This is a genomic window from Streptomyces sp. RPT161 (genome assembly GCF_027533845.1).
GTDB lineage: Bacteria > Actinomycetota > Actinomycetes > Streptomycetales > Streptomycetaceae > Streptantibioticus_A > Streptantibioticus_A silvisoli_A.
This window is the reverse complement of sequence record NZ_JAPZVN010000021.1, coordinates 1-56102: the sequence shown is the minus strand read 5'-3', so window position 1 is coordinate 56102 and position 56102 is coordinate 1. Positions and strand designations below refer to the sequence as shown.

Below are 56102 nucleotides of genomic sequence, written 5' to 3'. Positions count from 1 at the left end.
GGTCGGGGCGGCCCACCACGCTCTCGATGCGGGCGATGGCCTCGGCCTGTTCCAGCGGCGCGCTCGGTGCGGGGACCGCGGTGCGCCGCCGGTAGCGGGTGAGGATCAGCGAAGCCATCGTCTCGGCTTCCTGCTCGTCGTGGTCCGAGTAGCCGGAGCGGCGCAGCATGCCGCGGACCACGTCCGGGTTGATGTCCGGGAAGAGGTGTCCGGCCGTACCGTCGTTCATCGTTCCGCCGCTGTGGTGCCCGCAGATCATGTGGGACAGCTCGTGGGCGATGATGTGTTCCTGGTGCGGTTTGCTGGTGTGCGCCTCGTAGACGATCAGGTCCGCGACGTCCGTGGCCAGCCACAGCCCGTACAGATGGGCGCACTGAAGCTCTGTCGGCAGCAGCCGGATCGGGCGGCCGCGCCGGGCGCCGAGGTGTTCGCACAGCTGGCGGATGTCGCCGCCCTCGGGCACACGCAGGCCGTACAGGAGCGCTTCGCACGCGGCGCGCATGTGCCGCCCGGTGGCCGGTTGCGATCGGTCCCGACTGCCGGACATCCGCACCTCCCACGGGCAGGAGCCTGATGACGGGACGAGTCTAACTTCCTTGGTCCTTCTGGCGGTTGACCATTCGCGACCCGCTGCGCGGACACCGTTGGTACGGTGTCGAACGTGACACGGACTGCGGATGACTTCGCGGAAGTGGCGATGCTGCGGGCGCTCGGGCACCCCGTGCGGTTGGGCATCATGCGAGCGCTGGCGACCGAACCGGAGATCCGCGCCTGCGAGTTCACCGATCTGTTCGACGTGACCCAGCCCACCATCAGCCAGCACCTGAAGGTGCTGCGGGAGGCCGGTCTGGTCGCCTCCCGCCGCCGGGGCGCGCAGATCTGCTACTCGGTACGGCCGGAAGGGCTGACCAGGCTCCAGCGGTTGCTGTCCCTGATACAGCCGCCCCGGCTGGCCGTCACCGCTTGACCGCCAGCCCCGCCACGATCAGCTGCTCCCACACGGTCAGTTCACGATCGGCGTCACCGACGTGCGCCACGCCGTCCGCCGCTTCCGGCCGCCAGCGCGCCGCCGGGACGATGCCGGGCGGCAGGATCTCCATGCCGCAGAACAGCTCGCGGATCTCCTCGTCGCTGCGCCACCGGCCGCGCCCGAACGTCGCCTGGAGCACCTGCTCGGCCTCGCTGGTCTCCGCGTTGTGGCCGGTGCGGAAGTGGCTGATGAAGAAGTAACTGCCGGACGGCACCCGGTCCCGCCAGTAGCTGACCACCGCGCGCGGGTCCTCGTCGTCGTTGATGTGGTGCAGGATGGCGCTGAGCACCACGGCCACCGGCTGCTCGAAGTCGATCAGCGAGACGGTGTCCGGGTGCTCGCGGATCGCCTCGGGGTCTCGTACGTCGGCCCGGATCACCCGGGTGTTGGTGGTCTCCTCCAGCAGCGCCCGGCCGTGTGCCAGCACGATGGGGTCGTTGTCCACGTAGACCACGCGGGCGTCCGGCGCGTGCCGTCCGGCCACCTGGTGGACGTTGTCCGCGGTCGGCAGTCCGCTGCCCATGTCGATGAACTGCCGGACCCCCCCGTGCAGCGCGATGTCGCTGACCGCGCGCACCAGTACCTGGCGGTTGCTGTGCGCGATGGCGACCGAGCCGGGCAGGTCGTCGATGAACTTGTCGCCGATCTCCCGGTCCACCGCGTAGTTGTCCTTGCCACCGAGCAGATAGTCATAGACCCGGGCGATGCTCGGCTTCGACTGGTCCACCTCGGTAACGTCCTCAACCATGGCAACTGCCTTATCTGCGTGGGGTGTTGTACGTGCCCCATCGTAGGAGAAACCCGCCGGTCGCACCGTCGGTCACACCAACACCATGGCCGGGGACGTTCATTCGACCCCGTCGCTCAGCGCAGCGGTACGGTCAGCCGCGAGGGGTCGTTCCCCGGGGAGCCGAACGACAGCCGGCTGCCGAGCGGGGTGTCGCTGCCGTACATCGGGTCCTTGGTGTCCAGCACCAGCGCCAGCCGGTGCCCGGCGGGCAGGTCGTAGGCGGTGGCGAACAGCGAGAGGTCCAGCGGTACGGCCTGCCCAGGCGTGCTCGACCAGCTCTGCGGCGCATGGGTGATCAACTTGCCGACCCCCAGGGCGTTCACGTCGTAGAGGTAGGCGAACACGGTGCCCTTCGGCGACGACGAGGTGACCGTGGTGTGGAACCCGACCGTCCCGCGGATGTGCTGGACGTCGGAGTACGGCGCGGACTGCCACACCGCGGCGACGGCCCGGGGCAGCAGCGGGACCTCGACGGTCGGCGGGATGCCGAGGAACTGGTCCATCCCGCCGGACAGTTCGGTGATGCCGGAGTCGGCGCCGGAGTCCACGCCGCCCATGATGGACGTCTGCCATCCGGTGTCTGGCGCGCCGCCCAGCGTTCCGGTTCCGAGCAGGTTGGCCCGGCCGAGCTCCAGCCGCTGGGTGCGGGTGCTGATCGACCGCCAGTCGGGGTACTGCTCCTGCCCGGCGTTCTCCCTGACCTGAAGCTGTACCCGGTGGTCGGCGGCGTCGCCGTTCAGGTTCTTCAGGTGCTGGTCGAACCACGCCCGGCCGTCGTCCCAGGCCGGGTTGTCCAGGCCCAGCATGCCGCCGATCTCCTGGGTGGCGTGGTCGCCGGGGCGCAGTTCCAGCCGCTTGGGGCCGGTGAGCTTCTGGTAGAAGTCGGCGACCTGGCTGGGGTTGAAGATGCTGTCGGTCCAGGCGTTCGCGATGAACACCGCGGTGTGGTGGGCGTTGATGCGGTCCACATAGGTGCCCGGGGACCTGGTCTTGGCCCACTTGACGAGTTCCGGGATGTTCTGGTTGGTGAACATGTCGTTGACCGCCTCGTGGGTCTCGGGACTCTGGCGGCCGGTGGGGATCTGTACGGCGGTCAGGATGCCGGCCGCTCCGACGTGCCGGGTCCGCCCGCCGTAGAGCGCGTTGACCAGGTCGCCCCAGGCGCTCATCGCGGCCACCGCCTTGACCCGCGGGTCGAATGCGGCGCCCATCAGCGACATTCCGGCGCCCAGCGACAGGCCCGTCATGCCGATGCGGCGGGGGTCGGCGGGCGTGTGGGCGAGCGTCCAGTCGATGACCGAGGAGATGTCGGCAACGTCCTTGGGGCCCGCGACGTCCACCTGGCCGCCGGAGAGCCAGAAGCCGCGCACCGTGTAGGTGACCACCACATAGCCGTCGGCGGCCAGCTTGCGGCTCTGCATCAGGTATTCGAGGTCGTTCTGCCCCCAGGAAGCGGGCTCGACGACCACCGGATAACGGCCCTGCGCGTCGGCACCGGGGGAGCCTGGGGCGGGGGTGAGCACATCGGCCTTGAGGACGACACCGTCCTTCATGGGGATGTCGACCAGCCGCAAGGACCCGGTGGAGCCCGCCCGGGCCACCGGCTGACCGGCCGGCGCGGCGGACGCGGGAACGGCGGCGAAGGTTCCGGCGAGGGCAAGTGCCGTGGCGGCGACGGTGGTTGTCAGCCAGCGGCGGGCGCGGCGCTGGTCGCGGTTGCGGCGTTCGCGGGTGGGGCCGGATCGCGTCATCGGTGTCCCATCAGGCTCAGACCGTGGTGCCCCTGCGGCACGCGTACGGTACGGGTGCAGGGAGCCTAGGGGGACCCAAGTGGCGGGGGTGAGTGCGTGATCGGCCAAATCTACTGGCCGGTAACAGTGCTGTGCCGACGGCGTGGCGACCAACCTCTGGTGGCGCTCAGCGTTCGCCTCTCCCGGGTCGGCAGTGTAGACAGGGGCTATGGCCCGAGGTGTGGGCCGACCCTGGGCCCGGTCGGCCCCTGCGTTCCGCGGTCGGCGCCCCTGGGGTCGGCGTGAGCGCGTGAGGACAGAGCGTGACCGGCAAGGCCGGGGCGATCAGCAGGCACCGCGTCCGGCGCGGCGCCACGCCCTGCTGCGCCCGCTGCGCCGGGTCTCCGGCCAGGTCTTCGTACTCCAGGTGCTCATCGTCATCCTGCTGGTGCTGGCCGCCGGAGCGGAGCTGATCCTCCAGGCGCAGCGCGACAGCCAGCGCGAGGCCAGCAACCGTTCGGTGGCAGTCGCCCAGACCTTCGCCCACTCGCCGGGCATCGTGCCGGCCCTGCAGTCCCCGAATCCGACGGCGATCCTCCAACCGCTCGCCGAGGCCGCCCGCGTCTCCACCGGGGTCGACTTCATCGTGGTCATGAACACCAAGGGGATCCGCTACACCCACCCCATCCCCAACCGGATCGGCAAGAAGTTCGTCGGCACCATCGGCCCGGCGCTCGCCGGGCAGACCGTCACCGAGACCATCAAGGGCACCATCGGTCCGCTGGAGCAGGCCGTGGTGCCGGTCACCGACCGCAGCGGCAAGGTGGTGGGCCTGGTGTCCGCGGGCATCACCATCAGCAAGGTGAGCCGGGCGGTCAACCGTCAGCTGCCCATCCTGTTCGGCGCCGCCGCCGTGGCGCTGGCACTGGCCCTGGGCGGCACGGCGGCGGTCAGCAGACGGCTGCGGCGCCAGACGCACGGCCTGGAACCGGCCGAGATGGCGCGGATGTACGAGCACCACGACGCGGTGCTGCACGCGGTGCGCGAAGGCGTGCTCATCGTGGACGGCGACGGTCGGCTGCTGCTGGCCAACGACGAGGCGGCCCGGTTGCTGGAACTGCCCCCGAACGCCGAGGGCCGGCATGTCAACGAACTGGGCATCGCCCCCCACATGGCCGAACTGCTGGCCTCCGGACGGGTCGCCACGGACGAGATGCTGCAGTCGGGGGACCGCCTGCTGGCCGTCAACAACCGGCCGACCGACCGCAACGGCGGCCCACCGGGCAGCGTCGCCACCCTGCGCGACTCCACCGAACTGCGGCTGCTGTCGGGGCGCGCCGAGGCGGCCCGAAAGCGCCTCAAACTCCTGTACGACGCCGGTGTGGGCATCGGCACCACCCTCGACATCCAGCGCACCGCCCAGGAACTGGCGCAGGTGGCGGTGCCCCGGTTCGCCGACTTCGTCACCGTGGACGTGGCCGAGCCCGTGCTGCGCGGCGAGGAACCGCCGATCGAGGAGAGCACCCAGATGGTGCGGGTGGCGGTCGGCGGGGTGCGGAAGAACCATCCCTTCTACTCGGTGGGCAAGACGATCGAGTTCCTCCGCTCCACCCCCCAGGCCCGCGGCTTCGGCCGGGGGTCGTCGGTGATTGAACCGGATCTGCGGATCGCCTCCGGATGGAAGGCGCAGGACCCGGTGCGGGCCAGGAGGATGCTGGACCACGGGATCCACTCCCTGATCACGGTTCCGCTGAACGCCCGCGGCGTGGTGCTGGGGGTGGCCAGCTTCTGGCGCTCCCGGGACCCGAACCCGTTCGACGAGGACGATGTGTCGCTCGCCGAGGAACTGGTCATCCGGGCGGCGGTGTCCATCGACAACGCCCGCCGCTACACCCGCGAGCACAACATGGCGGTGACGCTGCAACACAGTCTGCTGCCGCGGGGCCTGCCCGAGCAGAGCGCCGTCGACGTGGCGTACCGCTACCTGCCCGCGCAGGAGGGCGTCGGCGGTGACTGGTTCGACGTCATCCCGCTGCCGGGCAGCCGGGTGGCGCTGGTGGTCGGAGACGTGGTCGGCCACGGTCTGCACGCCTCGGCGACGATGGGACGGCTGCGTACGGCGGTGCTCAACTTCACCACGCTCGACCTTCCGCCCGATGAACTTCTCGGCCACCTGGACGAGTTGGTCACCCGGATCGACCGGGAGGAGACCAGCCGGGGCGGCGAGGGTGCCATCACCGGGGCCACCTGTCTGTACGCGATCTACGACCCGGTCTCCGGGGACTGCACGATGTCCCGTGCGGGCCATGTACTGCCCGCGCTGGTGAGCCCCGACGGCGCCGTGCGCTTCCCCGACCTGCCGGCCGGTCCGCCGCTCGGCCTGGGCGGGCTGCCGTTCCAGAACGCGCAACTGCGGCTGGAGCCGGGCAGCCAGCTGGTGATGTACACCGACGGTCTGGTGGACGAGCGCGACCGGGACATCGACGTCGGCCTGGACCTGCTGGCCTCCGCCCTCGCCCATGCCGACCGGCCCGCCGAGGAGACCTGCGACGCGGTGCTTGACGCCCTGCTGCCCGTCCGGCAGAGCGACGACATCGTGCTGCTGGTGGCCCGCCCCCAGTTCCTGGCCGATGACCAGATCGCCGAGTGGGACGTGCCGTTCGACCCGGCGGCGGTGGCCGGGGTGCGCGCCCAGGTGACCGAGCAACTGAACCGCTGGGGCCTGGTCGAGGCGGTGTTCACCACCGAGTTGGTGCTCAGCGAGCTGATCACCAACGCCATCCGCTACGCCACCAGCCCGATCCGGGTCCGGCTGATCCGCGACCGCACCCTGATCTGCGAGGTCTCCGACGCCAGCAGCACCTCCCCGCACCTTCGCTACGCGGCCACGATGGACGAGGGCGGTCGCGGACTGTTCCTCGTCGCCCAGCTCGCCGAGCGCTGGGGCACCCGCTACACCAGCGAGGGCAAGGTCATCTGGGCCGAACTGCCGCTGGCCTAGCCCGCGGCACGGCCGTCCGCCGGGTCGCCGGGCCGCCGGGTCAAGCGCTGGGAAAGAATTCCGGCCAGTCGTACCGGATTTGAACCGGAACCCCACGCCCTACGTGTTGTTACCGTCGTACGCGCCTCGGCAAGGTCGGTAATCCGACGGGGAGTTCGCCCGGGGCAGCGAAAGCAGCGTGGAGGAGAGTAGCCCCGTGCGCATTTCTCACCTGGCGGTCCTGACAACGGCCGGAGCGGCCCTGGCGGTCGGTGCCGCGCCCGCCTTCGCGGGCGTTGGAACAGGACAGATCACCGCCTCACCGACAACGGTCAGCGTCGGCCAGACGGTGCATGTCATCGGTACCTGCCCGAATAACGGCAGCGCATTGAAGTGGGTCGGATCCGCAGCGTTCTCCCCGAGGATGAACGACCCTTACACGGCCATGACCGGATACGGCGGCTCGGCCACCATGACCTCCACCAACCCCATGAATTGGTCGGGGTGGGCGAAGATATCCCAGCACGCCAAACCGGGAGCCACCGCGATCGAGGCTCGGTGCGGAAACGTGAAGGTCACCACGCGGATCGTGGTCGTCGTGGCGGGCACCGGAGGCATGAAGCCGACCCCCAAGCCCAGCCCGTCGATGACCATGCCGCACCCCACCGTGTCGGCCTCCCAACCGGCCTCCGGCACCATGCCGATGCCCTCGTCCCCGATGTCCAGCGCGCCCGGGCAGATCAGCACCATGCCCAGCGGCGCGCCCAACACCGGGGCGGTGTCCTCCGGCCTGCCGGGCTACGCCACCGCGGGTGTGGTCGGCGGTCTGCTGCTCGGTGCGGGCGGCGCCGGCCTGCTACTTCGCCGCCGGGCCAGGGCTGGCCGTTGACCCGGCACGCCGTCGGGAGCAGCCCGCCGCCGGGCCGCCGCGGGGGCCGGGTGGCCACCACGGTGGCGGCGGTGGCGGCGCTGGCCGGGGCGGTGGGGCTGGGGTTCGGCTACGCCGACTGGCGGGCGTCCTCGCGACCCCCCGCGGTGCTGGCCGCGCCGGGCGGCACCGCCCCCCGGCCCTCGGCCAAACCGTCCAGCGGGCTGACCCTGGCCAGATCGGTTCCGGTGCGTTTGGACATCCCGGCGATCGGTGTCCACACGCCCCTGATGCGATTGGGACTGAATTCGGACCGAACTGTTCAAGTTCCGCCCATCGAGAGTAACTCGCCAGCCGGTTGGTATCAGTTCTCGCCCACCCCCGGACAACTCGGCCCTTCCGTCATACTCGGTCACGTGACCCTTGGTAACTTCGGCGTCGGCGTCTTCTTCCGACTCGCCGCACTGCACACCGGTGACAAGGTGTCAGTGTCCAGAGCGGACGGCAGTGTCGCCGTTTTCTCGGTGGACCAGACCGCCGAATACCCCAAGGAGAAGTTCCCCAGCCAAGCGGTGTACGGAAACATCGACCACGCCGGACTCCGGCTCATTACCTGCGGTGGTCCGAAGAACCCCACGACGCACGCCTATCCGGACAATGTCGTGGTCTTCGCGTCACTGGTATCGGCCACTTCGGCAACGGCCTGACCGGAATTCCGCGGCAGGCGGGGAGATAGGAGTGAACAAGTGTCCATGCGCGCAGCGGATGGCTACGCCCGCATAACCAGTCCGGTAACCACCGGCGGAGGCGGTGTCCCGGCCGCCGGGCCCTCCGCGACCGAGCCCCGCGGATGACGCGGGGGGATGGATGGGTTCTCGGACCGCGGACGACGAGACCTTGCGAACGCTGTACGACACGTACGCGGGTTCGCTGCTGAGATACGTACTCCGGCTGACCAGCGGTGACCGGCAGCGCGCGGAGGACGTGGTGCAGGAGACCATGCTCCGGGCCTGGCGCAGCTCCGGCGCGCTGGACCCGGAGCGCGGGTCGACCCGGGGCTGGTTGTTCACTGTGGCCCGCAACCTGGTCATCGACCAGGAGCGGATGCGCCGGGCCCGCCCCACCGAGGTGGGCGACGAGTCACTGGTGCTGCAACCCTCGTCAACTCCCGGCCCGGACGAGGCGTTCGCCCGCACCCTGCTGTCCTGGCAGCTGGCCGAGGCGCTGTCCGGGCTCAGCCCGGACCACCGTGCCGTGCTGCTGGAGCTGTACTACCGGGAGCGCTCGGTCGCGGAGGCGGCCGAGGCGCTCGGCATCGCCCCGGGCACGGTCAAGTCGCGGGCCTACTACGCGGTTCGCGCGTTGCGCGTCGAATGTGAGGAGCGAGGGTTGAGCCGATGACGTTCTCCGGAACACACGAGGAGTGCGAGCCGGTTCGGCTCTCGCTCGGCGCCTACGTGCTCGGTGCGCTGAACGCGGGCGAGTCGTTCGATGTGCGCCAGCATCTGGCGGTCTGCCCCGACTGCCGTCAGGAGCACGACGAGTTGGCCGGGGTGCCCGCGCTGCTCTCGCTGGTGTCGAAGGCCGAGGCCGAGGCGGTGTGTGCCGCCTCGGCCCCGGCCGCCCCGGCCCCCGCCCAGTGCGCCCCGCTGGTGCGACTTCGGCGGCACGGGCGGCGGCGCCGCAGCCGCCGCGGCCGACTGGCAGTCGCCGTGGCGGGGGCGGCGGTGCTGGCCGCAATAGGCACCACCTGGACGCTGAGTACGGGCGGCGGCGGTCACGGCGCGCCCGCGCATGTCGCGTCGGCCACCGACAACGCCACCGGGGTGGGCGCATCGGTTTCGGTCCAACCGGTTGCCTGGGGCAGCCGGTTGACCCTCGACCTGCACAACGCGCCGCCGGGCTCGACCTGTTCGCTGGTCGCGATCGGACGGCACGGTGAACGCCAGGTCGCAGCGAGTTGGACCGCCAAGGGCCGGGGCAACCTCACCATCCCCGGCGCCACCGCCATGCAGCCGGGCGACATCAGCCGGTTCGACGTGGAGACCGTCGACGGTCACCGGCTCGTCTCCGTACCGGAGTAGCACTGTCTCGCGGCGCTATCCCGGCACGCCCTGTTCCTCCAGCGTTCTTCTGAGCGCGCGCAGCCCGTAGTAGATCCGGGACTTCACGGTGCCGTTGGGGATGCCGAGCACCGCCGCGGCCTGCTGGATGGTGCGCCCGGCGAGGTAGGACTCCACGATGGCCTCTCGGTGCGCCGGGGTCAGGGTGGCCAGTGCCTCCGAGAGGGTCATGGCGGACAGTGCCCGGTCGAACTCGTCCGGTGCGGCGAGGAGTTCCAGCGCGGTGTCGCCCATCTCCTGCGGCCTGGACCGGCGGCTGCGGTAGTCGTCTATGACGATGCGTCGGGCCACGGTGGCCAGCCACGGGCGGGCGCTGCGGGTGGGGTCGGTGAGCTGCGCCGCGTGCCGCCACGCCCGCAGCAGGGTCTCCTGGACGACGTCCTCCGCCCAGTAGCGGTCACCACCGGTCAGCGTGATCACGTAGCTGAGCAGTGCGGAAGCGTGTTCCCGGTAGAGCCGTCGGACCAACTCGGATTCCACGGTGGGAGCTTGAGAACGTTTGGACCGTCTGCGTTGGATTAGCATGGGTCAGTCCTCACCCGCCGATCCCGGCGCATCACCGCCGGTCAACCCGACCGTCGCATTTATCGGGACGTTATGTGGGTGGGGCCGATATCGGCCGCCTTGCGGCGGGGTCGTCCCTGTGAATTCGGGGACGCCTTCGTTGAACGGGAAACAGATTAAGGTGGCGGCGTTATGGGCCGCCGGACACGATCCGTACGCCGAAGCCGCGGCGGCTCCGCGGCGTTGGTGGGGGGACATGGCAACACGCTCCTCGACGTGACGGTCAGGGGGCAGTGCGGCTGCCGCGACGCGCCGTGGGGGTGGCCCGCCGCCTGCATGGCGTGCGCAGTGCGTGCATGGAAGGCGGCCCGGTGGGGCATCCTCAGGTTGGCGATCACAGGGTGCTGAGATCGGAATTGGAAAAGCTGACGAGCGCCGTCGAAGGTCAACCGCCCGCCACTTCGGGGGAGTTACCCCGGAGTACCGCGAAGGTTAACCACAAGCGCGAGTACATATCAATGGGATGACGGCCGGTCTGGCCTGCCGATTCGCCGTCAGGGGTTACCCGGCGTCCTGGAGAAATTCGGGAGGATGCCGCACGATTCTCCCCGCCGTTCGTTGGAAAGTCCGTGCCAAATGGCAAAGAGACGGTAAACGGAATGTGTTGCGGTGAACCGGCGCCGGTCTGCGCCCGTACTGAACGGTCACACGGCACCGCCCCGCGGACCCGCCTCCCCCGGGTCGGGGCCGGTGCTGTGTGTACCGGGGAGCCGAACGGGACCGGATCCAACGGAAAGGTCAGGCGATGACCTGTCTGGACGTACTGCTGTCACTGCGCCCGCACGGGCGGGGACGGCACCGCGCGGCCGAACGGAGAACCTCCGCCGCGACCCTCAACGCCCTGGCTGGCTACAAGAGTTGGCTGAGCCGGGCGGGCTACTGGCTGGGCCGGGCGCCGAGCATGGCCACGCTGTGCGCCTTCCTGCTGTACGTCCTGCTCTCCTCGTTCCTGGGCGACGTGATGAGCCTTCCGGTGCCGGGCCTCGGCAACGTCGGTGTGCTGCTCGGCCTTTCGCAGTTCGCGGCCGTCTTCGGGTTCGCCGCTCATGGACTGCGCACCGACTGCCGTGGCGATCCGGCGGTCGGTGAACTCGGCGAGCCCGTGGAGTCGTACCGATGACCAACTCCACCTCGGCGCAGACCGGTGCCCTGATCATGTTCTCGGTGCTGGCCACGCTCGCCATGCTGCTGTGCATCCTGACCGGCTCGGAACCCGACGACCTCGCCGACTTCTACACCGGCTACCGCACCCTGACCCCACTGCGCAACGGCCTGGCGGTCGCGGGCGACTACGTCTCGGCGGCCACCGTGCTGAGCACTTCCGGAGTCATCGCGCTCAGCGGCTACGACGGGGTCGTCCTGGTGCTGAGCACCGTGCTGTCCCTGCTGCTGCTGATGCGGCTGCTCGCCGAACCGCTGCGCACCGCGGGCCGGTTCACCATGGGCGACGTGCTGGCCCGGCGGATGCCCGGCCGCGCGGTGCGCGGCGCCGCCTGCGCGGTCATCCTCGCCGCCTCGCTGCCCTTCCTGCTGGTCCAACTGTCCGTCGCCGGTTCGCTGCTGACGTTCATCCTGGGCATCTCGGTGGACGGCGCGAAGGCGGCGTGCATCTGTGTGGTCGGTGCCCTGATGATCGGCTACGCGGCGATGGGCGGGATGAAGGGCACCGCGCTGGTGCAGATCATCAAGATGGTGATGCTGTTCGGCGCCAGCCTGGCCATCACCCTGCTGGTGCTCAGCCGCTTCCACTGGAACCCCGACGCACTGCTGTCCGCCGCCCGGCAGGGCAGTGGCGCGGGGGACGCATATCTGCGGCAGGGGCTGGAGTTCGGCCGCGGCGCCCGAGGCAGACTCGACTTCCTCAGCGTCCAGATCAGCGTGGTCCTCGGCGCCGCCTGCCTGCCCCATGTCACCATGCGGATGAACGGCGGGTCCAGCGCGTCCGCGGTCCGTCGGTCGATGTCCTGGGCGGTCGGGGCGACGGTCGTCATCGGGCTGTTCGTCACCGTGATGGGCACCGCCGCGGCCGCGCTGGTCGGACACCAGGTGATCACCGCCAACGATCCACAGGGCAGCACCTCGCTGTTGCTGCTGTCCAGCGCGCTTGGCACGGACTACCCCTCGCTCGGCGAGGCGGTGCTGTTCGCCGCCATCGGCGGAGCGATCTTCATGACACTGCTGGCCTCGGTCGCCGGAGTGACGCTGGCCGCCGCCACCTCGGTGGCGCACGATCTGTACGCCGGGGTGCTCCGCCGTGAACGGGCCACCGAGCGCGGCGAGTTGGCCGTCGCCCGGTGGGCGATCCTGGGCATCGGCCTGGTGGCGATCGTGCTCGCCGCGCTGGTACGCGACCGGAACCTCCAGGTGCTCATCGCCACCGCGTTCTGCGTCGGCGCCTCGGCGGTGGCGCCCGCCCTGGTGTACAGCCTGTTCTGGAGCGGCTACACCCGTACCGGACTGCTGTGCACGCTGCTGGGGGGTACGGCGTGCGTGCTGCTGCTGATGACGTTCTCGACCGCCGTGTCCGGTAGGCCCGACTCGCTCTTCCCTCACCATGACTTCCACTGGTTCCCGTTGCGGACCACCGGGATCGTCTCGGTCCCGGTCGGGTTCCTCAGCGGCTGGCTCGGCAGCCGGCACGGCTGGCGGTCGGTGGTCAGCGCGCTGCGCGCGGCGGTGGCCTCTAGTTGATGACGGTCACCGACTTCAGCTTGTCCTCCTGGAGGAGTTGCCACATGTGCCGCCGTCGCAGCTTGCCGCTGGTGGTCCGCTTGAGCAGGCCGCGCCGCCCGGCGACCAGGGTCAGCGAGGGCTCGGGGCCCAGTTCGCCGCGGAGCGTCTCGGTCACCGCGTCCGTCCACGGCCCGGGCGCCGACTCCACGAAGACGGCGAGTCCGACCCGGCCGCGGTCGTTGACCGCCACCACGGCTATCCGGTCCTTGTCCAGCCGGGCCGCCGCGGCGACCTTCGCGTCCAGGTCGTCCATGTACACACTGCGGCCGCGCAGTTTGAGGCTGTCTCCCATCCGGCCCAGCACGAACAGCTGCCCGTCGTGCGCGAACCCGGCGTCCCCGGTGCGCAGTTCATCGTCGACGAACCGGGTGGAGCCGCCCTCCCGGCCGCCGTGGTAGCCCTGAGCCACCGAACTACCGGTGACGGCGACCTCGCCGAGGTGCCCGTCCGGCAGCGGACGCCCCTCGGCGTCCAGGATCCGCACGCCCACGCCGTCCGCCTCGTGCGGGGCGCCGTGGCCGACGAGCCAGCCGGAGCCCGGCTCGATGGGCCGGTCGCCCAGCTTCCCCGCCTCCTGGATGCGCACCGGCTCGCCGAGCCGCATCGAGGACCAGTCGGGGCGCACCACCACGACCGGTCCCTCGGCGCCGGTGACCGCCAGGGTGTTCTCGGCCAGCCCGTACGAGGGCAGGTAGGTGTCGCGGGAGAAACCCACCGGCTCGGCGAACCGGGCGAACGCGTCCAGCGCCGCCGGATCGACCACCTCGGCCCCGACCACCACACTGCGCCAGCTGGACAGGTCCAGCTCGGCCAGTCGCTGCGGCTTCACCCGTCGGGCGGCGTAGGCGAAGGCGAACGACGGCGCCGCCGAGTGCGTCGCCTTGCCCGGCGCGAGGCACTCAAGCCAGCGTGCGGGGTCGCGGATGAACTGCTCGGGCCGCATCAGCCACAGTTCGCCCTGCGCGGCGAACGGGAACAGGCAGCAGCCGATCAGTCCCATGTCGTGGTGGAGCGGCAGCCAGGAGACGACGGAGTCGCTGTCCCGCCAGTCGAGCAGGCGGCTCAGCATCGCGTGGTTGGCCGCCAGGTTGTCCCAGGAGACCCGGACGCCGCGGGGCTGTCCGGTGGAGCCGGAGGTGAACTGGAGCAGCGCGATCCCCTCGCGGTCGTGGTCCTCGATGGGGATCTCGGTGGCTCCCTCGCGCGGGATCCACGGTTCGTCCGACCGGCCCGCCCGGACCATCGCCTCGGCCGCCAGCGGGCGGTACGTCTCGGCGGTGACCACCAGGGCGGGCTCGGCCTGCCGCAGGATTCCGGAGACGTACTCGGTGTACTCGTTGTCGGACTGGAACGAGGGAGGCAGCAGCGGGGAGATCGTGGCGCCCGCCGCCCAGGTGCCGAACAGCGCGGCCAGGCAGTCCCGGCCAGACGGCATCAGCAGGCAGACCACATCGCCGGGGCGCACCCCGGCCGACACCATCTCGGTGGCCATCCGGCGGGCCGAGGAGGCGAGTTCACGGTAGGAGACGAACTCCCAGTCGCCCCCGTCGGCGGCGAAGCGCACCCCGCGTTGCGGGTGCGGGTCGGCGAGCCAGGAAATCAGACGTGACACGTCCAGAACCGTCCTATCCCTCGATGACCTGGGCGGTTTCCGCCGGGCGCGCGGGCTCGGCGGTGTCCTCGATCCTGCCCAGCCGGGGCAGGAAGCGGCCGCTCTGGGCGATGTACCGGCGGTACTCGGCGCCGAACTCCGAGGCACTCAGCCGACGTTCCTCGCGGGCGGCCGTGGTGTTCAGCGACACCAGCCCGTAGACCGCGAACAGCACTGTGCCCCAGTGCGGGTAGACGAGCAGGCCCGCGAGGAAGGCCAGCAGGAACGAGGAGTAGAACGGGTGCCGGATCCGGCGGTAGGCGCCATAGGTCACGATGTGCCGTGGCGCGTCGTTGTCCTGGTGCCACAGCGCCAGCGGAATGCGGTGGGTGCCCAGCGTCATGAAGATCAGCGCGATGGACGCCACGCTCAACACCACGGAGATCAGCGTCAGTACGGTGCGCGGAGTACCCGAGGCGAACGGCTGCCAGCCGATCGCGAGCCCCGCCGCGATGTACAGCGGGCACAGGAAGAACGGCAGGGCGGTCAGCCACCACCTCAGGTTGAAGCTGCCGTCCGAGCGGAAGAAGAGTCGGGGCAGGGCGCCGATGAAGACGAAGTCCAGCAGGAGCAGCAGGAGGGCGGAGTCATCCACGTGAGGGTGGCATCCTTTCTGGCGGTTATGATGCGGCGGTTGTGGCGGTGGTTACGACCGGACGACGGACTCCTCGGACTCCTGCGTCCTGACGACGGGTGCGGGCCGGTCCGGGCGGCCGGGCAGCCACCAGTTCCACCGGCCCATCAGCTGCATGGCGGCGGGCACCACGACCAGCCGGATGATGGTGGCGTCCAGTGCGATGGCGACGGCCAGGCCGAAGCCGAGTTGCTGGATGGGCATGATGCCGGTGAAGGCGAAGGCGCCGAACACCGCGACCATCAGCAGTGCGGCACCGGAGATCAGCGGCGCGGTGCGGGCCATGCCGGTCGCCACGCTGGAGGTGTTGTCCGCCCCGCTGTCGTACTCCTCGCGGATGCGGTGCAGCAGGAACACCTCGTAGTCGGTGCTGAGGCTGAACAGGATCGCCAGCAGCAGGATGGGCACGAAGTTCTGTAGGTAGCCGAACTGCTGGAAGCCGAACAGAGCGGCACCGGAGGAGTGTTGGAACACCAGCACCAGGGCGCCGTACGTCGCCCCGAGGGAGAGCAGGTTGATCAGGATCGCCTTGATCGGCAGCAGTACGGACCGGAAGGTGATCAGCAGCAGCACGTAGATGACCACCAGCATGACCGCCACCACCGAGGGCAGCCCGTCCGAGATCGCCGAGTTGGCGTCGATGCCCTCCGCGGTCTCACCGCCCACCACCGTGTGCAGGCCGGGAGCGCCGAGCCGGTCCACGGTGGACCGCATGGCGGCGACCAGGTCGCGGGAGGGCGCGCTGGACGCGTAGTTGTCCGCGATGACCTCGAGCACGATGGTGCGCCGGTCGCTGGAGACGAAGTGGTTGACAGTGGCGCGGGCGTCGGCCGGCAGCCGGTCGAAGACCGCCGGGTCCAGCGCGGCGAACGGCCGAGCGGGACTGACCGCCCGTAGCGCGTCGACCGGCGAGTTGACGTCGGTGACGTGCGGAAGCCTGGCCAACTCGTCGCGCACCGCCAGGATCCGGCCGCTGTCCCGCGCGGTGTTCAGCGGGGTGTCCGAGCTGATGACCACCTCGTTGGGGGAGGCGGAACCGGGCCCGAACTGCTCGCGCATGGCGTCGTACCCCTGCCGCACGGGGGAGGACTCGGGCACGATGCGCGCGTCCGGGGTGAAGGTGCGCAAACCGAGTGAAGGGGAGGCGAGCGCCACCATCGCGACGATCGCCACCACCAGGAACAGGACCGGACGCCGCATGATCTGCCGTGCCACGTTCCGCCAGCGCCGCCCCTGCTCCTCGGGCCCACGCCGCTGCATGGGCAGTCGGCCCCACAGGATCCGGTCGCCCAACAGCAGTAGTACCAGCGGCAGTACGAGCACCGCTGCCAGCACCGCGAAGGCCACCACGACCAGGATGCCCAGCGCGATCGACTGGATGACGTTGAGGTCCACCAGGAACAGGCTCGACATCGCGAGGATGACGATGAGTCCGGAGAAGGTGACGGTCTTGCCGCTGGTGCGCAGTGTGGCGGCGAGCGCGGCCGTGCGGTCCCGGCCGCGGGCGAGTTCGTCGGTGTAACGGGAGATGATGAACAGCGAGTAGTCGACGCTCACCCCGAGGCCGATCATGGTGGCCGCGTTCTCCACGAAGATCGACAGCTCGAAGTGCTGGGCGAGTACCGACATCAGCCCGAGGGTGAAGACGATCGCCGTCGCGGAGACCACGAAGGAGACCACCGCCGACGCAATGCCCCGGTACAACAGCAGCAGGATCACCAACAGCAGCGGGAACGTGATGAGTTCGGCGGTCTGCAGGCCCTTCTGGCTCAGTGTGTTGATCTCGCCCCACAGCGTGCCCGCGCTGACCAGTGAGACCCGCAGTCCCTGTGGTGCGAAGCGGTGGTCGATGTCGGTCTGGATGCCGGGCAGTACCCGGCGAGCCGTGCCGTCGTCCAGCTTCAGTCCGACGAGGGTGATGGCGGTGTGCCGGTCCTTGCCGACGAACTTCCCACGGGCCGCCGGGGACAGGTCGAGCCAGCCGTAACTGCCCACCACCGCGAGCCGCTTGTCGCCGATGACCTGCCGCATGGCCTGCCCCACCCGCTGGTCGAACGCGGGGGTTCCGGCGGCGTTGCGCTCGTCCCGTACCAGCAGGGTGAGGTCGCTGGCGCCGCGGTCGGCGAAGCCGGACTGGGTGGCCGTGATCGCCTGCTGCGAGCCGGACCCGGGTACGTACCAGCCGCCACCGCTGAGCCGGTCGGCGATGGGCAGCGCGGCGACCCCGGCCGCGACCAGCGCCACCAGCCATACGGCCAGCAGCGGCCAGCGGAGTCTTGCGATCGCGCGGATCAGACGTTCCGACATACCTAGCTCCGGTGAGAGGGGGTCCGTGGGGTGGGGGAGGGCCCAGCGGGTGGGGGAGGCGGCCGGTGGATCAGACCTTCGCGCCCACCAGCCCGGCGAGTTCGCCGAGGGTGGTGATCTCGCGCAGTTCGTCCTGGGTGAAGATGGTGTCGAACTCCTCCTGGAGGTCGACGGCCATCTCGACCAGCAGGAAGCTGTCCGCGGCGAGTTCCCGCAGGGTGGTTTCCGGGGTCAGCTTCTCCACCGGTATGGACAGCGTCGTGCTGATGCGGTCGGCGACCTCGTCGAAGGTGACGGCGGTTGGCACTGTCGTCTCTCTTTCTGGTGCGTTGGCTTGCGGGGTGCGGGTCTCGCCGTGGAACGCCGCGGCGACGGACAGGTGGGCGCCGTGCAGCCGGGTGCTGGCGTAGCCGAAGACCGGCTCGCGGTGCGGGCCGGCGCGGGCGCTGCCGCGGCGGGCGGACGCGTCGAGGGTGCGGTAGTCGAGCAGTACGGTGTGCCGGTTGTCCGGATCGGCCTTGAACAGCGCCTCCTTGACCGTCCACAGCCGCAATTGCTCACTGGGCCTGGCGTGTTCGGGCAGCGAGGCCAGCCAGGACCGTTCGTGCTCGTCGAGGAAGAACCGGGCGGTGTCCACCCGGGCCTGCCGGTCGGTCTCCAGGTCCACCCCGATGCCCGCCAGCCGCGGTGCCGGACGCACCGCGCCGGCGGCCACCGCCGCGCCCTCGATGTGCGACAGCGACAGCCGGCGGTGCGGAAACGCGTAGCCGGTGGTCTCCCGCGGCAGCCCGAGCACGCCCAGCAGCACCCGCAGAGCGTGCCGGGAGACCAGCCACTGCGGCCTTGCCCGGCGCGGCAGTTCGGCGAGCCGGTCCCGCTCCCGGCGGGTGAGGGTGTGCGTGGCCAGCGGCTGCCGCGTCCACACGGCGAGCACGGTCTCGGTCATGCCTTGCCGGGGACGCTCAGGTCGACGGCGCCGTCGCCGAGGAAGGCGATGCGTTCGCCGTACTCGGCGAGGGTCTTGGCGTAGACCTCCTCGTCGGCCGCGGTGAACCGGGCGAGGGTGTCGTCGATGAGCTGCTGGCCGTACTTGCGCGCCATCTCCTGGAGCGCGTCGCGCACGTACTTCACGTGCCAGCGCTCGTCTTCCATGATCGTCTCAATGGTCTGCCGGACCCGCGGATGGGTGTCGGGCGCCCGCAGATGCCGGTGGTACTGGCCGATCACCCGCTTCTCGAAGACCTGGGTGATCGCCATGACCTCCATGAGGTTGGCGGGCAGGCCCACCGCTTCCAGGTACTGGTCCTGGTAGGCACCGGAGAGCTTCTCGGCGTTGTAGCCGAGGTCCTCGATGCAGCGCGTCCAGTATTTGGCGTGGTTGGCCTCGTCGGCGAAGTGGTGGGTGACATCGGCCTGTAGCGGTCCGCCGCGCAGGGTGCGGGCGACCCGGCCGAAGAACAGCGCGCCGTTGATCTCGGAGGAGCGGTAGAAGCTGAGCAGCCACAGGTCGTTCTCGGAAAGCGTCGTCACGGTGTCTCCTGGGTCCGGCGGCCCCACTTGGATTCGATGAGCCGTAGGCAGGTGGTTTCCGCCAGCGCGAGCGGGTCGGGAGCCGTGTAGCCGGGCCAGGCGGCCCGCAGCGCGTCGTTGCGGAAGGTCTTCGGTAGGTACAGCTGGTGCGCGAACGGCGAGACCGAGGAGAGCGACTGGTTGATCGGGCCGCCCCGCAGCAGGTCGGCCGCGGACAGCAGGTCCTCGAAGCTCTCCTGGTCGCAGGGGAGCGGCCGCATCAACCCGCGCCGCTGGAAGCCCGGATCGCGCTCGAAGACCGTGAAGGCGGTGTCGACGAGCTGGTCCAGCGTCGCGGTGTCGGCCGGGTCGGGGCAGATGTGGTAGACGCCGTCGGCGATCGCGGGGTCGAGCAGTCTGGTGACCGCCGAGGCGGTGAACGACGCCGTCGCCAGGCTCAGCGGCGTCGCGCCGTCGCCGGGCAGCAGGGACAGCAGTCCGTAGTAGAACAGCTTCAGGGTGTTGTGGAAGGCGTTGTACTGGGTGACCTGGCCGCCGTCGTCGTCGGCGACGAGCGTCGGCAGCCGCAGCACGGAGACCGGCAGCTCCCCGGCGGCGCCCAACACCTCTTCCTCCGCGGCCCACTTGGACCACTCGTAGTGGTTGACGAAGCCCACGTCGTCCAGCCGCTCCTCGTGGACGTCACCGCGCCGGCGGCCCGCCGCGTACAGCGTGGACAGCATCGCCAGCCGCTGGAGGTTGTCGCAGCGCGCCGCGAACGCCCGCAGCCGTGCGGTGCCGTCGACGTTGACGCGCTGCGCCAGGTCCCGCTCGACGTTGAAGCGGGTGACGGCGGCGGCGTGCACGATACGGGTCACCGAGCGGGTGTCGATGTCCGCCAGCGCGTCGTCCCGCGACAGGTCGGCGGCGACGACGCGGGTTCTGCTCCGCGCCTGCGGGCCGAGCCGCTGGGCCAACCGGTCCTTCTTCGCGGCGAGTTCGGCGCTGTCGTCGGCGCGTACGGCGAGCACGAGGTCGTCGTCGCCGTCGGCCAGCAGTGCCGCGGCGAGCTGACGGCCCAGATAGCCGTCCGCGCCGGTGATGACGGTGGTTCCCCTCATACCCTGCCTCCACCCAGGCCGGAGCGCACCTTGGCCGCGGCGTCCGCCAGCCTCGGCCAGTCGGCCGGGTCGGTGCCGTGGCGGTCGGTGATGGCGAACAGCCAGCGTTCGATACCGAAGGCGACACAGCCGCTGTGGGCCGGTTCCTCGCCCCGGGTCAGTTCGAAGTTGACCCCGAAGTGGTCGTGGTGGCGGTTGATCGAGGCGATGGCCAGATCGCCGCCGTAGGTGGCCTCGTGCTTGACGGGCTCGACGCGCTGCATGATGTACCGCGGGTTGGCGCGCGGCCGGAAGAACGGGTCGGTCGCGGTCAGCCACTCCAGGGGCAGGTCGACGAGTTCGAAGAACGCGTCCAGTGCCGCCCGGGCCTGTTCGAGGAAGTCGACCACCTCGGCACTGGTGCCCAGGCAGACCACCTCGCGCATGGTGAAGCTGCTCAGCCGGCGCAGCGGAACGTAGTACCGCTCGTTCCGGAAGCAGGTGTTGCGGGTGGTCAGGTACCTGGGCGCGTCGAACGTCTCGCCCAGGTGGTCGTTGAACAGGTGGTAGCAGGCCGCCGGGGTCAGCACCTGGGTGACCGCGGCGAGTTCGGTCACCGCGACGGTGCCGTCCTCGTGCAGCACCGGTCCGTCCAGGAACGCGTCCAGGTTGGCCTCCTGATCGGCCAGCCGGGCGGCGAGGGTCGCCTGGTGCGGGAACGAGCGCAGGTAGTCGACCCGTTGCAGGCGCTGGGCGGGCAGCGAGGCGGGGTGGCGCTCCTCGTCCGCCTGCCAGATCTGGGCGAGGGTGGTGAAGGCCCGGTCGCACTCCTCGGCGAGCCGCAGCAGCGGTCCGCGTAGCGCCGCCTGGCCGGACGGCTGCCAGGACAGGCCGAGTTCGGCCAGCCGCGCCGCCCGTACCGGATCGACGGCGGGCGCCTCGACGGCCGTCATGGCGTCGCTCCCGTCGTGCAGAACCGGAGCACCATCGAGTCGATGTCGCGGAAGTCCCCCGGGTTGAGGTCCTCCACGTCGATCGGCGTACCGCTCAGCCTCTCCAACAGCAGCAGCAGTTCGGGCAGATGGACCGACCGCAGGTACCGCTCCTCGAACAGCGCGGTCTGGTCGGTGATCGTCGCACCGTCCCGGTCGGCGGCCTTGGCCAGTACCCAGGACCGCAGGCTGTCACGGATCTCCTGCTCAGAACGCATCGGCGGGCTCCTTGTCGAGAATGCCTGTCGAGGTGAGGAAACCGACGACCTTCTTCGACACCTCGCGGCGGTGCTCCCGCTGCGCCGGTGCGGACCATGCTCGTTCGGCGATCTCCCATGGATCTTCGAGCCCGGCGTCGGCGTAGACGTCCGGGTTGTAGTACTCACGCCAGGCCATGGTGAAGTACTGCCGCAGGTAGGCCCGCAGCTCCTCGACGGTCTGCCCGCCCCAGGATGGAGCGCAGGCCTCCCACAGCGCGGTCACCAGACGGCGGCCGAAGATCAGATGGCGGGATTCCTCGAAGTGGTGGTTGTGGTTGATGAACCGGGCCACCGGATGCAGCCGGGAGTCCCTGGACTGCACCCAGTTGTAGTTGTCCACGATCTCTTCGAAGATCATGGTCTTGGCGAAGAAGAGGAAGTCCTCGATGTCGCGCGACCGGGAGTCGTGCGACTCCTCGAAGGAGAACTGGCGGCTGCGGTACACCCGCGAGTAGCGGGTGCAGAAGGCGCCGAAGTAGATGCTGTGCTTGTTCTCCTCGTCCAGGAAGTGGTGCAGGTACTCCGAGACGTCCAACAGGTCCTTGCGGTAGAGCCGTTCGGCCAGGCCCTGCATCAGGGACTTCTCACCGTGGATGTTGAGGCTGTAGAAGTTGGCGGCCTCGTGGAAGGCCAGTCGGCAACGGGCGGTCTCGTCAAGCCGCTCCCAGTGCTCCGTGCCGTGCAGGCTCAGGTACTCGGGGCTGCTGAACCACTCCTGTTCCGGCCGGACCTCCTTCGGCCACGCCGCCAGCTCGGTGTACGGGTTCTGGTACGAGCGCTGCGACAGGTGGCTGAGCCTGCTGACGGTGGGGCCGAGCGAGGCGAGCGCCTCGGCCAGCCGGGCTTTGGGCACGTTCGATGTACTCAAGCGGTCCTCATCCGGTGGTCGGTTGCTTGGCGGATGTACGGGCCGGGGTCAGTCCCGGGCGGCGGCAGCGGCCACCGCTTCGGTGGCTTCGAGGATCAGGCACTGCCAGTTCAGCCCGAAGCCCGCCATGATGAGGGCGATGCGCTGGCCCGGGCGCACCCGCCCGGTGGCGAGCAGCTCGGCGAGGTTGACCACGTTGTCGGCGGAGATGACGTGGCCGACGTCCGGCATGGACGAGAAGAACACCTTCTCGAAACCGACTCCCAGCAGTCTGGCCAGGATCTGCCACGCCTTGTCGTTGGTGTTCTGGGTGACCACCCAGTCGAGGTCGGCGGCGGTCAGACCGGCACGTTCCAGGGTCTCGCGCACCAGCCGGTGGGTGTACGAGAAGTAGCTGCCCACCGTCTCGTCGTCGCCCGCCTGCCCCAGGCCGCCGTTGGTGATCTGATGGGCCGTCACAAGACGGAAGGCGCCGGGCTGGCGGCTGACCACACAGGCGGCGGCGCCGTCCGAGATCAGGTTGTACGCCTGCTCGTACTTGGCACCCTCGGGGAACCGGTCGGCTGTCACGCACAGCACCCGGTTCCAGTCCTTCTCCACCTGGAGCATCGCCTGTGCCAGCCGGACGGAGCCCAACATGGCCGTACAGGCCTGCTGGTTGAGGCCGATGACGACCGCCTTGTGCAGCCCGAAGTCGGCCTGCAGCCGACTCGCGGGGAAGTCCATCAGGTGTTTGACGTCCTTCGTGGCTTCCCACTCGGCGGCGTCGCCCGCGTTGCCGTTGAGCGGCAGGCAGGTGGCGTACACGATCGCGTCGACGTCACCGAGCCGGTCGGAGTCGGCGAGCCGGCGGGTGACCGCGCTCGCCAGGTCGTAGGCACTGGTGGTCGGTTCGCACACGTGATGCCAGCGGAACCCGGCGGACTCGAGGTCCTGCGCGGACGAGATCAGTCCGCCCGCGGCCGCCGTCTCATTGACATGGATCTTGCGCTCGCCAAGTGAGTAGACGAACGAGTCGACGAAAACATCCGTCACTGACAACTCCCAGCCCCCCGTAACGAACCATGCGCACACCGCGGTCGTACCGTCCGCTCCATCGCGTACGGGACCGTCGGCTTGGTGAGGTTCAAACGCTCACCAGGGCGCAACCGCTTCCGGTTGAAGGCGCCAAACCCCTTGCGCCTTCGCGCCCCCTGCTCCATGCTTCCGTCTGGCTACGGGCCGCGTCGATGGCCGCCTGCTGCGGATTCCCACGGCCAGACTGTGCACCGAGCACAACCGCCCCACGGGTTTACATGCGCGTTACATGTTCTCCGTGTCGGACTGCGGCGGTGAGGTGAGCGGCAGCGTGTTGACCGCCACCAGTGCCATCTGACAGGCCAGTTGATGGCGGTCGTCGTCCAGCGAGTGACCGGTGAGCGACTCCACCCGGCGCAGCCGGTTGAGCACGGTGTTGCGGTGGCAGTGCAACCGCTGTGCGGCCTTGGCGGCCGAACAGCCGCTGCGGAACCAGGCGTCCATCGTCGTCAGCAGTACGTCCCGCTCCTCCGGCGCGCAGTCCAGCAGGTGCCCGAAGGCCCGCTGGGCCAGCCGCTGTGCGACGTTCGGACTGGTCACCACGAAGGCCTCCAGCAGCCGGTCGTCGAAGGCCGCCACCCCCGTGGTCCCGTAGCGCAGCGTCTGCAGCGCGGTCTCCGCGAAGTGGTAGGCGGTGGCGATGTCGGCGAGGCTGTCCACCTCGCCGGAGACCCCCACCCGCTGACCCGCACCGGCGGAGAGCCATTCGACCAGCCGCGGCAGCGCGGTGCGGCCCAGTTCCAGTACGCCGATCTCCCGGTCCGAGCGCAGCCGCCACACGGCCTGTACCGAGCGCGCGGGCAGCGCGGCGCTCAACGTACGGAAGGACCCGCCCGCGTCCGCGTCCACGGCGACCACCACGAACCGGCCGCGGGTCGGCAGCCCCAGCGTGACCCGCGCCTCCGCGGCGACCGCCGGTTCCACACCGCGCCCCTCGATCAGCGCGTCGAACAGCGCGTCCCTGCGCGCCGCGTCCTCGCGGCGGGCGGTCAACTCGGCCGAACGGTACCCCTTGACCAGCGCCAGCGAGTAGCTGTCCAGCACGTCCCACACCGGCCCGCTCTCGTCCAGCAGCCGTTGCAGCACCTCCGGTGACCTGGCGCGGGCCTCGTCGAACAGCTTCTCCCACAGCAGTTGGGTGGCCAGCCGGTGCACCCGCAGCATCGACTCCAGGGCCACCCCCTCCTGGGCGCGGTGGTGGCCCCAGGCCATGGGCACGGTGAGCGGGTCGTCGTCGGGAACGGGCTTGTCCGCGAGGAACCGCAGGAAGCCCAGTACGTGCTCGCGCAGCGAGCGGCGGATGTCGGCCGGTGGCAGCTGCTGGACGTGCTCCACGTCCCGGCCCGCGGCCAACTCAACGAGCTGCTCGATGAGTTGCGGGGCCTGGCGTATCAGTGCCTCCGCGAGCGCGGGCACCACCGAGCCGTGCCCGCCTAACGGCCGTGTACTGGGCAGATGAATGACGTCTGACGGGCTCTCGGCGTCCTTGGCGGTGCCTGAGGTGATCGCCCGCACCGAGGCGATGTGCGCGGGTACCGACATCTTGAGCTCCCTTTGGCCATGGCCGACGGGTGTCGACGGCTGCCCTCGTAGACTACGAGGCGTGACGGAAAGGTTGCCCATTGCGCTGTGTCGATGTGGCTAGCACCACTTCGGCCGGGGGCGAATTCCGGCCCGGTTGCGCCTTGTCAGGCACCGCGGGCTGGAGCGTCGCGGTTGCTAGCCGTGCCACTCCACCGCTGCCGCGCCCGCGAAGTCACCCGCGTGCGCGAAGCCGCCCAGGACCAGCAACGAGCCGTCCTCCAGGTCGCCTGAGCGGATGGTGCGGTCGAGGGTGATCGGGATCGCCGCGCCGAACAGGTTGCCGCAGGTGTCGAAGGTGTCCGGGTGGCGTTCGGGCGGTAGGCCCAGTGCCTCCCGCCAGTTGCGCAGGAAGGTGCGGTTGGGCTGGTTGGTGATCAGCGTACCGATCTCGGCGGCATCCCTGCCGAGATCCTTGCACAACTCGGTGACCACCTCGGGGACCAGCCGGTTGCCGCGCTCCAGCACCCGGGCGACACCGGTCTCGGTGAAGCCGATCCGCAACTGCGCCTCGCCCGGCTCCCAGTACCTGCGGCCGTCGTCGCGCACCATCGTCATGTCCCCCGCGTACTCGGCGATGTGCCGCACCCGCACGTCCAGTACGGGATTCGGGCCGGACGCGGTGACGTACCCCACCCCGCAGCCGTCACCCGGGATCGCGGCCTGGGCGAGCCCGCGCACCTCGGACTGGGTGAACAACTGGCCGGCCGCGGTCTGCGCGTTGCAGATCAGCGCGGACCTCGCCGAGGTGGTGGTCAGCAACTGCCGGGCGAGGCCCAGCATGTGGACGAACGACGCGCAGCCCCCGTTGGCCACGTCCACCAGCCACTCCGGGGACATGCCGAGGCGGCGCGCCACCTCGGTGCCCGCGCCGACGAACGGCACGTCCGGCAACTGGCTGTGCACCAGCAGCACGTCCACCCCGCGGATCGCCGCCCGGCCGTGCCGCTCCATCAGCGGCCGCACGGCCCGCTCGATCAGGTCGACGTTGCTCTCCCCCTCCGCCACATGGTGCCGGAACGGCGGCACCCGGAACATCGGGCTGTCCCGCAGCCGGTCCTCCGCCCCGGGGTAGCCGGTGTAGAACTCCGCGGGCACCGGCTCGCCCGGCAGATGTGCCGCGACATCGGTGAGGCTGACCGGAGTCAACGGGCCACCGCCCGCGTGGGCGGCACGCTGACCGGAAGCCCGGCCTTGTGGCGGTGTTCCAGGATCGCCTTGAGGTTGTGCATCTCCACCGTGTGACCGGCGTAGAACAGGTCCCAGTACTCGCCCACCCAGCGCCGGTCGGGGCGCGGCGCACGCTCCGGGAACGGGTTGGCGTCGTAGTACGGATGGCGGCAGTTGGTCCAGGTGACCACCGAGCCCGGCTCGTCCAGCACCAGGGACGCCGGGACCACCCGCATCAGATAGACCATCCACAGCGTCTCGCCCTGGTCCCAGGCGCAGTGGTAGTCCACCGTCATCGCCTCGGAGTTGGCCACCACCTTGCAGTAGATGCCGGTGCCCGGCTCCAGCAGGTCGCGCCCGAGCCACAGCCCGGGCGTGTCGGTGGGGCCGAAGTCCCGCAGGCTACAGGTCCATTCCTCCAGGTGGTGCCCCTGGCGCAGATAGTCGTAGACCTGCTCGGGCGGGCAGTCGACGTACTGCTCGATGGTGCAGTACCGCCCGTAGACCTGCTGGTGCGGATAACTCTCCCGGGTCATCCGGGCGCAGTGCTCGGCCAGTTGCTCGGGGGTGGTGTTCTCCACCCTTATCAGGCCGGGCACTTCAGCCAACGTGGAGTGGTCCGCGGTCATCGGTGCTCTCCTCGGTGTGGTCGGGTTCCTGGTCCGGGGCGGCCAGGAAGGGGAGGAACGGGGGGATCTCCCGGTGGTCGAAGTCCAGGGCGACCAACGCCGGACCGGCGTTGCCGTTTCCCCGCAGCAGGGCCAGGCGCAGATCACCGGCGCGGTGTGCCCGGCTCACGTCCAGGTCGGGGAACATAGCCGCCGCACCGGCGGCGATGTCGGACGGACGGAAGACGTTCTCGGTACGGGCGCCGCCCTGGAACAGCTGCTCGCGGGTGGCGCACATCGCGTGCGCGTTGTTGTTGAGGATGACGAAGGTGACCGGGGCCGCGTACTCGACCGCGGTGTGCACCTCCATCCCGTGCATGAAGAACGCGCCGTCCCCGGCCAGCACATACGTACGGCGACCGGTGCCGAGCGCCGCGCCGATGCCCGCGCCGAAGGTGTAGCCCATGCCGCCCATGCCCACCGCCACCACGAACCGGCCGTCGCGCGGCGCGGGCAGCAGATGGATGGCGCTCGCTCCGACGTTCCCGGCGTCCACGAAGACATGGGCGCGCTCGGGCAGCGCCGAGGCGATCGCGGAGAGCGCCTCGGCATACGACAAGCCGGCCCCGGGAGGTGGCGGTACGGCCAACGGGCGCGGGTCGCCCGCGGGTTCCGGGTGCGGGCGGGGCCGTGGCGTCAGTCGGGCGTTGAGGGTGGCCAGCGTCTGGCGCGGGTCGCCGCGCAGCGCGATGCCGGGGACGAACGGCGGTTCCGGGTCCACGCAAACCACGGGGGTGGTGCGCAGCGCTTCGTCCAGGCCGCCGCGGGCCATCAACGGCAGGCGGGTGCCGACCAGCAGGCAGGCATCGGCACGACGCAGATGGTCCTGGACGCCGAGGTGCCCCATCACCCCGGCCACCCCGACGTACCGGGGGTCGTGGTTGGGGAAGACGTCCTTGGCGTCCGGGCTGACCGCCACCCACGCCCCCAACGCCGTTGCCAGTTCGGCCAGTTCCGCGCGGGCACCGGAGGCGGCCACCCCCTCACCGGCGATCAGCAGGACGCGCTGGGCGCCGTCCAGCAGCCGCACGGCCTCGTCCAGGGCCGCCGGATCCGGCCGCACCACCGGTGGCGGTACCGGCGTGCTCCTCGGCACGGTGACGAGGGCCTGCTGTACGTCCTTGGGCAGCAGCAGTACCGCCGGACCCCGCGGGTGGGTCCGCGTTGCCTGGATCGCCTCTGCCAGCAGTCCGGCGAACGACTCCGGTTCGGTCACCCGGGCGCAGAACCGGGACACCGGCGCGAAGACCCGCGCCGCGTCGAAGGAGCCGCCCTTGCCGCTGGAGTCCTGGAACGCACCCCGCCCGTCCAACCCGGTCGGCGGCTGCCCCACCAGTGCCAGCAGCGGCACCCGTGAGGCGTGCGCCTCGGCGAGTCCCGGCACCAGGTTCATCGCCCCGCCGCCGGAGGTGGCCATGACCACACCGGTCCGCCGGGTGGCCCGGGCGTAGCCGTCCGCCATGGTGGCCGCGGAGAACTCGTGCTTCGCCACCACGCCGGTCAACCCCGGCTGGTGGTGCACGGCGTCGTACAGGTCCTCGATGTTCGCGCCACCCACGCCGAACACGTACCGGGCGCCGATCCGGGCCAACTCCCCGGCCAGGTAGTCGACCAGGCGCACCCGGGCGTCCGCGGTCATGCGCCCACCTCCGCGAAGCCGTCCCTGCCGGGGGCGACGATCAGGCCCGCGGGGGAGAGCACCTGGAAGCGCTGCCGGTACTCGCCCGGAGTGAGCCCCATGGCCCGGCCGAACGACCGCAGGAAGGTCTCCACGGCCGGGAAGCCGCAGCGCCTGGCCACATGGCTGATCGGCAGTTCGGTGCTCTCCAGCAGCTCACGCGCCCGCGCGATCCGCATCCGCTCGACGTACTGGCCCGGTGTGGTCCCCACCTCACGGCGGAACACCCGGGCGAAGTTGCGTGGGCTCATGTTCGCCCGCCGCGCCAACTCGGCCACCGGCAGCGGCTGTTCGAGGTGGCCCAGGATCCACTCCTGGGCCGCCCTGATCGGCAGCGGGTCGGCCAACTGCGCCTCCAGCACCGCGCTGAACTGCGACTGGCCGCCGTGCCGTTTGAAGAACAGCACCAGATAGCGGGCCATGTCCAGGGCGACGGCCGCACCGTGGTCGGCCTCCACCAGCGCCAGCGCCATGTCGATGCCGGTGGACACCCCCGCGGACGTCACATACCGGCCGTCCCACACGAAGATCGGCCCCGAGTCCACCGTCACCCGCGGATAGCGGCGGGCGAACTCCTCGCAGTACGCCCAGTGCGTGGTCGCCCGCCGCCCGTCCAACAGACCCGCCTCGGCCAGCAGGAACGCCCCGCCGCACACCGAGGCCACCCGGCGCGACCGGGCGGCGGCGTCGCGGATCCAGGACACCAACTCCCGCTCCCGCAAAGCCTCGCGCAGCCCCCAGCCCCCGGGCACCAGCAGGGTGTCGATGGGGCCGACCGCCTCGTCCAGCCGCGCGGCCTGGACCACCAGCCCGACGGAGGTGCGCACCAGGGGCGCGTCGGCGGAGACGTACTCGATGCGGTAGCCCACCCCCTGCTCGGCTAACCGGCGGTTCACCGTGTCGAACACCTCAATGGGCCCGGTGACGTCCAGCGCCTGCACGCCGGAGTAGACCACGACCACCACACGTCGTTGGATCACGGTCACAGCGTGTCGGCGACCGAACCTGGCCGCAATGACAGTCTGTTGACGATTACTGCCAGCGCGGCGCCGGTGCGCCGCTGAGCAGCGCGTCGGGTCGGGCGGGGGTGAGCGAGGTCACGTCTGGTGGCAGTGCCGGGCCGCGGGTCCGGGGTGGGACCTGATCGAACGGTCCAGGTTGGTGGCCGCGCTGATCAGTGCCAGGTGGGTGAAGGCCTGTGGGAAGTTGCCCAGTGCCTCACCCGCCGGACCGATCTCCTCCGAGTACAGGCCCACATGGTTGGCCTGGGTCACCATCTTCTCGAAGACATAGCGGGCCTCGCCCACCCGTCCGGCGCGGGAGAGCGCCTCGACGTACCAGAAGGAGCACAGGTTGAAGGTGCCCTCCGAGTCGGTGAAGCCGTCACTGCCGTCGATCCGGTAACGGTGCACCAGGCTGTCGCTGACCAGGGTCTCCTCGATCCGCTCCACACTGGACAGGAACCTGGGGTCCGTCGGGGACGCGAACTTCACCAGCGGCATCACCAGCAGCGCCGCGTCCAGCGTGTCGCTGCCGGGGTAGCGGACGTACGCGCCGTGGTCGGGCGCGTAGCACATCTCCTGTACGAAGCGGTACGCGGCGCCGGCGGTGTCCCGCCAGCGCTCGATGGGCGCGGGCATGCCGCGCTGCCGGGCGATGCGCTGGGCCCGTTCGAAGGCCACCCAGGTCATCAGCGCCGAGTAGGTGTACCGCTGGCGGGCGCCGCGGCCCTCCCAGATGCCCTCGTCCGGGTCCTCCCAGTGCTTTTCCAACCAGTCCAGTTGGCGGCTCAACGCCTCCCACAGGTCGTAGGAGATCGGCTGCCCGTACTTGTTGTACAGATAGACCGAGTCCATCACCTCGCCGTAGATGTCGAGTTGGAGCTGGTCCGCTGCGGCGTTGCCGATGCGCACCGGCCGTGAACCGCAGTAGCCGTCGAGGTGGTCGAGCACCATCTCCGGCAGCTCCGCGCGCCCGTCGATCCCGTACAGCACCTGGAGCCCGCGCTCCGGCGGTGCCTCCAGGCAGCGGCTGCGCAGCCAGTCCACGAACGACGCCGCCTCCTCGGTGAAGCCCAGCCGCATCAGCGCGTACAGCGTGAAGGCGGCGTCCCGCACCCAGGTGTAGCGGTAGTCCCAGTTGCGCACCCCGCCGATGGCTTCCGGCAGCGAGGTGGTCGGCGCCGCGACCAGCGCCCCGGTGGGCTGGTAGACCAGCAGCTTCAACGCCAGCGCGGAGCGCTCCACGATCTCCCGGTACCGGCCCTGGTAGCGGGAGTGCCGCAGCCAGCCGTCCCAGAACGCCAGCGTGAGGTCCAGCAGCCGGGAGACCTCGCTGTCGCCGAGCGGGCGCAGCTCACTGCCCCACTCGGCGGCCAGCTCCAGGGTCTGCCCCGGCTCCAGCTCGACCGCGACCACCGCGGCGTCGCCGTCGACCTGCAGCGGCACGGAGGCGCGCAGCGTCAACGTGCCGACGGCGCTGGTGAACACCGCGCCCAGATCCGGAACCAGGCTCACCTGGTGCGGCACCCGCGCGTAGTCGAACGCGGGTCGGCAGTACACCTCCACCCTGGCCCGCCCCCTGAGCACCCGTACCTGGCGGACGATCTGGCGGACGCTCGCCTTGGGGCACGAAGGGTGGTCCGGCACCATGAAGTCGTACAGCTCGGCGACGGAGTCATGGGCCAGGAACCGGGTCAGCAGCACGTTGGAGTCCGGCATGTACATCTGCTTGGTGCGTTCGGCCTTCGCCACCGACACCGAGAAGGAGCCGCCCTTCTTGGCGTCCAGCAGGGAGCCGAACACCGACGGCGCGTCGAAGCGGGGCAGGCAGCACCAGTCGATCGTGCCGTCGTCTCCCACCAGGGCCACGGTGTGCAGATCGCCGATGATGCCGTGGTCCTCTATCGGTATGTAGTCGGGTCGTCCACTCTGGGTGACGAACTGCATGTCCACCCCTCCTCGGGACGCGTGGAACCCGCTCTCTCCTGTATACCGCCGTGGAGAGCGGAACGCGTCCCGACGGGGGCGCGTGCGTTCAGTGCGCCGCGGTCCGTACCCGGCTGATGTCGACCGGTAGCGTCGGGAAGCCGTCGCCAGGGCCGTTCTGGTCGTCCTCGCCGCCGGCGGCGATCCTGCGCAACACGTCCATGCCGCCGGTGACTTGACCGAAGGGCGTGTAGGCGGGGGAGAGCTTGGTGTCCTTCCAGACAAAGAAGAACTGGCTGCCGTTGGTGTCGGGGCCGGAGTTGGCCATGGCCACGGTGCCCGCCGGATAGGTGGCGCCGGACAGGTTCTCGTCGCGGAAGGAGTAGCCGGGGCCGCCGCTACCGGTGCCCGTCGGGTCGCCGCACTGCAGTACGTAGATCTTCTGCGTGGTCAGCCGGTGGCAGTGCGTGTGGTCGAAGTAGCCGCGCTGGGCGAGGAAGCGGAAGGAGAACGTGGTGCACGGTGCCTTGTCGGTCAGCGCCCGGAACGTGATGCGGCCCTGGCCGGTCCGCAGGGTCGCGGAGTACGGCCGGGCCGCGGTGGCCGGGTCGAAGACCGGTATGCCCTTGAATCTGTCGGCGGGCACCGCCTTCGTGAAGCCGCACGGTGCCGGGGCGGGCGCGGCTGAAGTGCGCTCGTTCGTCCGCGAGTTGGCGGACGCGGCCGTGGCCAGCGTCAGGACGACGGACGCCGCGGCGGCGAGGGGTACCCAGTGCTTGCGCTTCATGTGACGGACCTCCGAGGTCTGTGGCACCAGCGGCACTTGATCGGTTGGCGTGGGCCACCCTAAGGCCACTGCACCGTCGATGGCCATGGTCCGCTGGCCAGCCGACTGAGCCCGGCGCCGGCCGCCTTGGTGGCGTCGATGACGTTGCGCGGGGCGCGCGGCATCTCGCTCACCGGCTTGAGCAGCAGCACGGCGCCCATGATGGAGTCGTCCCACATGATGGGCGCGGCACAGGAGTTCCAGCCGGCCATACACTCCTCCTGGCCGAGTGCGAAGCCCTGGTCCCGCACCTCCACCAGCGAGGCGAGCAGCTTGTCGTTGTCCCGGAACACCCCGGGCCCGGCCTCCTCCGGTACCGGCTCGGCGAGCACCCGGGCCTGGATCGCCTCGGGCAGATAGGCCAGGATCGTGCGGCCGGAGGCTCCGGTGCGAAGCGAGCGGGTGACCGACAGTACGTCGCGCGGCGTCATCCCCAGCTCGACCAGGTCGGAGTCGCCCACCGCCATGTCGATGCACTGGCGTTGAGCGCCGCCGAACGGCGCGAGCATGTAGAGGAAGGCCAGACCGCCGTCGGTCCGCGCCCGCAGCTCCTGGAGCACGGCGTGCCCGGCGTCGCCCTCCGGGCCCTGGGCCAGCGCCTGCAGACCCAACTTGGCCGCCGACAGGCCGAGTTGGTACTGGCCGCGCCCGGCCCGGATGAAGTTTCCCTGGTAGACACCGGATTGCAGGATGCGGTGGACCGCCGAGTCGTCGAGTCCGGTGACCTTGGCCAGTTCCCCGGGGCCGTGTGAGGTGCCGCCCAGCTCGGCGAAGGCCCGCTGTACCCGGAAGACCCGCTCGGCGTGGCTGGTGCCGCCCGTAGCCGCCTGACCGTCCCGCGCACTGTGCCTGTTCATGCAGTGAGCCCGCCCTCTACTCGCTGTGGCCGTGTCCCCCGTCCCCCCGCGGGGACACAGCCTTCCACGTATTGCGCCAGGCCAGCCGTCGTGTTTCGGCCAAGGCGGGCGGCGCGGCGAGGAGTGCCCACGGTGCGATCAGATCCTACGGTGCGGTGGCCAGTACCAGCTTTCCGGTCTGGGTACGGGCGGCCAGGTCGCGGTGCGCCTGGGCGGCCTCGGCGAGCGGGTAGCTGGCGCCGATCACCGGACGCAGGTCGCCGGAGCGGACGGCGGCGGTCAGCGCCTTCATGCTCGTCGGCAGTGCGTTGCGGTCCGAGTAAAGGTGCGGCAGCCAGAATCCGGAGACGGTGACGGACTTCTCCATCAGCAGTTGGGTCGGCACGGCGCCGGTCTCGCCGGACGCGTACCCGTACACCGCCACTCGGCCGCGCGGCGCGACCGCGGCCAGGGTCGCCCGCAGCGTCTGGCCGCCGGTCATCTCCAGGGCTGCGTGCACGGGGCCGCCCGCCGCGTCCAGGATGCGCTCGGTGAGGCCGTCGGTCGTGGACGAGTCGAGTACCGCGTCCGCGCCGAGCCCTTTGGCCAGCTGCCGTTTGGCCTCAGTGCTGGCCAGCGCTATGACCTTGGCGCCCATCCGCTTCGCGAGCTGTACGGCGATCGAGCCGACACCGCCCGCCGCGGCCGGGATGACCACGCTCTGACCGCCGGTCAACTGGGCGGCGGTGAACAGCAGGTGCCAGGCGGTGTTGCCCTGCAGGGCCAGCGCCGCCGCCTGGTCGTCGGTGACGTCGTCGGGAATGTCCCAGGCCACCCGGCGGTGTACGACGGCCTTTTCGGCATAACCGCCGCCCATGGTGAGCGCGACGACACGGCGGCCGTCTTCCGTGGTGCCCACCACTTCGTTGCCGGGAATATAGGGCAGTTCGATCGGGGCCAGATACGTGTTTCCGCGGACGTGTACGTCGGCGTAATTGATACCGGCTCGGGTGACATTCACCAGGAGGTGCCCCGCGCGGGGCTGGGGGTCGGGTACCTCGGCGAGTTCGAGCACCTCTGGCCCGCCGAACTGACGCATGGTGATCGCGCGCATGTCTCTCCTTGGCTGGACGGTGCGGAGCGCCCGCTCCGACAGGCTAGGCCATGGTCTGCGGCGGGCCGACGGCGGTCCGGCAGCCGCTTTCTCGCACGGCGAGAAAGCGTGGCAGCGTTATGTCCGAAACGGTGGATTGCGGTGGCGTGGTTTCTCGCCTGGTGAGAAACGCGGTCATCCTTGCGGGTTGACGGATTTTTTGACACACTGAAGTCAGTCGCGTTCGGGGCGGCAAATCCGCTGAATCCACGGGGGAATTAGTTCGGCGGAGTTGCTTCTGGGATTTCCCAGGCCCCGAACGCGGCTTATTTTTTTGCCGGGTGGGTTTCTGTTCCCCACCGGTTGGGCGTTGGTACGCGCGAGTGACGGCAGGTCATCCGGACGGCCGTCAAGACGGACGGGCGTTCGACGGGGCGCGCTCCACCATGCGGGGCCTTTGTATGACCATCGGATGGGGGCTGTTCGAGGGAATTTCGGCTTGTCCGACCGGTGCAATCGGATGACCCCTCGTGTGCGGACCGCCGCCGTCGGGTGGTGCGTGGTGACATGTCGGCTGCGGGAACCGTCCCCACCGCCACACCACGGAGGCCCACATGAAAGCCATCAAGAAGGCCGCGGTGCTGACCGCGACCACCTGCGCGCTGGTTCTGGCCAGCGCGGCCGGTGCCAGTGCCGACGCGGGAGCCCACGGTGCCGCCGTCGGCTCACCCGGCGTCCTGTCCGGCAACGTCGTGCAGGTTCCGATCAACATTCCGGTCAACGTCTGCGGGAACACCATCGACATCATCGGACTCCTCAACCCCGCCGCGGGGAACTCCTGCGCGCACAAGGGAGACGGATTCCAAGGGCACGACAAGGGCAGCGGTGTCGGTGGCCCCAGCGGCGCCAAGAAGGGCAAGTGCGCCACCGCGCACCACGCGGACCACGGTGTCGAGCACCACGCGGACCGCCCCGCTCCGCACCGCGTGGACCGCCCCGTCGCCCACCGTCCCGCGGCGCACCGTCCCGCCCGCCACCACGCGCGCCGCCCGGTCCACCACCGCCCGGCGCACCACCGTCCCGCCCGCCACCACGTCCGCAAGAGGCACCACCGCTGACCGCTTCGCCCCGCGCCCGGCCCGCCGCCCCAACGGAGGCCGGGCGCAGCGCTTTCGGGGCCCGGGGGCTCGCTCCGTAAGGGAGGTCGCCCCTGGTCCGTCCCCGTCAGTCCAGTGGACGGGCACTCGTGGGTCGGCTGAGGGCCTGGCGCCCTCCGCTGGCCAGCATTCTCACCTCTCCTTTGTCGCTGATCTCCGCCCGGATGATGCCGCTGTCGTCCTCGTACACCGCGCTGCCGCCGGGCCCGGCGGTCTCCGTACGGCGGACCACCACCGTGTCGGCCGCTCCCTCCTCCTCACTGTGCGGGAAGGTCAGCTCGTATGCGGTGGGTTGTTGGTCCATGGCACCTCCCATTGAGCACATGCAAGGACACAAGGTGTAACCGCGATGTCCTGAGTTTCGCACCTTTGTCGTGCGCCCGCGCATGGACGCGATCTTGTCCATGCCGTTGACTATTGTTCAAAAGCGGCCCTACGCTCCAAGCGCGCCGCCCACCGGCCGCCGTGCGCCGTCCCCGAAACTGACCGCTCAGCGGGCCGGTTGAACCCACGCTGCGGGGAGGCCCCAGGTGTTCGAGATCCAGGCAGCACCGTTCTGGGCCCATGCCATCGGCGCGACCTTCGCGCTGTCGGCGGCATGCCAACTCCAGTTATGGAAGGGCCGGTTGGCCGCCGCGCGGCCAGGCGCCCGCGCGGCGATCGCCGTGCGGCTGGGAGGCGGGGCGGCTGGGCGGCCAAGCCGTACCTGCGCCTCACGCTGCTGTTCGCCGCCGTCCTACCGGCACCGACCGTCCCGCTCCTGCTCCGGCAGACCCGACCCGGCAGGCGATGCACGCCGTGTCCGGGCACCACGGAGGGGGCTGCCCGCCCGGCACCGGCGGGCCACCGTCGAACACACCCAGATCCCAACCAACGCCCCTGGCGGCACGGAGAGTTGAGCGTCTAGCCGTGGGCCGGAGGGCACCCATTGGAGGCATCCGTGAACACCGACGCAATGGACCGGCTGCGCGGCGAACTGGCCGCACCGCCCCCGGACGGCTTCGCCGCGCTGGACGCCGCGCAGCTGGAGTTCCTGGCCGACGCGCTGCGCGGGCGGCGGGAGAGCCAGGCCGCCGGACTGGCCGAGGCGGCCGAGGCGGCGCTGCGGCTGGTGCCAGGGGTGGCTCGCGGCCCGGTCCGCCGGATCCTGTTCCGGTGAGTGCCGTGGACACGCTGCGGAACCGGGCCGAGACCCGGAAGATCGCCAGACTGCTCGATGTCGACGTCGACCAACTGGTATTCCTGCGCGGCCTGTCGGCGGACGACGTACGGCGGTTCCGCGAGCAGGTCGTGACGGCGCTTTTCGACGGCGCTCCCGAGATGCTCGACCGGATCGCCCGGGCCACCAAACTGGTGCCCGCCGCGGTCGCGGCGACCATCTCGCAGACCGCGCTGGGACCCCGGCTGGCCGCCGGGGTGGCCGGGCGGCTGGAACCGCACCGTGCCGCCGAGATCATCGACAGGCTGCCGGTCTCCTTCACCGCCGAGTCCTGTGCGCACCTGGACCCGCGCCGGATCGCCGGCATCGTGCAGCGACTGGACGAGGACCTGCTGGTGCGGATAGCGGTGGCGCTCGCCGAGCGCGGCGACGACGTGACCATGGGGCGGTTCGTCGGCCACCTGCCGGACACCGCGCTGCGCCGGATCCTGGGGCTGGTGGACGCGTCCGTGGTGCTGCGCGTCGGATTCCTCATCGACCAGCCGCAACGCGTCGACAGCGTCATCGAGTTGATGGGCACCGAGCGGCTGGCCGCGGTGATCCAGGCGGCGGGTGACGGCCTGTGGCCGGAGGCGCTCGCTGTGGCGGGGATGGCGGGGCCGCGATGGCGGCACGCCATCGCGGCCATCACGGCCCGCCAGGCACCGGAGCACCTCGACTCGCTGGTGCGCGCCGCGCACGAGCAGGACCTGTGGGAGTCGCTGTTGCCGCTGGTCGCGCTGTTGGACGACGCCGAGCGGCGCCGTATCGCGGAGCTGCCGTCGCTGCGCGATACGGCGGTGCTCGGCGAGGTCGTCCAGGCGGTGGTGGCCACCCGGCTGTGGCAGGAGTTCCTGCCGCTGGTCGAGCTGCTGCCGGGGCCGTCCCGGCGGACCGTCGCCGAGACGGCGGGGCGGCTACCGGACGGCGAGCTGAACGCCATGGCGCTGGAGGTGGCCGAGGGGGACCTGTGGGAGGCGGTGCTTCCACTGGTGGAGCTCATGGACGACCCGGCGAAGGAACGAGTCTTCGCGCTGCCCGCCTTCCAGGAACACGGCGCGGACCAGGCCCGCCCGCCGTCCGACGGGTTGCCGTTAGGATGAATTGAAGAATTCCTCAATTCGTGAGTCACGGCAAGGGCGGGAGGCGAGGTGTCCGGAGGGCGGGTCCCGCTGTACCAGGCGAAGGCGGAGTTCTTCCGGATGCTGGGACATCCGGTGCGCATCCGGGTGCTGGAACTGCTCCAGGACGGCCCGATGCCGGTCCGCGACCTGCTGGCCGCGATCGAGGTCGAGCCGTCCAACCTTTCGCAGCAGCTCGGCGTGCTGCGCCGGTCGGGGATCGTGACCGCCACCCGCCAGGGCTCCACCGTGGTGTACGAGCTGGCGGGCGGCGACGTGGCCGAGCTGATGGGCGCCGCGCGGCGGATCCTGACCGAGATGCTGGCGGGGCAGCAGGGCCTGCTGGCCGAGCTGCGAGGGCCTGCCGGCCGGAGTGGAGAGCCTTCGTGACTGACGACATCGCAGGTCAGGACCGGCCGCTGCCCAGGGATCCGGGCGCCGGAAGCGAGCGCTTCAAGGAACGCGGGGTGCTCCTGCGGGTCTTCGTCTACGTCTTCGCCACCCACCTGTTCGCCGGATTCATATGGCTGCTGTTCTACGTGGGCGGACACCGCATGTGACATCGCGGGCCCGGCGGCGGGGCCCTAACCGTGTTGCGAAGTTGTGACCCGTACGAGTGGTACATCCCTCCATCCGGACGTAGCGTCGACAAGGCAACAGCCGTTACGAGCTCCGCCGGAGCGGTTGAGGAGCGAACATGCAAAGTCGTGTGGCAAAGACAGCAATCCTGGTCTGTGCTGGTACGGCACTCGCGGCGATCGCCGCCCCGTCGTCCGCTTCAGCGTCCGCCAACTCCCGACCGCAATCACCCAACCGGGTGGTCGTCGACTGCTTCTTCCATGCACAGGTCCGCCCCGCGTCGTTCCTGATCGCCTGCGCCGACGGTAACAACTACCTGAGCAATCTGCGCTGGTCGCAGTGGGGGCCGGACGCCGCCACCGCCACTGGGCAGGACGTGGTCAACGACTGCAAGCCCTACTGCGCCGCGGGCAAGTTCCACAGCTACCCGGCGCAGATACGGCTGGACCGGGCACGGCAGTGGAACGGCAAGTCCCGCGAATGGCAGTACGGCCGGTTGACCGTGACCTACCCGGGCACCAGGCCCGCGGACACCCCCCAGACCATGACGTACAACCTGTGGAGCTGACGCTCAGGCAAATGGCGAAACCGCTCACGGTGCGCCGTACCCGCCGCCACCGGGCGTCTCCACCACCAGTACGTCACCCGGCCGCACGTCCACCGAGTCGCAACCAGCCATCGCGGTGACCGTGCCGTCCGACCGCTCCACCCGGTTGGCGCCCAACGCGCCCGGAGCACCCCCGGCCAGCCCGTACGGCGGTACCCGGCGGTGGCCGGACAGCGTGCTCACCGTCATCGCCTCCCGGAACCGGATCCGGCGCACCGCCCCGTCACCGCCGCGCCAGCGGCCCGCACCACCACTGCCCGGCCGGACTGCGAACTCCTCAAGCAGGACCGGCAGTCGCCACTCCAGCACCTCCGGATCGGTCAGCCGGGAGTTGGTCATGTGCGTCTGCACCACTGACGCCCCGTCGAACCCGGCACCGGCGCCCGAGCCGGATGCGACGGTCTCGTAGTACTGGTGGCGCTCGTTGCCGAAGGAGACGTTGTTCATCGTCCCCGACCCCTCGGCCTGCACACCCAGCGCCGCGTACAGCGCGCCGGTGATCGCCTGTGAGGTTTCCACGTTCCCGGCGACGATCGCCGCGGGATGCCGTGGGGCCAGCATCGAGCCCTCGGGGATGACGATGCGCAACGGCCGCAGACAGCCGTCGTTCAGCGGGATGTCGTCGGCGACGAGCGTGCGGAAGACGTACAGCACCGCGGCCGTCACCACCGACGACGGCGCGTTGAAGTTGGTGTCGAGCTGTGCGGAGGTACCGGTGAAGTCCACGGTCGCCGAACGCCGTTGCCGGTCCACCCGGATCCGTACCGAGATCACCGCGCCGGAGTCCGTCTCATAGCGGTACTCGCCGTCGTCCAGCGCGTCGATGACGCGGCGCACCGCCTCCTCCGCGTTGTCCTGCACGTGACGCATGTAGGCCTGCACCACATCGAGACCGAAGTGCCGGATCATCGCCCCGACCTCGTCGACTCCCTTGTGGTTGGCGGCGATCTGGGCGCGCAGGTCGGCCAGGTTGGTGGCCGGGTTGCGGGACGGGTACGGCGCCTCGCTGAGCAGCCGCAGCGTCTCCGCCTCGCGCAGCCGACCGTTCTCCACCAGCAGCCAGTTGTCGAACAGCACCCCCTCCTCCTCGATCCGGCGGCTGTTGGCCGGCATCGAGCCCGGAGTGATGCCGCCGATCTCCGCGTGGTGGCCACGGGAGGCGACGAAGAACAGGATCCGCTGCTCGCCGTCGGCGCCGTCGCCGAAGACCGGGGTCACCACGGTGATGTCCGGCAGGTGCGTGCCACCGTGGTAGGGGTCGTTGACGGCGTAGGCGTCGCCCGGCTTCATGGTTCCGGCGCGACGGCGGAGCACCTCCTTGACGCTGGTGCCCATCGAGCCCAAGTGGACCGGGATGTGTGGTGCGTTGGCGATGAGGTTGCCCTCCGGATCGAAGAGGGCGCAGGAGAAGTCCAGCCGCTCCTTGATGTTGACCGACTGGGCCGTCGACTCCAGCCGTGCGCCCATCTGCTGGGCGATGGACATGAAAAGGTTGTTGAAGATCTCCAGCATCACCGGGTCGGCCTCGGTACCCAGCTCCGCCTCGGTGCGCGCCCGCTCCCGCTCCACCAGCAGATGCCCGGCCCCGGTCACCGACGCCCGCCATCCGTCGTCCACCACGGTGGTGGCGTTGGCCTCGGTGATGACGGCCGGTCCGCTCACCGCCTCGCCGGGACGCATCCCTTCCCGCCGCCGCAGCGGTACGTCGCGCCAGGCGCCGTCGGTGTACATCCGGGCGGTGCCGGTGTCCGCGGGCTCCCCGGGCGCGCCGGACGTGCCGAGGTGGTCGAGGTCGGGGTGCTCGGTGAGCCCGGTCGCCTCGACCGAGAGGGCCTCCACGATGACCGGACGGTCCATCAGGAACGAGTAGGTGGACCGGTGGTTCTCCTCGAACTCGGCGATCATCTCGGCCGGTTCGGCGAGCTCCACCGGTACCGCGGTGTCGGTGCCGTCGTAACGCAGATGGGCCCGCCGGGTGACCTGGATCCGCTCCCGCGGTACGTCCTCGTCCAGCAGCTCGCCGCGCGCCGCCGACTCCAGGGCCTCGGCCACCGAGCGCACCCGCTCCATGGACTCCGGCGCCAGCCGCACCTCCACCGACTGCTGGCGCATCGCCGTGGTGTCGGCAAGCCCGATGCCCAGCGCGGACAGCACCCCCGCCATCGGCGGCACCAACACGGTACGGATGCCGAGCGAGTCGGCGACGGCACACGCGTGCTGGCCTCCGGCTCCGCCGAAGGTGGTCAGCACGTACTCGGTGACGTCGTGGCCCTGCTGTACGGAGATGCGTTTGACGGCGTTGGCGATGTTGGCCACCGCGATCCGCAGGTATCCCTCGGCGACCTCCTCGGGCGAGCGGTCGTCACCGGTGGCCTTCCGGATCTCGGCGGCCAGCTCGGTGAACCGCCGCCGCACCAGCCGCGCGTCCAGCGGCTGGTCGCCGTCCGGCCCGAACACCTGGGGAAAGTGGGCGGGTTGGACGCGGCCGAGCATCACATTGGCGTCGGTGACGGCCAACGGTCCGCCGCCGCGGTAGCAGCACGGCCCCGGGTCGGCGCCCGCCGAGTCCGGGCCGACCCGGTAGCGGCTGCCGTCGAAGTGCAGTACTGATCCGCCTCCGGCGGCCACGGTGTGGATGGCCAGCATCGGGGCGCGCAGCCGTACCCCGGCCACCTGGGTGTTGAAGACCCGCTCGTACTCGCCCGCGAAGTGCGACACATCGGTGGACGTGCCGCCCATGTCGAAGCCGATCACCTTGTGGAACCCGGCCTGTTGCGACATCCGGACCATGCCGACGATGCCTCCGGCCGGTCCGGACAGGATCGCGTCCTTGCCCCGGAAGTGCCCGGCCTCCGCCAGCCCGCCGTTGGACTGCATGAACATCAGCCGCACGCCCCGCATCTGGTCCGCGACCTGCCGTACGTAACGCTGGAGCACCGGCGACAGGTAGGCGTCCACCACCGCGGTGTCGCCGCGCGGCACCAGCTTCATCAGCGGGCTCGCCTCGCTGGACAGCGACACCTGGGGAAAACCGATCCGCTCGGCCAGCTCGCCGATCGCCTGCTCGTGCGCGGGGTGCAGATGGCTGTGCAGACACACCACCGCCACCGCGCGGATGCCGTCACGGTACGCCCGCAGCAACTCCTCGCCGAGTCGGTCGAGATCCGGGGCGCGCAGCACCGTACCGTCCGCGGTGATCCGTTCATCGGCTTCGATGACCCGGTCGTACAGCAGCTCGGGCAGCACGATCTCGCGGGCGAAGATCTCCGGCCGGTTCTGGTAGCCGATGCGTAGCGCGTCTCCGAACCCTCTGGTGATCACCAGAGCGGTGCGCTCGCCCCTGCGCTCCAGCAGCGCGTTGGTCGCCACCGTCGTCCCCATCCGCACCGCGTCCACCCGGTCCGCCGGAACGGGATCGTCCGGGGAGAGTCCGAGCAGTGCGCGGATGCCGGCGACGGCGGGATCGCGGTAGCGGGCCGGGTTCTCCGACAGCAGCTTGTGGGTGGTGACCTGGCCGTCCGGGCCGCGGGCGACGATGTCGGTGAACGTGCCACCGCGGTCCACCCAGAACTGCCAGCCCGCACCAGCCACGCCGGTTTCCCTTCCCCGCGGTGATCCAGCGCAAACGATCGCGGTGCGCCTTGGTACGCGTAGCTGGTCATCAGGTACAACCGGCCGGTCGGTGGGTATTCAGGCGGTGAGGCGCACGGCGCGCACGGCTCGCTGGGGGCGTTCGCGCGGCAGTGGCACTCTCCCTCCCCTTCACCCGCCCATGGACCGTGCCACCGGCAAGGCGCCCGGTGCGTCCCGCGTCCCTCGAACAAGGAGCAGCCGTGGACACCACAGCGTTCGGAGCGGGCGGCGGGGCCGCCCCGTCGGTCCAACCGGAACGCCTGCGCCGCGGTGCGCTGGGGCTGGCCGACATCACCGCGTCGACCATGGCCAACATCGGCCCGGCGATGAGCTTCTTCTTCGGCTTCGCGCTGATCGCGCAGACCGCCGGGGTGGCCGCGCCGCTGACGATCCTGGCGGCGGCGGTGGTGGTCGCGCTGCTCGGCAACACCCTCGCCGAGTTCTCCCGGTCGATTCCGTCCACCGGCTCGTTCATCACGTTCATCGGCAAGACCTTCGGTCCGGTCGCCGCCATCACCACCACGATCGTGGTGTCACTCGGCTACATCATCGCGGTCTCCGCGGTCGTCGCCGTCTCGGGCGGCTGGACGGCGACGATCATCGCGCACTACACCGGGGTGCACATCGCCTGGCAGTGGTTCACCGCCCTGCTGACGCTGGTCTCCTTCGCCCTGGTGGTCAAGGGCGTCGCGGTCTCCACGAAGTGGGCGGGTGCGCTGTTCGCCTTCGAGATGGGGCTGCTGGTGCTGGTGAGCGTCTGGGTACTGGTCCGGCACAGCGGGCAGCTGACGACGGCTCCCTTCGATCCCGGCCAACTGGCCGGTGGCTTCAAGGGACTTGGGCTCGGCTTCCCACTCGCCGTCTTCCTCTTCGTCGGCTGGGAGAACTCGGCGGCGCTCGCGGAGGAGACCACCAACCCGCGGCATGCGGTGCCGCGGGCGATCTATCTGTCCATCGCCGCGATGACGGTCAGCTATCTGCTGTTCGCGTACGTCACGGTGGTCGGCTTCAACTACGACACAGCGGCCCTCGCCAAGTCCGATGTGCCGTTCGTCGACGTGGCGTTGGGCATCCTCGGCGGCGGTGCGTTCCTCGCCTACCTCGCGGGGTTCACCTCCATCACCGGGTCACTGATCTCGGCGGCCAACTCCCAGTCCCGGCTGATCTTCAACTCCGGCCGGGAGGGCCTGCTTCCGCCGGTCGTCGCCAAGGTCACCGCGCGGGGCCGCACCCCCTGGGTGAGCTTCGTGGTCTATCTCGCGGTCGCCCTCGGCCTGGCCTTCGGCTGGGGCTGGGACATCGACCCGGTCACCTACTTCGGCCAGTCGGCCACCCTGGGCACCATCCTCATCGTGGTCACCTGGCTGGTCGCCAACCTGGCCCTCCCGGTGTACTACCGCCGCCACCACCCCGAGCTGTTCTCGCCGGTACGGCACCTGATCCTGCCCCTCGCGGGCGTCGCCGCGATCGGCTACCCCCTCTACCAACTCGTCAAGCCCGGCCAGCCCGCGCCGTACAACGTCTTCCCGCTGATCAGCGCGGCGATCATCGTGGTGGCCGTGGGGTACGCGCTGGTGCTGAACGCACGGGACCGGACGCTGGGGGAGCGGGTGGGGTCGATTGTGGCGGACGCCGAATAGCCGCCCCGGCACGGGAGTTGACGGAAGGGCGGTGAGGCGCGCGGTCGCGTCCGGGGCGCAGGGTCGGTCCTCGGCGTTGACGAGCACGGCTCCACGTGAGCGCCACGGGCCGACCGTGCTGCGCCCGAGGCACGCCGCCTCGCGGGCTGTCGATGCCGGTGGTCACGGCGGGTGGCGGAACGAGGGTCCGTGACGGCACGGACCGGGGCTCCCGCGTGCCGCCCCCGGCGTCACCCGCACGGCCGCACCGGTCAAGGGAAACGGCGCAGGGCCGGTGGTCGTACCCCCCGCCGACTGCCGCCCCCGGCGTGCGCCCACGGAGCGTGTGGCAGGGACAATGGCCTGGTGAAACACCCCATGGACTACCAGCAGATCCTGCACGACGCGATGGAGGCGGCCCGGCCGGTGCTCGGCCACGGGCGGGTCGCCGACTACATTCCGGCGCTTGCCTCGGTGGACCCGCAGGCGTTCGGGATGGCTCTCGCCACGATCGACGGGGAGTTCCACGGGGTGGGCGATCATGAGACGCCGTTTTCCATACAGAGCGTCTCCAAGCTGTTCACCCTGGCGCTGGCCCTTGCGGAGGGCGGCGACGGGCTGTGGAAGCGGGTGGGCCGGGAACCGTCCGGCAACCCCTTCAACTCGCTGATCCAGCTGGAGACCGAGCACGGCATCCCGCGCAACCCGTTCATCAACGCCGGTGCCCTGGTCGTCACCGACGTGCTGCACACCCTGACCGGCGACGCGAGCGGCGCGGTGCGCGACTTCCTGCGCGCCGAGGCGGGCAACCCGTCGATTGCCACCGACCCGGAGGTGGCCGCCTCCGAGTCGGAGACGGGGCTGCGCAACGCGGCGCTGGCCAACTTCATCGCCAGTTTCGGCAACCTGGTCAACCCGGTCGAGACAGTCCTTGAGCACTACTACGCGCACTGCGCGCTGCGCGCGAGCTGCCGTGACCTGGCGCTGGCCGGTGGCTTCCTGGCCCGGCACGGCCTACGGGCGGACGGGTCGCGGCTGCTCACCCGTAGCGACGCCAAGCGGGTCAACGCGGTGATGCTCACCTGCGGCACCTATGACGCGGCGGGCGACTTCGCCTACCGGGTCGGCCTGCCCGGCAAGAGCGGGGTGGGCGGCGCGATCCTCGCGATCATCCCGGCGGTCGGCGCGCTGTGTGCCTGGAGTCCGGGCCTGGACACCGCGGGCAACTCCGTCGGTGCCACGGTGGCGCTGGACTACTTCTCCACGGTCACCGGCTGCTCGGTGTTCTGAGCGCGGTGCCGCGACGACCGCCGCGGAAACGATTCAGCGGATGTCTGCCAGCAGCCGGTCGACCTGGTCCGCGGTGGCGTGGCCGCGGGCCAGCACCGCGCTTCGCTGCCCGTCGAGGGCGAGCAGGGTGGGGAAGCCGTCGACGCCCAGCTCACGGGAGCGGCGGAAGTCCGCCTCGGCGGCGGCCCGGGTGGCGGGTGAGCGCAGCGCGGTGACCACGGCCTCCGCGTCGAGTCCGGCGGCTTCGGCGATCCTCCGGTACGTCGCCGGGTCCGACAGGCTCAGTCCGTCAAGGTAGAACGCCTCCTGCATGGCGGCGGCCAGGTCCACGGCGCGGTCGGGGGCGGCGGCGCGCAGCGCGGCCATGCCGAGCGCGGCGGCCTCGGAGTCCATGACGAACGAGCCGTCCGCGATCAGCCGCTGGTAGGCGTCGCCGAAGCGCACCCCGGTCAGCTCGCTGATCTTGGCGTTCGAGCCCTGGACATAGCCGAACTCGCGGATCGGCACCCGCCGGGCGTCGGTGAACAGTCCGCCGGAGACCACCTCGGCGGGCAGCTCCGGGTGGCGGCGGGCGATCTCGGCCAGGGTGGGGGCGAATCCGTAGGACCAGCCGCAGTAGGCGTCGAAGACGTAGAGGAGCTTCACGGAGGGGGCCTTCCAGGGGGAGACATTTCGCCTGCGGAAACAGTATCTGACGCGTCAGGTATTCCGCCGGGCGGCGAGGGTTCAGCGCAGCCGTGGCAGCATGTCCCGGGCCGAGTGGCTGAGGATCCGCAGATCCTCGGCGAACCGCTCCCGATCCTCGGCCGGCAGCGGGTCCAGGAAGTAGCGCTCGATGTTGGCCACATGCACCCGGGCCGCCCGCACCGCGGTCCGCTCGCCGGGCGGGGTCAACCGGACCAGTTGCATCCGGCGGTCGTCCGCGGCCGCTTCCCTCGCCACGAGACCCGCCGTCTCCATCCGGTCCACCAGACGGGTCGCCCCACCGGTGGTCAGCACCTGCTCCTGGGCGATGCGGCGCATCGGCAGCCCCGCGCCGCCGGCCCGGCCCAGGATCAGCAGCACCTCGAACATCAGATGGCTGATCCCGCACTCCTCCTCGATGGCGCGGCCCAGGATGTACTCCAGCCGGTTCGCGGCCCCCAGCAGACGGCCGAACGCCAGCACCCGTGCGTCGTCCGCCGCCTGCTCGGCCGTCGCGATCCCCGTACCGTCCGCCACCTGCCCACGCCCTTCCCGCCGTACCTCACGCACCCGCGCACCACCGGTACATCATCCAACGCGGCAGCTCGCCGGGCGGCGGGGGAGGGGTCAGCCGGTCGGTGCCTTGGTGCGCAGCACCTCGATGAACGCCCGGATCCACGCCGGGTGGTCGGGCCAGGCACGGGCGGAGACCAGCACTCCGTCGACCACGGCCTCGCCGTCCTCGTAGCTCGCCCCGGCCGCCGTGACGTCCGGCTCCAGCGCGGGATAGGCGGCGGTGCGCCGACCGCCCAGCACGCCCGCGGCGGCGGAGATCAGGGGGCCGTGGCAGATCTGGGCGACCGGCTTGTCGCCCTCGAAGAAGTGCCGCACGATCCGCTGGAGTTCGGGGTCGTTGCGCAGGTACTCGGGCGCCCGGCCGCCGGGGATGACCAGCGCGGCGAAGTCGGCTGGATCCACCTGCGCGAAGGCGAGATCGGCGGGCCAGGTGTATCCGGGCTTCTCGGTGTAGGTGTCGAAGCCCTCCTCGAAGTCATGGACGACGAAGCGCAGTTTCTTGCGCGTCGGCGCCGCGACCTTGACGTCGTAGCCCTCCTCCCACAGGCGCTGGTACGGGTAGAGCACCTCAAGGGACTCCGCCGCGTCACCGGTGACGAGCAGGATCTTCACCGCCATGGCCAAGCACCGCCTCGCGATCGTCGTGGGTGTCCTGCGGTCACCGCCCCGACCATCGCCGAGGCGGCGTCCGGAGAACAACCTCCCTCATCGCGCGGCGCTCCGCAACCACCTGTGGACGCAGCGTGATCCGTGCCGTCAGTTGGCCTGGCGAACCGTCAACTCGGCGATCCCGGGACGGCTGTTGGCGTTGGCGGCGCGCACCGTCACCCGTACGTAGCGGGCCGACGCCGTGCCCCGCGGCCGCGCCGTCCAGTGCCTGCCGTCCAGCGAGACCTGTACGCCGTACCAGGCCGGTCGGGTGGCCGTCCACCGCGGGCTGATCGACGCGATGCGCACCGGACCGCCGAGGTCGACGGTCAAGGTGCCCTGGGTGCCATCAGGCACCCACGCGGTGGTGGTGTTGCCGTCCACCGCCGCCTCGGCGTACATGCCCGGCTGCGCCGAACTGGCCGTGGCCTTCGCGCACCTGGCGACATCGGTGGTGGCCGCGAGGTCGGGACGCCGGGTCTTCAGCACCGCGGGCGCGCTCCGGCTCACCACCTGCCTGCCCTGGGCGCTCTCCATGTCGAACGGCCTGCCGCTGGTCAGTCGCACCGTGGTGGCGTGCGCCCCGATGGCGACGTCGAACGTACGGCCCTGCCAGTGCAGCCCCTTCAGTGTGACGCCCTTCGCCAACTGCGGCGGCAGCGTGGGGTCGAGCCGTACCCCGTCCTGGCTCCAGCGCAGGCCGCCCAGGCCGTTGGCGAAGGTCTGCAGGAAGCCGCCCGCCCCGGTCAGAAAGTCCTGCGCGGGCGCGCCCGCCAGCGGGTCCGAGGCCCCCGCCTTGCTGCCGCGCGCCTCGGAGAACTCGTCGAACGGGCCGCGTACGAACGGCTCGACGGAGCGCATCAGATAGGTGTACGTCGAGCAGCCCGGCTCACCGATGGCGGCGGCGTCGATCGCGTGGATGGAGTCCGTCATGGCCGGGCCGTCCGGATCGGTGCGCGCCGCGTAGTAGTCCAAGGTGGACTGCGCCGAGGTGCTCGACATCGGCCAGCCCAGCGGATACATCAGCATCACCGCGTCCGCCTGCTTGATCAGCGAGCCCTTGTATCCCGCGTACTGCTGGAAGACGTGGGTGCCCGGGTCGTACGGGATGCGCAGGTGGTCGGCGATCCGTGTCCACTCGGCGGGCGCGGGGTGGCCGAGGAGCTTGGCGGCGGCGGTGGCGTTTCGCAGCGCCGTCGCGGCACCGGCGTTGGTGAACACCCCGTCGGTGACGCCGTTGCTGTACTCGTCGGGCCCGGCGACGTTCTTGATGGAGTAGCTGCCGTCGGAGTCGGGCGTGGCACGCCCGGCCCAGAACTGGGCGATGCCGTTCAGCACTGGCCAGCCACGGTCGCGCAGCCAGGCCGTGTCACCGGTGGCCTGGTAGTACTGCCAGACCGCCAGCGCGATGTCGCTCTGCAGATGGATCTGGGTGACGCAGTGCGGCGGGCTCCAACTCTGGCACTCCGCCTGGAGGTTGCCCTGGCTGCCGCTCTCCCACGGGTAGAACACCCCCTGGTAGCCGAGCTGCCGCGCGTTGGCCCGGGCACCCGCCAGGGTCCGGTAGCGGTAGTCCACCACCGACCTGGCCAGGTCCGGGTGGTATGCGAGCAGGCTGGGGAACATCCATGTCTCGGCGTCCCAGAACACCAGACCGGCGTAGTTGTCGCTGCTCAGCCCGGTCGGCGCGATGCTGTTGGCGGAACCGGCGCGGATGCTGGAGAGCAGTCCGTACTCCGAGGAGCGCACCCACGACTGCAACTGCGGCTGCCCGGCGACCTCGATGTCGCTGCGCCACAGCCTGTCCCAGGCCGCCGAGTGCGCGGTGAACAGTGCGGCCCAACCGCGTGCCGCCGCCTGCTGGGAGGCGGCCACGGCCGAGCCGTCCGGATCGTGCGAGGTGAGTGCGGTGTCCACGCCGACGTACTTGGTCAGGGTGTACGTCTGGCCGCCGCGCACCGGGAAGCCAATTGCCTGACTCCCCGTCAGGTTCTTTTGTTCCTGGGAGAACTGGGACTGGCTGACGTCCGCGCTGGTGCTCAGCGTGGAGGCGACGGCGCCCGAGGTGCCGGTGCCGTCGGTGCGAAAGCCCACCCGCTGGGTGCGCCCGCCCAGGCGGGCACCGGTGGCGGTGGCGGAGAGCATCCGGGCGCCGCGGCCGTCGATCAGGTCGGTGACGGTCGCCTGCCCGCTCCAGTGCGGGGTCATCCGCAGCCGTACTGCGGCCACGTGCTGGTCGGCGCGGTCGGCGAGCACGTCATAGACCAGATCGGTGGCCCGACCGTCGCTTGCGGTCCAGGTCAGCGAGGTGCGGACCAGGCCGCAGCGCAGGTAGAGGGTCTGCCGGTAGTGCGAGATGCGGCCGGTCGAGGTGTTCCCGCTGAACGTCTCGCCGCCGGTGCCGACCGTCATCCCGGTCCACGTCGGCAGGGCGGCTATGACCTGCCGGTCGCTGGTGGTCTGCTTGTTGTGCGCGTACAGGCCCGAGACGAACGAACCGTCGTAGCGCGGGCTGTACAGCGGCCAGCCGGTCTTGGCGGCGGAGGCGAAGTAGCCGCTGCCGGTGGCGGGCACGCGTTGACCCAGATAGCCGTTGCCCACGAAGGCGTGGTAGCTGTCCTTGGGGTCGATGGTGGTGGAGGTGAGCGTCCAACCGGGGTCCGGCGCGGTGCAGGGGCTGTCGGCGGTGGTGTCGGGTCTGTCGGCGGCGGTGGCGATCGGCTGGGCGGCGGGGGCGGCCGCGATGAGCAGCGCCGCGAGCGCGGGGGCGGTCGGTCGTATGTATCGGTGCAGCCTTGCGGGGCGCGCTCGCAGCGCTGTGAGCTTGCTCATCGTTGTCCGTTCTCGCTTTCCCTCGGTTCGCGATCACCGGCGAAGTGGCAGCGAACATAAAGGGGTGAACGTTACGCGTCAATAAGTGGCGCACAGCGTTCAAGAAGTGAACGAACGACGGTGGCTGGTCAGCCTCCTACAGACTCCGGCGCGCCATGGTGCGTTCGGCCGTCAACGGGGACGGGCCGGCTCGATCAGGAGCTGCACGTCGATCTCCTGATCACCGTGGATCAGGCCGTGCTCCGCCACGGCGAACGAGTCCTCAAGGGCGTGCTCCACCTTGCGGACCGCGGCCGGACAGCCCTGGAGATCGGCGGTCACCGGGCCGCCCAGTTCCCGGGCGGCCGAGTGCGGCCCCTCGGACGACACGTCGAAGTTCTCGATCCACGCGGTCTGCCTGCCCTGGCGGGTGCTGATCGGGCCCCCCGGAGCGCCGCTGGGGGAGGCCGGGAAGGCGGTGTTGAGCGAGCGGAACACCGTGTCGGCGTCCTGGGCCGCACAGTCGTTGAGCACCACGGTCACCTGCGCCGCATCCTGCTGAGTGGTCATCTTGGACGCTCCTTCGCTGAGACGCTCCGCGCTGCGATGGGGCGGGGGCTCCGCCCATAACCGACGGTAAGCCTGCACGGGCCGGGGCGCCCGGCGGATCACGGGGTGTTGGCACCCTCGGAGGGGTCAGTCACAGCCGCGTGGTGGGCGGTGACGTATGGTGCCCGAATGCCCGAAACCAAGAGCGAAGGGAAGAGTGGAATGCCGGAAGTGATCCAACTGTCCAAGAAGGCGGCATCGGCGGAGTCGGCGCAGGCCGCCGCGCCGCAGGATGCCGAAAAAGAGGAGCCGAGGTCGCTGACTCCGGTGTTCAACGCACTGGTTCGGGAGTGGCGGGCCGAAGGCCGGGACATCCCGCTGCGACATAAGCCGGCGGCCGCCGCGCTGGCACGAGGTGCCGCGTAACAGCCGCCCGCTCATCCGTCGGCGAAGCGGTACCTTCAGGAACGGGCGCCCTGCCAGACGTCGTTGACCAACGGCGCGACGGAGGGCGCCTGTTCGCGTCCGGCCCGCGCCGCGTCCGCGCGCCTCGCCGGATCCAGCACGTTGCGTCCTATCGCCTGGCGGGCGAAGGCGTCCGGTGTGATGACGGCGACCTGCGCGCCGTCGCGACGCAGCCGGTCGGCCTGCTGGCGCGGGCCGGGCATCAGCGGGCTGTGCAGGGCCATCGGAGCCAGCACCACCACCCGCCGGAAGCCATGTGCGAGGTCGGCGTTGGCGCTGCTGCGCACGCCGCCGTCCATCCACCGCCGACCGTCGATCGTCACACACGGCCACACCCCCGGCACCGCGCAGCTCGCCGCCACCGCGTCCACCAGCGGTGCTCCGCTGCCGCTGTGGAACGCCGTGAACTCGCCGGTGTGCGCGTCCACCGCGGTGACCAGCAGTCGCCGTTCCCGGGACCACTCGTGCGAGCTCAGCCGGGACTCGATGACCTTGCGCCGCTCCGCCTCCGGTCCGGTGTCCGCGGCGAGCGCCATCCGGCCGATGCGCCGGCGTGCCGCGCGCACGTCGGGCGAGACCAGTGCGCTGCCGGCCATGGTGAGCACGGTCCGCTTGCCGATCACCGTCGCGATCTCCCCGTCGGGCGGCGCGAGTTGCCGCTGGTACAGCGTCTCCAGCGGGGTGTCCGAGGTGAGTTGCGCGCCGACTACCGAACCGGCCGAGGTGCCGATCACCACGTCCGCCCCGCCGAGACCGAGTCCGGCATCCGCCAGTCCGGCCAGCAACCCCAACTCCCAGGCGACTCCGGTGACTCCGCCGCCCCCCAGCACCAGTGCGCGCTCGCCCATGACCACCCGGCCTCCCTCGATGTCCGTGCCACAGTAGTGCGGGGCGCACCGGCCCGCGAGGGCACCTCGGGCGGGCGGCGCGGGGTGCCGGTAGCGTCCTCGGGCATGGAGACGACGCTGTACGGCGCCCTGGTCACGCTGCGACCTGTGACGGTCGCCGACATCCCGGCGCTGGCGGAGATCCGCGCCACGCCCGAGGTGCGCCGGTGGTGGCGCGGGAGCGACGACATGGTGGCGGCGGTGAAGGAGGACCTGGCGGAACCGGGCGCCCGGCACCTGGCGATCGAGTACGAGGGCCGTGTGGTCGGCATGGTCCAGTGGGCGGCCGAGACGGAACCGGACTATCGGCACGCGAACATCGACATCTACGTGGATCCGGCCGTGCACGGTCGGGGAGTGGGTACGGACGCGGTGCGGGCGCTCGCGCGGCATCTGATCGCCGAGCACGGACACCATCGGCTGGTGATCGATCCGGCGGCGGACAACGCCGCCGCCGTTCGGTGCTACCGCAAGGTCGGTTTCCGGCCGGTCGGCGTCATGCGGCAGTACGAGCGCGGCGAGGACGGTACGTGGCACGACGGGCTGTTGATGGACCTGCTGGCGGACGAGCTGGCCCCCGGCGGTGGCAACGGTGAGCGATCGCTGGGGAGTTGACCGGCGGTAGGGGGCTCACCGGCCCTCAGGCGCGTCGACCGTCGGCTTCTGGTCCGTCGGAGCGTCTGTCATGCCCTGCTGGAGGTGGTCGATGTGGTAGACCGCCTGGTCCAGCAGCTCGGCGACATGGTGGTCGTACAGCGCGTACACCACCGAGCGCCCGCGCCGCTCGCCGGTGACCAGACCGAGGTTCCGCAGCAGGCGCAACTGGTGCGAGCAGGCGGACTGCTCCATGCCGACCGCGGCGGCCAACTCCGTCGCGGGCAGCGGCCCCTCGCGTAGCCGGGCGAGGATCAGCAGCCGGGACGGGGTGGCAAGGGCCTGGAGGGTGTTCGCCACCTTGACCGCGTTCGCCGTGTCCAGGCGCAGTCGCGGAACGGCGTGCTCTGCGGCGGTGGAGACTCCATGACCCATGGCGGATATCGTACCGCCGGTTCGAGTGAATGCATGAACAATTGTTCATGCATTCCTGTATGGTGGGCGAGTCGGTCCGGCCGCGCGTCCCGCGCTGCCCGGAATCTCCCCTACGAGAAGGCTCGCGCCCATGTCGTCCACCCTGACCACTCGTCCGGCCCCGACCGCCGGGATCCGTGACGCGTCGGCGCCCAGGCGCCGTACGCGGGTGTTCGCGCTGCCGGAGGCCCGCTGGGCGGCCGCCGCGCTGGTGCTGTTCCTGGTCGCGCTGCCGCTGCAGCTGACCGGCGCCCCGGACTGGGCCTGGGGCCCGCTCTACGCCCTGGCCTATGCGGCGGGCGGCTGGGAGCCGGGCTGGTCCGGGCTGCGGGCGCTGCGCGAGAGGACGCTCGACGTCGACCTGCTGATGATCGCCGCCGCACTCGGCGCCGCGGCGATCGGGCAGGTGATGGACGGGGCGCTGCTGATCGTCATCTTCGCCACCTCCGGCGCCCTGGAGGCGCTGGCCACCGCGCGTACCGCCGACTCCGTACGCGGCCTGCTGGACCTCGCCCCGGCCACCGCCACCCGGCTCGGGGACGACGGTGCCGAGCGGGCCGTCGCCACCGAGGAGCTCGCCGTCGGCGATGTGATCCTGGTCCGTCCCGGTGAACGCGTGGGCGCCGACGGCCGGGTGCTCGACGGCGCCAGCGAGGTCGACCAGGCCACCATCACCGGCGAGCCGCTGCCGGTCGCCAAGCGGGTCGGCGACGAGGTGTTCGCGGGCACCCTGAACGGCACCGGCGCGCTGCGGGTGAAGGTGGAACGGGACCCGGCGGACTCGGTGATCGCCCGGATCGTGGCCATGGTCGAGGAGGCGTCGCGGACCAAGGCGCCGACGCAGCTGTTCATCGAGAAGGTGGAGCAGCGGTACTCGATCGGCATGATCATCGCGACCCTCGCGGTGTTCGGGGCGCCGCTCCTGTTCGGCGCGGATGTCACCGGGGCGCTGCTGCGGGCGATGACCTTCATGATCGTGGCGTCGCCTTGCGCGGTGGTGCTGGCGACCATGCCGCCGCTGCTCTCCGCGATCGCCAACGCCGGGCGGCACGGCGTCCTGGTCAAGTCCGCGGTGGTCATGGAGCGGCTGGGACAGGTTGACGCCGTCGCCATCGACAAGACCGGCACCCTCACCGAGGGCACCCCGCAGGTCACCGACGTCCGCCCGCTCGCCGAGTCCGGGCTGACCGAGGAGGAGCTGCTGGCGCTGGCCGCCGCGGCCGAGCACCCCAGCGAGCATCCGCTGGCCCGCGCCGTCGTCGACGCCGCCCGCGCTCGCGGTCTGCGGCTCGCGGTCGCCGAGGACTTCGACTCCGCGCCGGGCCTGGGCGTCAGGGCCACGGTGGACGGCGGCGTGGTCGCCGTGGGCAGCCCCGCCCGCATGCTGGGCTGCCGGGAAGGCCATCCGGCGAGCGAGGTCGCCGCCCGCCTGGAAGCGGGCGGCCGCACGGCGGTGCTGGTGGAGCTGGACGGCACTCCGGTGGGCGTGCTGGGGATCGCCGACCGGCTGCGGGAGGAGGCCGCGGAGACGGTGGCGGCCCTCAGCTCGCTGAGTGACGGTGCACCCGTGCTGGTGACCGGGGACAACGAGCGGGCGGCGGCGCGGCTGGCCGGCGAGGTGGGGATCACCGACGTACGCGCGGGTCTGCTGCCGCAGGACAAGGTGCGCACCGTGCAGGAGATGTCGGCGGCCAGACGCAGGGTGCTGGTGATCGGCGACGGGGTGAACGACGCGCCCGCGCTGGCCGCCGCCCACAGCGGCATCGCGATGGGGCGGGCGGGCTCCGATCTGGCGCTGGAGACGGCCGACGCGGTCGTGGTGCGGGACGAGCTGCGCACCATTCCCACCCTGGTGGCGCTCTCCCGCCGGGCCCGCGCTCTGGTGGTGCAGAACCTGGTGATCGCCTCGGTGTTCATCTCGGGGCTCGTCGTCTGGGACCTGCTGGGCCACCTTCCGCTTCCGCTCGGTGTCGCCGGACACGAGGGGTCCACCGTCATCGTCGGCCTCAACGGCCTGCGGCTGCTGCGGGACCGTGCCTGGCGCGGCTAGCCCCGCCAAAGCCCTTGCCGGGCCGCCCTGTTGACCGTTCGGCGTGATGCGTACACTCGGGCTTGAAGTTCGTAGATCATCGAACTTTACTCACGGGGAGGAAGTGCCGTCATGCGCGCGATCGTGGTTGAGGAACTCGGCGGGCCCGAGGTGCTGCGGGTGCGGGAGGTGCCAGCGCCCGAGCCGGGGCCGGGAGAGGTGGCCGTCCGGGTGGCGTGGGCCGGGGTGAACTTCGCGGAGATAAAGATCCGGGCCACCGGGTACCGGGTGTCCGCGCCGCCGTTCACCCCGGGGCTGGAGGTCTCCGGGACCGTTCAGGCGGTCGGTGCCGGGGTCACCGGACTGTCCGTGGGGCAGCGGGTGACGGCACTGACCCTCTTCGGCGGTTACGCGGAAACCGCCGTGGTGTCCGCCGCCCTGGCCTTCCCCGTGCCCGATGGCGTGGGCCTGCGGCTGGCGGCCACCCTGCCCACCGTGCTGCCGACCGCCCACGCCCTGGTACACGAGGTGGGACGGCTGCGCGCGGGTGAGTCCGTGCTGGTGCAGTCCGCGGCGGGCGGCGTCGGCACGGTCGTCGGGCAGATCGCGAAGCGGGCCGGGGCCGGCACCGTCCACGGTGTGGTCTCCCGCCCCGACAAGGCCGACTACGCGCGCAGGCAGGGGTACGACGAGGTCTTCGTCGGCGACGACTGGGCCGACCAGGCCCGTAAGGCCACCGCGGGACGCGGTGTGGACCTGCTGCTCGACCCGGTGGGCGGCCACACCTGGCGGCAGGGGCTGGAACTGCTGTCACCGTTCGGCCGGGCGGTCTCGTACGGCAACGCCAGTGGCGAGCAGCCGTGGAGCGCGGGACTCGGCTCCCTTTCCCCCGGTGGTCACGGAGTTTTCGGTTTCAGCCTCTACGGGCTGGCCGAGAGCGCGCCCGACGCGCTGCGGCGACTCGCCGATCGCGCGCTGTGGCTGGCCGCCGACGGCACCGTGGACCTGCCGATCAGCCATGAACTGCCGCTGCACGAGGCCGCGGAGGCGCACCGACTGATCGAAACCCGCGCCACCACCGGAAAGTTGGTGCTGCGGGTCAGCGGGGAGGCGTAGCCGTCCCCGCGGTTGATAGCGAAGCGCGGTAGCCATGTGACCGCCGTCACATGGCTACCGTGATCCGTAT

Annotated in this window: 53 protein-coding genes (1 of these 53 running past the window's edge); 20 read left to right on the top strand and 33 right to left on the bottom strand. The window is 70.8% G+C overall.

Annotated features, from left to right (window positions below):
• Positions 1-547, bottom strand: the 5' portion of a protein-coding gene (locus O5O46_RS28935) for a toxin (RefSeq protein WP_269858566.1). Its footprint begins 35 nt before the window's first position; the window shows 547 of its 582 coding nt (coding positions 1-547); its start codon is at positions 545-547; its stop codon lies off the left edge, out of view.
• A 114-nt stretch (positions 548-661) separates the two neighbouring features.
• Between O5O46_RS28935 and O5O46_RS28930 the strand changes: the two genes are divergently transcribed.
• Positions 662-967: an ArsR/SmtB family transcription factor gene (locus O5O46_RS28930; protein WP_269858565.1), complete on the top strand. Its 306-nt coding sequence runs from the start codon at positions 662-664 to the stop codon at positions 965-967.
• Here O5O46_RS28930 and O5O46_RS28925 read toward each other — a convergent pair.
• Positions 957-1778, bottom strand: coding sequence for an SAM-dependent methyltransferase (locus O5O46_RS28925; RefSeq protein ID WP_269858564.1), 822 nt, complete (start codon positions 1776-1778; stop codon positions 957-959). The two genes, O5O46_RS28930 and O5O46_RS28925, sit on opposite strands and share 11 nt — an antisense overlap.
• 116 nt (positions 1779-1894) lie before the next feature.
• Positions 1895-3571, bottom strand: a complete 1677-nt coding sequence (locus O5O46_RS28920) for a CocE/NonD family hydrolase (RefSeq protein WP_269858563.1) — start codon at positions 3569-3571, stop codon at positions 1895-1897.
• 208 nt (positions 3572-3779) lie between these two features.
• On the opposite strand from O5O46_RS28920, the gene O5O46_RS28915 reads away from it, so the two are divergent.
• Entirely contained in the window at positions 3780-6551 is a 2772-nt protein-coding gene (locus tag O5O46_RS28915; protein WP_269858562.1) for a SpoIIE family protein phosphatase/ATP-binding protein, read from the top strand.
• A gap of 196 nt (positions 6552-6747) precedes the next feature.
• On the top strand, positions 6748-7419 hold the full coding sequence (locus O5O46_RS28910; protein ID WP_269858561.1) for a hypothetical protein: 672 nt from the start codon (positions 6748-6750) through the stop codon (positions 7417-7419).
• A 109-nt stretch (positions 7420-7528) separates the two neighbouring features.
• Here the strand turns inward: O5O46_RS28910 and O5O46_RS28905 are convergent, their stop codons facing one another.
• The gene (locus O5O46_RS28905) at positions 7529-7681 is read right to left on the bottom strand and encodes a hypothetical protein (protein WP_269858625.1); all 153 of its coding nucleotides are present in this window, start codon (positions 7679-7681) and stop codon (positions 7529-7531) included.
• A gap of 7 nt (positions 7682-7688) precedes the next feature.
• Here O5O46_RS28905 and O5O46_RS28900 point away from each other — a divergent pair, with 7 nt between their 5' ends.
• From O5O46_RS28900 to O5O46_RS28890, 3 genes are all read left to right on the top strand, one after another.
• Positions 7689-8105, top strand: a complete 417-nt coding sequence (locus O5O46_RS28900) for a class F sortase (RefSeq protein WP_269858622.1) — start codon at positions 7689-7691, stop codon at positions 8103-8105.
• Positions 8106-8265: 160 nt separating this feature from the next.
• Positions 8266-8799 carry a sigma-70 family RNA polymerase sigma factor gene (locus tag O5O46_RS28895; RefSeq protein ID WP_269858560.1) on the top strand — a complete coding sequence of 178 codons (534 nt, stop codon included), beginning with the start codon at positions 8266-8268 and terminating at the stop codon, positions 8797-8799.
• On the top strand, positions 8796-9482 hold the full coding sequence (locus O5O46_RS28890) for an anti-sigma factor family protein (RefSeq protein ID WP_269858559.1): 687 nt from the start codon (positions 8796-8798) through the stop codon (positions 9480-9482). The genes O5O46_RS28895 and O5O46_RS28890 overlap by 4 nt, the downstream gene beginning before the upstream one ends.
• A gap of 15 nt (positions 9483-9497) precedes the next feature.
• Here O5O46_RS28890 and O5O46_RS28885 read toward each other — a convergent pair whose 3' ends face one another.
• Positions 9498-10046: a sigma-70 family RNA polymerase sigma factor gene (locus O5O46_RS28885; RefSeq protein WP_269858558.1), complete on the bottom strand. Its 549-nt coding sequence runs from the start codon at positions 10044-10046 to the stop codon at positions 9498-9500.
• A gap of 784 nt (positions 10047-10830) precedes the next feature.
• Between O5O46_RS28885 and O5O46_RS28880 the strand changes: the two genes are divergently transcribed.
• Both O5O46_RS28880 and O5O46_RS28875 read left to right on the top strand, forming a co-directional pair.
• Positions 10831-11205, top strand: a complete 375-nt coding sequence (locus O5O46_RS28880) for a DUF485 domain-containing protein (RefSeq protein WP_269858557.1) — start codon at positions 10831-10833, stop codon at positions 11203-11205.
• Positions 11202-12776, top strand: a complete 1575-nt coding sequence (locus O5O46_RS28875; protein WP_269858556.1) for a sodium/solute symporter — start codon at positions 11202-11204, stop codon at positions 12774-12776. The genes O5O46_RS28880 and O5O46_RS28875 overlap by 4 nt, the downstream gene beginning before the upstream one ends.
• Here the strand turns inward: O5O46_RS28875 and O5O46_RS28870 are convergent.
• The 19 genes from O5O46_RS28870 to O5O46_RS28780 all read right to left on the bottom strand — a co-directional run bounded on the left by O5O46_RS28870 (position 12769) and on the right by O5O46_RS28780 (position 34016).
• On the bottom strand, positions 12769-14430 hold the full coding sequence (locus O5O46_RS28870; protein WP_269858555.1) for an AMP-binding protein: 1662 nt from the start codon (positions 14428-14430) through the stop codon (positions 12769-12771). The two genes, O5O46_RS28875 and O5O46_RS28870, sit on opposite strands and share 8 nt — an antisense overlap.
• Before the next feature lie 13 nt (positions 14431-14443).
• Positions 14444-15064, bottom strand: a complete 621-nt coding sequence (locus tag O5O46_RS28865; protein ID WP_269858554.1) for a methyltransferase family protein — start codon at positions 15062-15064, stop codon at positions 14444-14446.
• 51 nt (positions 15065-15115) lie between these two features.
• Positions 15116-17410: an MMPL family transporter gene (locus O5O46_RS28860; protein ID WP_269858553.1), complete on the bottom strand. Its 2295-nt coding sequence runs from the start codon at positions 17408-17410 to the stop codon at positions 15116-15118.
• Between the two features lie 70 nt (positions 17411-17480).
• Complete coding sequence (locus tag O5O46_RS28855; protein ID WP_269858552.1) at positions 17481-18356, bottom strand: 4'-phosphopantetheinyl transferase superfamily protein; 876 nt, start codon at positions 18354-18356, stop codon at positions 17481-17483.
• Positions 18353-18940 (bottom strand): ferritin-like domain-containing protein, encoded by a 588-nt coding sequence (locus tag O5O46_RS28850; RefSeq protein WP_269858551.1) that lies wholly within the window; start codon positions 18938-18940, stop codon positions 18353-18355. The genes O5O46_RS28855 and O5O46_RS28850 overlap by 4 nt, the downstream gene beginning before the upstream one ends.
• On the bottom strand, positions 18937-20040 hold the full coding sequence (locus O5O46_RS28845; protein WP_269858550.1) for an SDR family oxidoreductase: 1104 nt from the start codon (positions 20038-20040) through the stop codon (positions 18937-18939). Before O5O46_RS28845 ends, O5O46_RS28850 begins: the two co-directional genes overlap by 4 nt.
• Positions 20037-20972 carry an aminoacyl--tRNA ligase-related protein gene (locus O5O46_RS28840; RefSeq protein WP_269858549.1) on the bottom strand — a complete coding sequence of 312 codons (936 nt, stop codon included), beginning with the start codon at positions 20970-20972 and terminating at the stop codon, positions 20037-20039. The genes O5O46_RS28845 and O5O46_RS28840 overlap by 4 nt, the downstream gene beginning before the upstream one ends.
• Positions 20969-21229, bottom strand: a complete 261-nt coding sequence (locus tag O5O46_RS28835; RefSeq protein WP_269858548.1) for an acyl carrier protein — start codon at positions 21227-21229, stop codon at positions 20969-20971. The genes O5O46_RS28840 and O5O46_RS28835 overlap by 4 nt, the downstream gene beginning before the upstream one ends.
• Positions 21219-22139 carry a diiron oxygenase gene (locus O5O46_RS28830; protein ID WP_269858547.1) on the bottom strand — a complete coding sequence of 307 codons (921 nt, stop codon included), beginning with the start codon at positions 22137-22139 and terminating at the stop codon, positions 21219-21221. Before O5O46_RS28830 ends, O5O46_RS28835 begins: the two co-directional genes overlap by 11 nt.
• A gap of 48 nt (positions 22140-22187) precedes the next feature.
• Positions 22188-23174: a 3-oxoacyl-[acyl-carrier-protein] synthase III C-terminal domain-containing protein gene (locus O5O46_RS28825; protein WP_269858546.1), complete on the bottom strand. Its 987-nt coding sequence runs from the start codon at positions 23172-23174 to the stop codon at positions 22188-22190.
• A gap of 267 nt (positions 23175-23441) precedes the next feature.
• The gene (locus O5O46_RS28820; RefSeq protein WP_269858545.1) at positions 23442-24758 is read right to left on the bottom strand and encodes a PucR family transcriptional regulator; all 1317 of its coding nucleotides are present in this window, start codon (positions 24756-24758) and stop codon (positions 23442-23444) included.
• Positions 24759-24935: 177 nt separating this feature from the next.
• On the bottom strand, positions 24936-25946 hold the full coding sequence (locus O5O46_RS28815) for a 3-oxoacyl-ACP synthase III family protein (RefSeq protein WP_269858544.1): 1011 nt from the start codon (positions 25944-25946) through the stop codon (positions 24936-24938).
• Positions 25943-26596: an SRPBCC family protein gene (locus tag O5O46_RS28810; protein ID WP_269858543.1), complete on the bottom strand. Its 654-nt coding sequence runs from the start codon at positions 26594-26596 to the stop codon at positions 25943-25945. Before O5O46_RS28810 ends, O5O46_RS28815 begins: the two co-directional genes overlap by 4 nt.
• On the bottom strand, positions 26568-28274 hold the full coding sequence (locus tag O5O46_RS28805) for a thiamine pyrophosphate-binding protein (protein WP_269858542.1): 1707 nt from the start codon (positions 28272-28274) through the stop codon (positions 26568-26570). The genes O5O46_RS28810 and O5O46_RS28805 overlap by 29 nt, the downstream gene beginning before the upstream one ends.
• On the bottom strand, positions 28271-29293 hold the full coding sequence (locus tag O5O46_RS28800) for a GlxA family transcriptional regulator (RefSeq protein ID WP_269858541.1): 1023 nt from the start codon (positions 29291-29293) through the stop codon (positions 28271-28273). Before O5O46_RS28800 ends, O5O46_RS28805 begins: the two co-directional genes overlap by 4 nt.
• Positions 29294-29410: 117 nt before the next feature.
• Positions 29411-31261, bottom strand: a complete 1851-nt coding sequence (locus O5O46_RS28795; protein ID WP_269858540.1) for a glycoside hydrolase family 15 protein — start codon at positions 31259-31261, stop codon at positions 29411-29413.
• 88 nt (positions 31262-31349) lie between these two features.
• Complete coding sequence (locus O5O46_RS28790; RefSeq protein ID WP_269858539.1) at positions 31350-32027, bottom strand: peptidylprolyl isomerase; 678 nt, start codon at positions 32025-32027, stop codon at positions 31350-31352.
• Between the two features lie 59 nt (positions 32028-32086).
• Entirely contained in the window at positions 32087-32923 is an 837-nt protein-coding gene (locus O5O46_RS28785) for an IclR family transcriptional regulator (RefSeq protein ID WP_269858538.1), read from the bottom strand.
• Between the two features lie 145 nt (positions 32924-33068).
• Entirely contained in the window at positions 33069-34016 is a 948-nt protein-coding gene (locus tag O5O46_RS28780) for a quinone oxidoreductase family protein (RefSeq protein ID WP_269858537.1), read from the bottom strand.
• Positions 34017-34609: 593 nt separating this feature from the next.
• On the opposite strand from O5O46_RS28780, the gene O5O46_RS35405 reads away from it, so the two are divergent.
• Positions 34610-35113 carry a chaplin gene (locus O5O46_RS35405; protein WP_333482432.1) on the top strand — a complete coding sequence of 168 codons (504 nt, stop codon included), beginning with the start codon at positions 34610-34612 and terminating at the stop codon, positions 35111-35113.
• A 106-nt stretch (positions 35114-35219) separates the two neighbouring features.
• Here O5O46_RS35405 and O5O46_RS28770 read toward each other — a convergent pair whose 3' ends face one another.
• Entirely contained in the window at positions 35220-35456 is a 237-nt protein-coding gene (locus tag O5O46_RS28770; RefSeq protein ID WP_269858536.1) for a DUF6296 family protein, read from the bottom strand.
• Positions 35457-36092: 636 nt separating this feature from the next.
• Here O5O46_RS28770 and O5O46_RS28765 point away from each other — a divergent pair.
• From O5O46_RS28765 to O5O46_RS28745, 5 genes are all read left to right on the top strand, one after another.
• Complete coding sequence (locus tag O5O46_RS28765) at positions 36093-36311, top strand: hypothetical protein (protein WP_269858535.1); 219 nt, start codon at positions 36093-36095, stop codon at positions 36309-36311.
• Positions 36308-37453: a hypothetical protein gene (locus O5O46_RS28760; RefSeq protein WP_269858534.1), complete on the top strand. Its 1146-nt coding sequence runs from the start codon at positions 36308-36310 to the stop codon at positions 37451-37453. The genes O5O46_RS28765 and O5O46_RS28760 overlap by 4 nt, the downstream gene beginning before the upstream one ends.
• A gap of 48 nt (positions 37454-37501) precedes the next feature.
• Complete coding sequence (locus tag O5O46_RS28755) at positions 37502-37861, top strand: ArsR/SmtB family transcription factor (RefSeq protein WP_269858533.1); 360 nt, start codon at positions 37502-37504, stop codon at positions 37859-37861.
• Positions 37862-37890: 29 nt separating this feature from the next.
• Complete coding sequence (locus O5O46_RS28750; RefSeq protein ID WP_269858621.1) at positions 37891-38031, top strand: DUF6126 family protein; 141 nt, start codon at positions 37891-37893, stop codon at positions 38029-38031.
• 149 nt (positions 38032-38180) lie between these two features.
• Positions 38181-38618 carry a hypothetical protein gene (locus O5O46_RS28745; protein ID WP_269858532.1) on the top strand — a complete coding sequence of 146 codons (438 nt, stop codon included), beginning with the start codon at positions 38181-38183 and terminating at the stop codon, positions 38616-38618.
• 24 nt (positions 38619-38642) lie between these two features.
• Here O5O46_RS28745 and O5O46_RS28740 read toward each other — a convergent pair whose 3' ends face one another.
• Complete coding sequence (locus O5O46_RS28740; RefSeq protein WP_269858531.1) at positions 38643-42248, bottom strand: hydantoinase B/oxoprolinase family protein; 3606 nt, start codon at positions 42246-42248, stop codon at positions 38643-38645.
• Between the two features lie 242 nt (positions 42249-42490).
• Between O5O46_RS28740 and O5O46_RS28735 the strand changes: the two genes are divergently transcribed.
• Entirely contained in the window at positions 42491-43930 is a 1440-nt protein-coding gene (locus O5O46_RS28735; protein ID WP_269858530.1) for an APC family permease, read from the top strand.
• A gap of 357 nt (positions 43931-44287) precedes the next feature.
• Complete coding sequence (locus tag O5O46_RS28730; protein ID WP_269858620.1) at positions 44288-45199, top strand: glutaminase; 912 nt, start codon at positions 44288-44290, stop codon at positions 45197-45199.
• A gap of 33 nt (positions 45200-45232) precedes the next feature.
• On the opposite strand, the gene O5O46_RS28725 is transcribed toward O5O46_RS28730, so the two are convergent.
• The 5 genes from O5O46_RS28725 to O5O46_RS28705 form a co-directional block, all read right to left on the bottom strand.
• Entirely contained in the window at positions 45233-45844 is a 612-nt protein-coding gene (locus tag O5O46_RS28725) for a DsbA family protein (RefSeq protein ID WP_269858529.1), read from the bottom strand.
• A gap of 81 nt (positions 45845-45925) precedes the next feature.
• Positions 45926-46420 carry a MarR family winged helix-turn-helix transcriptional regulator gene (locus O5O46_RS28720; protein WP_269858528.1) on the bottom strand — a complete coding sequence of 165 codons (495 nt, stop codon included), beginning with the start codon at positions 46418-46420 and terminating at the stop codon, positions 45926-45928.
• A 90-nt stretch (positions 46421-46510) separates the two neighbouring features.
• Positions 46511-47077, bottom strand: coding sequence for a DJ-1/PfpI family protein (locus O5O46_RS28715; RefSeq protein ID WP_269858527.1), 567 nt, complete (start codon positions 47075-47077; stop codon positions 46511-46513).
• A gap of 138 nt (positions 47078-47215) precedes the next feature.
• Entirely contained in the window at positions 47216-49939 is a 2724-nt protein-coding gene (locus O5O46_RS28710; RefSeq protein ID WP_269858526.1) for a discoidin domain-containing protein, read from the bottom strand.
• Between the two features lie 171 nt (positions 49940-50110).
• Entirely contained in the window at positions 50111-50488 is a 378-nt protein-coding gene (locus tag O5O46_RS28705) for a hypothetical protein (RefSeq protein WP_269858525.1), read from the bottom strand.
• A 168-nt stretch (positions 50489-50656) separates the two neighbouring features.
• On the opposite strand from O5O46_RS28705, the gene O5O46_RS28700 reads away from it, so the two are divergent.
• Positions 50657-50893, top strand: a complete 237-nt coding sequence (locus O5O46_RS28700) for a hypothetical protein (protein ID WP_269858524.1) — start codon at positions 50657-50659, stop codon at positions 50891-50893.
• A gap of 35 nt (positions 50894-50928) precedes the next feature.
• Here O5O46_RS28700 and O5O46_RS28695 read toward each other — a convergent pair whose 3' ends face one another.
• Positions 50929-51780 (bottom strand): patatin-like phospholipase family protein, encoded by an 852-nt coding sequence (locus O5O46_RS28695; protein ID WP_269858523.1) that lies wholly within the window; start codon positions 51778-51780, stop codon positions 50929-50931.
• A 105-nt stretch (positions 51781-51885) separates the two neighbouring features.
• Here O5O46_RS28695 and O5O46_RS28690 point away from each other — a divergent pair, with 105 nt between their 5' ends.
• On the top strand, positions 51886-52434 hold the full coding sequence (locus O5O46_RS28690; RefSeq protein ID WP_269858522.1) for a GNAT family N-acetyltransferase: 549 nt from the start codon (positions 51886-51888) through the stop codon (positions 52432-52434).
• Positions 52435-52449: 15 nt separating this feature from the next.
• Here O5O46_RS28690 and O5O46_RS28685 read toward each other — a convergent pair whose 3' ends face one another.
• Positions 52450-52848 (bottom strand): ArsR/SmtB family transcription factor, encoded by a 399-nt coding sequence (locus O5O46_RS28685; RefSeq protein WP_269858521.1) that lies wholly within the window; start codon positions 52846-52848, stop codon positions 52450-52452.
• A gap of 130 nt (positions 52849-52978) precedes the next feature.
• On the opposite strand from O5O46_RS28685, the gene O5O46_RS28680 reads away from it, so the two are divergent.
• Positions 52979-54937 carry a heavy metal translocating P-type ATPase gene (locus O5O46_RS28680; RefSeq protein ID WP_269858520.1) on the top strand — a complete coding sequence of 653 codons (1959 nt, stop codon included), beginning with the start codon at positions 52979-52981 and terminating at the stop codon, positions 54935-54937.
• Between the two features lie 111 nt (positions 54938-55048).
• Positions 55049-56032 carry a quinone oxidoreductase family protein gene (locus O5O46_RS28675; protein ID WP_269858519.1) on the top strand — a complete coding sequence of 328 codons (984 nt, stop codon included), beginning with the start codon at positions 55049-55051 and terminating at the stop codon, positions 56030-56032.
• The last annotated feature ends 70 nt before the right edge of the window (positions 56033-56102 follow it).

Excerpts from the sequence above, each read along its gene's own strand:
- O5O46_RS28880 (WP_269858557.1), top strand. The coding sequence starts at position 10,831 with ATGACCTGTCTGGACGTACTGCTGTCACTGCGCCCGCACGGGCGGGGA.
- O5O46_RS28885 (WP_269858558.1), bottom strand. The coding sequence starts at position 10,046 with ATGCTAATCCAACGCAGACGGTCCAAACGTTCTCAAGCTCCCACCGTG.
- O5O46_RS28790 (WP_269858539.1), bottom strand. The coding sequence starts at position 32,027 with ATGAAGCGCAAGCACTGGGTACCCCTCGCCGCCGCGGCGTCCGTCGTC.
- O5O46_RS28895 (WP_269858560.1), top strand. The coding sequence starts at position 8,266 with ATGGGTTCTCGGACCGCGGACGACGAGACCTTGCGAACGCTGTACGAC.
- O5O46_RS28705 (WP_269858525.1), bottom strand. The coding sequence starts at position 50,488 with ATGACCACTCAGCAGGATGCGGCGCAGGTGACCGTGGTGCTCAACGAC.
- O5O46_RS28795 (WP_269858540.1), bottom strand. The coding sequence starts at position 31,261 with ATGCAGTTCGTCACCCAGAGTGGACGACCCGACTACATACCGATAGAG.
- O5O46_RS28730 (WP_269858620.1), top strand. The coding sequence starts at position 44,288 with ATGGACTACCAGCAGATCCTGCACGACGCGATGGAGGCGGCCCGGCCG.
- O5O46_RS28685 (WP_269858521.1), bottom strand. The coding sequence starts at position 52,848 with ATGGGTCATGGAGTCTCCACCGCCGCAGAGCACGCCGTTCCGCGACTG.
- O5O46_RS28820 (WP_269858545.1), bottom strand. The coding sequence starts at position 24,758 with ATGTCGGTACCCGCGCACATCGCCTCGGTGCGGGCGATCACCTCAGGC.
- O5O46_RS28840 (WP_269858549.1), bottom strand. The coding sequence starts at position 20,972 with ATGACGGCCGTCGAGGCGCCCGCCGTCGATCCGGTACGGGCGGCGCGG.
- O5O46_RS28805 (WP_269858542.1), bottom strand. The coding sequence starts at position 28,274 with ATGACCGCGGACGCCCGGGTGCGCCTGGTCGACTACCTGGCCGGGGAG.
- O5O46_RS28715 (WP_269858527.1), bottom strand. The coding sequence starts at position 47,077 with ATGGCGGTGAAGATCCTGCTCGTCACCGGTGACGCGGCGGAGTCCCTT.
- O5O46_RS28860 (WP_269858553.1), bottom strand. The coding sequence starts at position 17,410 with ATGTCGGAACGTCTGATCCGCGCGATCGCAAGACTCCGCTGGCCGCTG.
- O5O46_RS28690 (WP_269858522.1), top strand. The coding sequence starts at position 51,886 with ATGGAGACGACGCTGTACGGCGCCCTGGTCACGCTGCGACCTGTGACG.
- O5O46_RS28845 (WP_269858550.1), bottom strand. The coding sequence starts at position 20,040 with ATGAGGGGAACCACCGTCATCACCGGCGCGGACGGCTATCTGGGCCGT.
- O5O46_RS28890 (WP_269858559.1), top strand. The coding sequence starts at position 8,796 with ATGACGTTCTCCGGAACACACGAGGAGTGCGAGCCGGTTCGGCTCTCG.
- O5O46_RS28780 (WP_269858537.1), bottom strand. The coding sequence starts at position 34,016 with ATGCGCGCGATCACCATGCGTCAGTTCGGCGGGCCAGAGGTGCTCGAA.
- O5O46_RS28855 (WP_269858552.1), bottom strand. The coding sequence starts at position 18,356 with ATGACCGAGACCGTGCTCGCCGTGTGGACGCGGCAGCCGCTGGCCACG.
- O5O46_RS28925 (WP_269858564.1), bottom strand. The coding sequence starts at position 1,778 with ATGGTTGAGGACGTTACCGAGGTGGACCAGTCGAAGCCGAGCATCGCC.
- O5O46_RS28695 (WP_269858523.1), bottom strand. The coding sequence starts at position 51,780 with ATGGGCGAGCGCGCACTGGTGCTGGGGGGCGGCGGAGTCACCGGAGTC.
- O5O46_RS28810 (WP_269858543.1), bottom strand. The coding sequence starts at position 26,596 with ATGACCGCGGACCACTCCACGTTGGCTGAAGTGCCCGGCCTGATAAGG.
- O5O46_RS28835 (WP_269858548.1), bottom strand. The coding sequence starts at position 21,229 with ATGCGTTCTGAGCAGGAGATCCGTGACAGCCTGCGGTCCTGGGTACTG.
- O5O46_RS28900 (WP_269858622.1), top strand. The coding sequence starts at position 7,689 with ATGCGATTGGGACTGAATTCGGACCGAACTGTTCAAGTTCCGCCCATC.
- O5O46_RS28710 (WP_269858526.1), bottom strand. The coding sequence starts at position 49,939 with ATGAGCAAGCTCACAGCGCTGCGAGCGCGCCCCGCAAGGCTGCACCGA.
- O5O46_RS28675 (WP_269858519.1), top strand. The coding sequence starts at position 55,049 with ATGCGCGCGATCGTGGTTGAGGAACTCGGCGGGCCCGAGGTGCTGCGG.
- O5O46_RS28680 (WP_269858520.1), top strand. The coding sequence starts at position 52,979 with ATGTCGTCCACCCTGACCACTCGTCCGGCCCCGACCGCCGGGATCCGT.
- O5O46_RS28700 (WP_269858524.1), top strand. The coding sequence starts at position 50,657 with ATGCCCGAAACCAAGAGCGAAGGGAAGAGTGGAATGCCGGAAGTGATC.
- O5O46_RS28785 (WP_269858538.1), bottom strand. The coding sequence starts at position 32,923 with ATGAACAGGCACAGTGCGCGGGACGGTCAGGCGGCTACGGGCGGCACC.
- O5O46_RS35405 (WP_333482432.1), top strand. The coding sequence starts at position 34,610 with ATGAAAGCCATCAAGAAGGCCGCGGTGCTGACCGCGACCACCTGCGCG.
- O5O46_RS28770 (WP_269858536.1), bottom strand. The coding sequence starts at position 35,456 with ATGGACCAACAACCCACCGCATACGAGCTGACCTTCCCGCACAGTGAG.
- O5O46_RS28915 (WP_269858562.1), top strand. The coding sequence starts at position 3,780 with ATGGCCCGAGGTGTGGGCCGACCCTGGGCCCGGTCGGCCCCTGCGTTC.
- O5O46_RS28920 (WP_269858563.1), bottom strand. The coding sequence starts at position 3,571 with ATGACGCGATCCGGCCCCACCCGCGAACGCCGCAACCGCGACCAGCGC.
- O5O46_RS28875 (WP_269858556.1), top strand. The coding sequence starts at position 11,202 with ATGACCAACTCCACCTCGGCGCAGACCGGTGCCCTGATCATGTTCTCG.